Annotated in this window: 52 protein-coding genes and 1 pseudogene (1 of these 53 cut by a window edge); 25 read left to right on the top strand and 28 right to left on the bottom strand. The window is 38.7% G+C overall.

Annotation, left to right across the window (positions count from 1 at the left end; all coding sequences use genetic code 11):
• Positions 1-21: 21 nt before the first annotated feature.
• Positions 22-948, bottom strand: coding sequence for a manganese-dependent inorganic pyrophosphatase (locus PX700_RS03615; protein ID WP_415637487.1), 927 nt, complete (start codon positions 946-948; stop codon positions 22-24).
• Positions 949-1,066: 118 nt separating this feature from the next.
• Between PX700_RS03615 and PX700_RS03610 the strand changes: the two genes are divergently transcribed.
• From PX700_RS03610 to PX700_RS03600, 3 genes are all read left to right on the top strand, one after another.
• The gene (locus PX700_RS03610) at positions 1,067-1,582 is read left to right on the top strand and encodes a hypothetical protein (RefSeq protein WP_007581940.1); all 516 of its coding nucleotides are present in this window, start codon (positions 1,067-1,069) and stop codon (positions 1,580-1,582) included.
• A complete protein-coding gene (mutM, locus tag PX700_RS03605; protein WP_121954795.1) occupies positions 1,582-2,391 on the top strand; it encodes a bifunctional DNA-formamidopyrimidine glycosylase/DNA-(apurinic or apyrimidinic site) lyase in 810 nt (269 codons plus the stop codon). The genes PX700_RS03610 and mutM overlap by 1 nt, the downstream gene beginning before the upstream one ends.
• A 337-nt stretch (positions 2,392-2,728) precedes the next feature.
• The gene (locus PX700_RS03600; RefSeq protein WP_415637490.1) at positions 2,729-3,142 is read left to right on the top strand and encodes an FAD synthase family protein; all 414 of its coding nucleotides are present in this window, start codon (positions 2,729-2,731) and stop codon (positions 3,140-3,142) included.
• 53 nt (positions 3,143-3,195) lie between these two features.
• Here the strand turns inward: PX700_RS03600 and PX700_RS03595 are convergent, their stop codons facing one another.
• From PX700_RS03595 to PX700_RS03580, 4 genes are all read right to left on the bottom strand, one after another.
• On the bottom strand, positions 3,196-4,260 hold the full coding sequence (locus tag PX700_RS03595) for a CDP-glycerol glycerophosphotransferase family protein (RefSeq protein ID WP_415637491.1): 1,065 nt from the start codon (positions 4,258-4,260) through the stop codon (positions 3,196-3,198).
• Positions 4,261-4,363: 103 nt separating this feature from the next.
• Positions 4,364-4,864 carry a DUF3299 domain-containing protein gene (locus tag PX700_RS03590; protein WP_479519882.1) on the bottom strand — a complete coding sequence of 167 codons (501 nt, stop codon included), beginning with the start codon at positions 4,862-4,864 and terminating at the stop codon, positions 4,364-4,366.
• A 14-nt stretch (positions 4,865-4,878) separates the two neighbouring features.
• On the bottom strand, positions 4,879-6,120 hold the full coding sequence (locus PX700_RS03585; RefSeq protein ID WP_479519881.1) for an ABC transporter permease: 1,242 nt from the start codon (positions 6,118-6,120) through the stop codon (positions 4,879-4,881).
• Entirely contained in the window at positions 6,117-6,815 is a 699-nt protein-coding gene (locus PX700_RS03580; protein WP_479519880.1) for an ABC transporter ATP-binding protein, read from the bottom strand. Before PX700_RS03580 ends, PX700_RS03585 begins: the two co-directional genes overlap by 4 nt.
• Before the next feature lie 341 nt (positions 6,816-7,156).
• Between PX700_RS03580 and PX700_RS03575 the strand changes: the two genes are divergently transcribed.
• The 8 genes and pseudogenes from PX700_RS03575 (at position 7,157) to PX700_RS03540 (ending at position 15,060) form a co-directional block, all read left to right on the top strand.
• Positions 7,157-8,260 (top strand): phosphoribosylaminoimidazolesuccinocarboxamide synthase, encoded by a 1,104-nt coding sequence (locus PX700_RS03575; protein ID WP_479519879.1) that lies wholly within the window; start codon positions 7,157-7,159, stop codon positions 8,258-8,260.
• 122 nt (positions 8,261-8,382) lie between these two features.
• Positions 8,383-9,045 (top strand): annotated as a pseudogene (locus PX700_RS03570) (methylamine utilization protein).
• Positions 9,038-11,353, top strand: a complete 2,316-nt coding sequence (locus PX700_RS03565; RefSeq protein WP_479519878.1) for a bifunctional diguanylate cyclase/phosphodiesterase — start codon at positions 9,038-9,040, stop codon at positions 11,351-11,353. The pseudogene PX700_RS03570 and the gene PX700_RS03565 overlap by 8 nt, the downstream one beginning before the upstream one ends.
• Entirely contained in the window at positions 11,340-12,173 is an 834-nt protein-coding gene (locus PX700_RS03560; protein WP_479519877.1) for a DUF3034 family protein, read from the top strand. The genes PX700_RS03565 and PX700_RS03560 overlap by 14 nt, the downstream gene beginning before the upstream one ends.
• Positions 12,173-12,592: a group I truncated hemoglobin gene (locus tag PX700_RS03555; RefSeq protein WP_415637499.1), complete on the top strand. Its 420-nt coding sequence runs from the start codon at positions 12,173-12,175 to the stop codon at positions 12,590-12,592. The genes PX700_RS03560 and PX700_RS03555 overlap by 1 nt, the downstream gene beginning before the upstream one ends.
• 64 nt (positions 12,593-12,656) lie before the next feature.
• Entirely contained in the window at positions 12,657-13,721 is a 1,065-nt protein-coding gene (locus PX700_RS03550) for a CDP-glycerol glycerophosphotransferase family protein (RefSeq protein ID WP_479519876.1), read from the top strand.
• Between the two features lie 76 nt (positions 13,722-13,797).
• Positions 13,798-14,223, top strand: a complete 426-nt coding sequence (locus tag PX700_RS03545) for an FAD synthase family protein (RefSeq protein ID WP_415637501.1) — start codon at positions 13,798-13,800, stop codon at positions 14,221-14,223.
• A 3-nt stretch (positions 14,224-14,226) separates the two neighbouring features.
• Positions 14,227-15,060, top strand: coding sequence for a sulfurtransferase (locus PX700_RS03540; RefSeq protein WP_479519875.1), 834 nt, complete (start codon positions 14,227-14,229; stop codon positions 15,058-15,060).
• A 51-nt stretch (positions 15,061-15,111) separates the two neighbouring features.
• Here the strand turns inward: PX700_RS03540 and PX700_RS03535 are convergent, their stop codons facing one another.
• Complete coding sequence (locus PX700_RS03535) at positions 15,112-15,471, bottom strand: DUF5522 domain-containing protein (RefSeq protein WP_479519874.1); 360 nt, start codon at positions 15,469-15,471, stop codon at positions 15,112-15,114.
• 43 nt (positions 15,472-15,514) lie between these two features.
• Here PX700_RS03535 and PX700_RS03530 point away from each other — a divergent pair, with 43 nt between their 5' ends.
• Positions 15,515-15,841: a hypothetical protein gene (locus PX700_RS03530; protein ID WP_479519873.1), complete on the top strand. Its 327-nt coding sequence runs from the start codon at positions 15,515-15,517 to the stop codon at positions 15,839-15,841.
• 96 nt (positions 15,842-15,937) lie between these two features.
• On the opposite strand, the gene PX700_RS03525 is transcribed toward PX700_RS03530, so the two are convergent.
• A complete protein-coding gene (locus tag PX700_RS03525) occupies positions 15,938-16,906 on the bottom strand; it encodes a class 1 fructose-bisphosphatase (protein ID WP_479519872.1) in 969 nt (322 codons plus the stop codon).
• A gap of 154 nt (positions 16,907-17,060) precedes the next feature.
• Between PX700_RS03525 and PX700_RS03520 the strand changes: the two genes are divergently transcribed.
• Positions 17,061-19,490: a zinc-dependent metalloprotease gene (locus PX700_RS03520; protein WP_479519871.1), complete on the top strand. Its 2,430-nt coding sequence runs from the start codon at positions 17,061-17,063 to the stop codon at positions 19,488-19,490.
• 109 nt (positions 19,491-19,599) lie between these two features.
• On the opposite strand, the gene PX700_RS03515 is transcribed toward PX700_RS03520, so the two are convergent.
• Both PX700_RS03515 and rapA read right to left on the bottom strand, forming a co-directional pair.
• Positions 19,600-20,373 (bottom strand): YggN family protein, encoded by a 774-nt coding sequence (locus PX700_RS03515; RefSeq protein ID WP_479519870.1) that lies wholly within the window; start codon positions 20,371-20,373, stop codon positions 19,600-19,602.
• A gap of 293 nt (positions 20,374-20,666) precedes the next feature.
• Entirely contained in the window at positions 20,667-23,561 is a 2,895-nt protein-coding gene (gene rapA, locus PX700_RS03510; RefSeq protein WP_479519869.1) for an RNA polymerase-associated protein RapA, read from the bottom strand.
• A 305-nt stretch (positions 23,562-23,866) separates the two neighbouring features.
• On the opposite strand from rapA, the gene PX700_RS03505 reads away from it, so the two are divergent.
• Genes PX700_RS03505 through PX700_RS03495 form a run of 3 tightly spaced genes read left to right on the top strand, consistent with a single transcriptional unit; the run spans position 23,867 to position 30,008 of the window.
• A complete protein-coding gene (locus tag PX700_RS03505; RefSeq protein WP_479519868.1) occupies positions 23,867-25,264 on the top strand; it encodes a PhoH family protein in 1,398 nt (465 codons plus the stop codon).
• 51 nt (positions 25,265-25,315) lie between these two features.
• On the top strand, positions 25,316-29,125 hold the full coding sequence (locus PX700_RS03500) for a PAS domain-containing hybrid sensor histidine kinase/response regulator (RefSeq protein WP_479519867.1): 3,810 nt from the start codon (positions 25,316-25,318) through the stop codon (positions 29,123-29,125).
• Positions 29,109-30,008, top strand: coding sequence for a diguanylate cyclase (locus PX700_RS03495; protein WP_415637510.1), 900 nt, complete (start codon positions 29,109-29,111; stop codon positions 30,006-30,008). Before PX700_RS03500 ends, PX700_RS03495 begins: the two co-directional genes overlap by 17 nt.
• A 276-nt stretch (positions 30,009-30,284) precedes the next feature.
• Here PX700_RS03495 and PX700_RS03490 read toward each other — a convergent pair whose 3' ends face one another.
• Positions 30,285-30,665, bottom strand: a complete 381-nt coding sequence (locus PX700_RS03490; protein ID WP_166419692.1) for a DUF3192 domain-containing protein — start codon at positions 30,663-30,665, stop codon at positions 30,285-30,287.
• A gap of 185 nt (positions 30,666-30,850) precedes the next feature.
• Positions 30,851-31,795 carry a D-2-hydroxyacid dehydrogenase gene (locus PX700_RS03485; RefSeq protein WP_479519866.1) on the bottom strand — a complete coding sequence of 315 codons (945 nt, stop codon included), beginning with the start codon at positions 31,793-31,795 and terminating at the stop codon, positions 30,851-30,853.
• Positions 31,796-32,207: 412 nt separating this feature from the next.
• Between PX700_RS03485 and PX700_RS03480 the strand changes: the two genes are divergently transcribed.
• Both PX700_RS03480 and PX700_RS03475 read left to right on the top strand, forming a co-directional pair.
• Complete coding sequence (locus tag PX700_RS03480) at positions 32,208-33,341, top strand: 1-acyl-sn-glycerol-3-phosphate acyltransferase (protein ID WP_479519993.1); 1,134 nt, start codon at positions 32,208-32,210, stop codon at positions 33,339-33,341.
• A gap of 117 nt (positions 33,342-33,458) precedes the next feature.
• Positions 33,459-33,704 (top strand): DUF1289 domain-containing protein, encoded by a 246-nt coding sequence (locus PX700_RS03475; protein ID WP_415637513.1) that lies wholly within the window; start codon positions 33,459-33,461, stop codon positions 33,702-33,704.
• Here the strand turns inward: PX700_RS03475 and PX700_RS03470 are convergent.
• Complete coding sequence (locus tag PX700_RS03470) at positions 33,701-34,399, bottom strand: hypothetical protein (RefSeq protein WP_479519865.1); 699 nt, start codon at positions 34,397-34,399, stop codon at positions 33,701-33,703. The genes PX700_RS03475 and PX700_RS03470 overlap by 4 nt on opposite strands.
• A 118-nt stretch (positions 34,400-34,517) precedes the next feature.
• On the opposite strand from PX700_RS03470, the gene PX700_RS03465 reads away from it, so the two are divergent.
• The 3 genes from PX700_RS03465 to PX700_RS03455 are packed head-to-tail and all read left to right on the top strand — an operon-like array spanning position 34,518 to position 39,671.
• Entirely contained in the window at positions 34,518-34,721 is a 204-nt protein-coding gene (locus PX700_RS03465; protein WP_002962585.1) for a DUF3283 family protein, read from the top strand.
• A 14-nt stretch (positions 34,722-34,735) separates the two neighbouring features.
• The gene (locus PX700_RS03460) at positions 34,736-35,137 is read left to right on the top strand and encodes a GNAT family N-acetyltransferase (protein ID WP_415637515.1); all 402 of its coding nucleotides are present in this window, start codon (positions 34,736-34,738) and stop codon (positions 35,135-35,137) included.
• 28 nt (positions 35,138-35,165) lie between these two features.
• Positions 35,166-39,671, top strand: coding sequence for an EAL domain-containing protein (locus PX700_RS03455; RefSeq protein WP_479519864.1), 4,506 nt, complete (start codon positions 35,166-35,168; stop codon positions 39,669-39,671).
• 13 nt (positions 39,672-39,684) lie between these two features.
• On the opposite strand, the gene PX700_RS03450 is transcribed toward PX700_RS03455, so the two are convergent.
• Positions 39,685-40,638: an ion transporter gene (locus PX700_RS03450; RefSeq protein WP_479519863.1), complete on the bottom strand. Its 954-nt coding sequence runs from the start codon at positions 40,636-40,638 to the stop codon at positions 39,685-39,687.
• Positions 40,638-43,307 carry a bifunctional acetate--CoA ligase family protein/GNAT family N-acetyltransferase gene (locus PX700_RS03445; RefSeq protein WP_479519862.1) on the bottom strand — a complete coding sequence of 890 codons (2,670 nt, stop codon included), beginning with the start codon at positions 43,305-43,307 and terminating at the stop codon, positions 40,638-40,640. The genes PX700_RS03450 and PX700_RS03445 overlap by 1 nt, the downstream gene beginning before the upstream one ends.
• Positions 43,308-43,421: 114 nt before the next feature.
• Between PX700_RS03445 and PX700_RS03440 the strand changes: the two genes are divergently transcribed.
• Together PX700_RS03440 and PX700_RS03435 are read left to right on the top strand one after the other, a co-directional pair.
• Positions 43,422-44,138: an SIMPL domain-containing protein gene (locus tag PX700_RS03440; RefSeq protein ID WP_166419700.1), complete on the top strand. Its 717-nt coding sequence runs from the start codon at positions 43,422-43,424 to the stop codon at positions 44,136-44,138.
• A gap of 8 nt (positions 44,139-44,146) precedes the next feature.
• Complete coding sequence (locus tag PX700_RS03435; RefSeq protein WP_166419701.1) at positions 44,147-44,590, top strand: hypothetical protein; 444 nt, start codon at positions 44,147-44,149, stop codon at positions 44,588-44,590.
• Here PX700_RS03435 and PX700_RS03430 read toward each other — a convergent pair.
• From PX700_RS03430 to PX700_RS03395, 8 genes are all read right to left on the bottom strand, one after another.
• Positions 44,573-45,241, bottom strand: coding sequence for a hypothetical protein (locus PX700_RS03430; protein ID WP_479519861.1), 669 nt, complete (start codon positions 45,239-45,241; stop codon positions 44,573-44,575). The genes PX700_RS03435 and PX700_RS03430 overlap by 18 nt on opposite strands.
• Before the next feature lie 89 nt (positions 45,242-45,330).
• Positions 45,331-47,166, bottom strand: a complete 1,836-nt coding sequence (locus PX700_RS03425; RefSeq protein WP_415637522.1) for a DUF885 domain-containing protein — start codon at positions 47,164-47,166, stop codon at positions 45,331-45,333.
• A gap of 81 nt (positions 47,167-47,247) precedes the next feature.
• Entirely contained in the window at positions 47,248-48,384 is a 1,137-nt protein-coding gene (gene hemW / locus PX700_RS03420; protein WP_415637523.1) for a radical SAM family heme chaperone HemW, read from the bottom strand.
• The gene (rdgB, locus tag PX700_RS03415; RefSeq protein ID WP_197177963.1) at positions 48,381-48,980 is read right to left on the bottom strand and encodes an RdgB/HAM1 family non-canonical purine NTP pyrophosphatase; all 600 of its coding nucleotides are present in this window, start codon (positions 48,978-48,980) and stop codon (positions 48,381-48,383) included. The genes hemW and rdgB overlap by 4 nt, the downstream gene beginning before the upstream one ends.
• 4 nt (positions 48,981-48,984) lie before the next feature.
• Positions 48,985-49,428 (bottom strand): DUF4426 domain-containing protein, encoded by a 444-nt coding sequence (locus PX700_RS03410; RefSeq protein ID WP_479519860.1) that lies wholly within the window; start codon positions 49,426-49,428, stop codon positions 48,985-48,987.
• Between the two features lie 64 nt (positions 49,429-49,492).
• Positions 49,493-50,026 carry a YggT family protein gene (locus PX700_RS03405; protein WP_479519859.1) on the bottom strand — a complete coding sequence of 178 codons (534 nt, stop codon included), beginning with the start codon at positions 50,024-50,026 and terminating at the stop codon, positions 49,493-49,495.
• 27 nt (positions 50,027-50,053) lie between these two features.
• Positions 50,054-50,875 (bottom strand): pyrroline-5-carboxylate reductase, encoded by an 822-nt coding sequence (proC, locus tag PX700_RS03400; protein ID WP_415637525.1) that lies wholly within the window; start codon positions 50,873-50,875, stop codon positions 50,054-50,056.
• 17 nt (positions 50,876-50,892) lie between these two features.
• Positions 50,893-51,606: a YggS family pyridoxal phosphate-dependent enzyme gene (locus tag PX700_RS03395; RefSeq protein WP_479519858.1), complete on the bottom strand. Its 714-nt coding sequence runs from the start codon at positions 51,604-51,606 to the stop codon at positions 50,893-50,895.
• 2 nt (positions 51,607-51,608) lie between these two features.
• Between PX700_RS03395 and PX700_RS03390 the strand changes: the two genes are divergently transcribed.
• Both PX700_RS03390 and PX700_RS03385 read left to right on the top strand, forming a co-directional pair.
• Positions 51,609-52,649, top strand: a complete 1,041-nt coding sequence (locus PX700_RS03390) for a type IV pilus twitching motility protein PilT (RefSeq protein WP_415637527.1) — start codon at positions 51,609-51,611, stop codon at positions 52,647-52,649.
• A gap of 9 nt (positions 52,650-52,658) precedes the next feature.
• On the top strand, positions 52,659-53,795 hold the full coding sequence (locus tag PX700_RS03385; protein ID WP_479519857.1) for a PilT/PilU family type 4a pilus ATPase: 1,137 nt from the start codon (positions 52,659-52,661) through the stop codon (positions 53,793-53,795).
• A 59-nt stretch (positions 53,796-53,854) separates the two neighbouring features.
• On the opposite strand, the gene ruvX is transcribed toward PX700_RS03385, so the two are convergent.
• The 6 genes from ruvX to PX700_RS03355 form a co-directional block, all read right to left on the bottom strand.
• Positions 53,855-54,304 (bottom strand): Holliday junction resolvase RuvX, encoded by a 450-nt coding sequence (gene ruvX, locus PX700_RS03380; RefSeq protein WP_479519856.1) that lies wholly within the window; start codon positions 54,302-54,304, stop codon positions 53,855-53,857.
• A 38-nt stretch (positions 54,305-54,342) separates the two neighbouring features.
• On the bottom strand, positions 54,343-54,900 hold the full coding sequence (locus tag PX700_RS03375) for a YqgE/AlgH family protein (RefSeq protein ID WP_479519855.1): 558 nt from the start codon (positions 54,898-54,900) through the stop codon (positions 54,343-54,345).
• 156 nt (positions 54,901-55,056) lie between these two features.
• Positions 55,057-56,007 carry a glutathione synthase gene (gene gshB / locus PX700_RS03370; protein ID WP_024590680.1) on the bottom strand — a complete coding sequence of 317 codons (951 nt, stop codon included), beginning with the start codon at positions 56,005-56,007 and terminating at the stop codon, positions 55,057-55,059.
• Between the two features lie 54 nt (positions 56,008-56,061).
• Positions 56,062-56,796, bottom strand: coding sequence for a 16S rRNA (uracil(1498)-N(3))-methyltransferase (rsmE, locus tag PX700_RS03365; protein WP_479519854.1), 735 nt, complete (start codon positions 56,794-56,796; stop codon positions 56,062-56,064).
• A 69-nt stretch (positions 56,797-56,865) separates the two neighbouring features.
• Complete coding sequence (locus tag PX700_RS03360) at positions 56,866-57,345, bottom strand: hypothetical protein (RefSeq protein ID WP_479519853.1); 480 nt, start codon at positions 57,343-57,345, stop codon at positions 56,866-56,868.
• 81 nt (positions 57,346-57,426) lie between these two features.
• Positions 57,427-57,671, bottom strand: the final stretch of a protein-coding gene (locus tag PX700_RS03355; RefSeq protein ID WP_415637533.1) for a DUF350 domain-containing protein. 649 nt of this gene lie beyond the right edge of the window; 245 of the gene's 894 nt are visible here — the last part of the coding sequence; its start codon lies beyond the right edge, outside the window; it ends in the stop codon at positions 57,427-57,429.

The raw sequence follows: 57,671 nt of genomic DNA, 5'->3' as shown, positions 1-57,671 counted from the left end.
CGGCTTTTTATTTTTACATGTTTAAGCTTTTAAAAATGCATCTTGTAGTGGTGGTACTACTTGCTTTTTACGGCTCAGTACACCCTCTAACCATACTTTATCATTTTCTGGTTTTACACCGTAAGCCTGCTCAACTAAGTTTGCATCGTCAGATACAATTAGCATTTCTGAGCCTTCTTTCATTATATCGGTAAGCAGTAAAAATACAGAGTGGCGATTACCCTCAACTTTTAGCTTAGCAATATCGGCTGCAAGGTCTGCTTTAATATCGTCAAAAACAGCAAGGTCGATTACTTCTAGTTGGCCAATGCCTACTAGGTTACCGTTCATGTTGAAATCTTTAAAGTCACGCATTACTAAATCACGTGCTGGTGTGTCTTCTACCGCAGATTTAACGCGGAACATATCCATACCCAATTCTTTAAAGTCTTCGATGCCTGCAATTTCAGCTAGCGCTTCAACACATTTAATATCGGCAGTGGTACATGTTGGTGATTTAAATATGACAGTGTCGCTTAAAATTGCACACATCATAATACCCGCGATGTCTTTAGGGATTTCTACGCTGTAGAAGTCGTACATCATTTTAATAATGGTATTTGAACAACCAACAGGGCGAATCCAGCATTCAAGCGGAGTAGATGATGTTAGGTCACCTAATTTGTGGTGATCTACCACGCCAACAACGCGAGCTTGGTCGATATCGTCTGGTGCTTGTGTTTTTTCTGTGTGATCTACAATATACACATCTTCACCCGCGTAGCTTAATTTAAGCTCTGGTGCTTCGAAGCCAAATTTATCAAGGATAAATTGAGTTTCAGGTGATATTTCACCAAGACGAGTTGGGATTGCAGGCTCATCGATTTGGTTTTTTAAATAAGCCAGTGCAATTGCACCACAAATAGAATCTGAATCTGGGATTTTATGGCCCACTACATACATAGACATTGACGGAACTCCTTTAAATTTGCCGATATTCTAACAAAGTCTGCGGCCTTTAACATATAGACAGCGCAATTAAGTTTTAGTTACACTTTAAAATCTTGAATTTACTAGGTGTATTAATATGCGACTGGGCCGTAAAGGTTGGAACAACGTTATAATATTTTCGATGTTGATTATGATCTTCTTTTTAAATGGCTGGCATAAGCAACTTTTAGGAGGGGAGGATAAACCAACATTACAAGCCGTACTCCCCCAGCAAAGTTTTGTACTGACACTGCAATTTGTTGATCAAAAAATTGAGCGAATAGGAACAAGCTGGCGTACAACCCCACTACAAAAAGACATACCGCTTGTGTGGCAAGCATCTGAGCAGCAACTTAGTGATTTAATTAACCAATGGCAAAGCGCGCAGTTAATGGGTGTTAACGAATCTGTTGTTTTTAATCCTAATGCGCCTTTATATGTTGCTACATTTGAGTTGGCTGGCGAGAGTTTACCTTGGGTTTATTTGCTTTATAAAGGCGATGGGCAATATTACTTACTCGAAAAGAGTAGCCAACGAATACTCGCACTCGATTTAAAAACTGCACAGCAGTTATTTCCTAGTTTTGATTTTTCACAAAGTGAGTCGAATTAATGCCTGAATTACCAGAGGTAGAAGTGAGCCGAATGGGCATCACTCCCCACGTACAAAACCAAGTTGTCACAAAGGTAAATATTTACAATGCCAGTATGCGCTGGCCAGTGCCTGATGACGTGTATCAGCTTGAAGGGCTAATTGTTACTAGTATTGAACGACGAGCTAAATATTTACTTTTACACTGTGAGCTTGGAAGCACTATTTTACATTTGGGTATGTCAGGTAATTTACGTGTCGTAGATAAAAGTGAGCCGCTTAAAAAGCATGACCATGTAGAGTTTATTTTTGGCAACGGTAAAGCACTGCGCTTAAACGATCCTCGTCGCTTTGGTTGCTGCTTATGGCAAGAGCCAGGTGAAGTGCATAAGCTACTCTCTAAGCTTGGTCCTGAGCCGCTTACTGATGATTTTTTTGCTAAACGTGTGTATGAGCAATCGCGCAATAAAAAAGTACCCGTAAAGCAGTTTATTATGGATAACGCAGTGGTTGTTGGTGTTGGTAATATTTACGCGAATGAATCGTTATTTAAAGCGGGTATACATCCAAAGCGAGAAGCGGGAAAAGTATCGCTCAAACGTTATCAAGCACTTATCCCTATTATAAAAGACACGCTTGCTGCGGCTATAATACAAGGTGGTACAACGCTTAAAGACTTTGCACAAAGTGATGGTAAACCAGGGTATTTTGCTCAAGAGTTATTGGTATATGGGCGTAAAGGTAAGCCATGTATGACGTGCGAAAACGAATTAGAAGAAATTAGATTAGGGCAGCGCAGTACTATTTTTTGCTCAAATTGCCAAAAGTAGTTATTTTGGTTTTATCTGTTTTTAAAACTTTACCAAACATTCATATCTATTCTAAGAAGATAAACTTATTACCATGCGCAGGGTGGTCGGGTACTTAAATAGTTTGTTGTCAGTTTTACTAAATATTTGTAGAGAAGCTTCAACATTAAAATGTAGAGGAGCTAATTGCAATAACTTACCTGCAGTTGTGAATTCAATTCTAATTTTATTTATGTTTATGCTCGGTTATGCTGGTTCTAGGTTATTAGTGTAAATGTTTAATATTATAAAAATATTCAGAAAGTGGTACGAGATTATTGTATTATTGGGACGTTATTTTCGAGTTTTAGGGTTTAAAATGAAAAAAATTGGTTATACCACAGGTGTTTTTGATCTATTCCATATTGGTCACCTTAACGTGCTTAAGCGTGCAAAATTAGAATGCGATTATCTTATTGTAGGGGTAACTAGTGATGAGTTATCTATGTCTGGTAAAAATAAAAAACCGGTAATACCTTTTCAAGAAAGGTTGGAAATAGTTGAAGCTATTAAATTTGTGGATGAAGTGGTTCCTCAAGTTAATTATGACAAACTAGAGGCATGGAATAATTTAAGATTTGACAAAATGTTTGTTGGAGATGACTGGAAAGGTACTGACAAGTGGAACGCAATAGAGGACGATTTTGAAAAAAGAGGCGTTGAAATAATGTATTTTCCTTACACTACTCACACCTCGAGCACTATATTGCGTGATGTACTTAGTAAGATATAACATAAAACTTATTAAAGTCGCGTGTAATGTTTTTTACACGCGATTTTAAAGGTTTAAGACCACCAGTAATATTTTAAGCTTTTTCTAATTTTTAGCTTACGAAGTAAATTTAGCGGTTTTCTTTTTAAGTGAGCAGTCCCAGAATAAATTAAATTGTTGATAGCTCCAAGTACTCTCATGCTCGACTTGCCATCTCTGTATGGATGAACACTGTCGCAGTATTGCTTTACTTTTTTTAGTGTATGCTCATCTTTTTGAAACGCACTGATTAAAGTACTTTCTAAATCGGCTTCATTACTGAAATTAATCATCCAATTTTTGGGTTTACGATTGTTAAATGCAACGACGACTTTTTCTTGTAACGCAAATTCAGTGATAATAGATGATGTGTCCGATAAAATAATATCAGTTGCTTGAAGTATCGGAATTACATCGCCCGTGGTAATAAATGTAAGGTTTTCACAGGCAAGTGATTTATACATTTCAATTTCTTCGTTTGTCGCTTTTGGGTGAAGTTTTACTATCCACTGCCATTTTTGTTTTTCGAGTAGCTCTTTAATATAAGGGTAAAGTTTATAGGTGCTTGTTAGCTTTGGCGAGAAAGTGGGCGCGTATAATATAGTGGGCTTATCTGATTGGTATAATGCTATATCTTTGTGCTGAGTAAATAGGGGATCTAATTTCGACCAACCTGTTTCTACTACATCGCAAGTTCCATCATTAATATCATTAAAACCTTGCGTTATATTAGGGCCTTGCGTGCAGTACAAATCAAAAAAACCTCTAATATTAAATTTATTTTTTTTGCCAGAATCAAAGCCATGAAAAACCTGTACTTTGATCCCCGGAAAAAAATGAGGTATTACATTGCCAGGTGCAAGCGTGGCATTAGCGTTATATTCTTTCACTTCTTTTATGCTAAGTAGCTGATGGTCGTCGGGTTGTAAAAAGCTTTCAGCCTCGCTCCCCTCAGGAATAAACCAAGCGACGCTACCCCCTCTTTTTTTTATTTCATGCTCTATGGGTCTTAAAACATTAAAGGAATATGATAAATTTACAAAAAACAAATATTTAAATTCGCTGGTTTTATTTAGAGAAAGCAGATCTTGATTTTGCACAGATTGTTCCTTTGTTAACTTAAAAGTTACTAATTTTTATATATTGAAAGTGAATACAAAATTAAGTGTTCATGCAAATAATTTAATATTCTCCTTTATTTTACTAAAGTTCAAACGGTGCTACACCTACCGCCTTCATTTTATATCCTACTTGGGCTATTTCGCCCGACCACGTTTCTGTACTTATTATTCCTGTTACAACAATTGCGTCGTATAGGCTATCTATTGGTACTCCACCTTTAATTGTTACATGAACTATTTGATTCGGCGGTGGTGGTGGTACGTGTATACAGGCGCCAAAATAAGGGACGAGTAAAAACTCGGTAATGACTTCGCTATCGCCCTCAAGTGGCACAACAAAACCTGGTAAACTCACCGATTGCCCATCAAGTGCTTTTACTACTGGCGCATCTAAATCGGGTTGCACCCAGTTTTGATCGCTACCTTCGTGATTAGCTTGTGCTTGAGTGTCTATTTGCACGTGGTTTTTAGGGGTTAAGTCTTCCCAAAAAATTTCTTTTGGTGGATTAGCATAACTCGCTACGCTTATAAATAATAAGCTAATAGCAGCAATGTACTGAAAAGCTGTTTTAAAAAATGTCATAAAATACCTAAAAATTATGCTTTTATACTCATACCATCGCTGAGTGAATAAAAATAAGCGCGAGTAGCGGGTATTAAGCCAATAATAAAACCGGCTGCCATAATAACGCCGATTAAGCCCAGTTCATAGTAAGAGAGCATTGTGATATTTACGCTTATACCGGCATGGCTTTGTAAGTAACCGCCGGCTGAAAAAATAACTAAGTAATAAAGCGCACTACCTACTAGGCAACCAAGTAAAGTGGTCATTAGTGACTCAATACTTATAAGTGTAAATAAATGCCAAGGGCGAGCGCCTACCGAACGTAATATAGCAAGTTCGCGACGACGCTGACTTAAATTTGCAAGCAATGTCGTTAGCATGCCAAGTAGGCTTACTAACACGACAACTGCTGAGAATAGTAACAGTATTTTTTCTACTATGGCGAGCATTTCCCATAACTCTTTAAGTGTTACGGTTGGCATAATGCCAAGCAGGGCTTCTTGCTTATATTGATTTATATTGCGCCTAATTTGTAGTGTGTATAAAGGCGAATTAAACCCCATTAAAAATGCCGTAATTTGTTTAGGATGACCTGTTAAATCATTATGCTTTTCGTGTTCAGCGTGAACTGGACTTGATCCGCCGTGAATTAAATCGATTGCAGCTAAAGGTATATGCAATGTTTTATCAACAGGCGTGCCTGTTGGATTTAAAATACCGACGATTTTAAATGGGTTATCGTCATGATGATGAAAACTGGTGTTCCCCATACCGTGCGATATAACAATAGAGTCGTTAAGTTTATAACCTAATTTATTTGCAACTTCACTACCTAGCACCACTTCGTTAATTGCAGCAAAAGGGTGGCCTTTGTTAAAGGTTAAATTTTGTTTTTTTGCAAAGAGATAATGGCTAAAATAATCAAGTGTTGTGCCTAGTACTGCTTGGCCTTTATGGCTGTCGCCTAGGCTTATAGGTATACTCCATTTCACGCCTCGCTGACTTGTTATGTATTCATAACTTTTCCAGCTTACGGCGTTATTAGTATGGCCAATTCTAAATACTGACGAAAGCAACAACTGTATGTCGCCGGTACGTGCACCGACAATTAAATCAGTGCCCGAAATGGTATTGCTAAAACTACTTTTAGCATCAACTCGTACACGTTCAATACTTAAAAGTAGCATTACACTAATTGCGATAGTAAATAGTGTAAGCAGTACACTTGCACGACGGTTTAATAAGCTTTTGTAAGCGAGTTTAGCGAGAATCATACTTGTTCCTGCAAGCTTATAAGGTCAATGGAGCGGTCAAATAAAGGCTTTAGTGTTTCATCGTGGCTCACAAATACCAAGGTACTATTAGATAACGTTGCCTGCTCAAACAGTAATTTTATAAAGCTCTCACGGTTATTTGTATCAAGTGCGGAGGTGGGCTCATCAGCAATTATTAATTCAGGACTGCCTATAAATGCGCGAGCTGCAGCAACGCGCTGTTGCTGTCCAATACTCAATGTCGCTACATTTTTATGGTGGTACTGCGCAGTAAGGCCTAAAGCATTTAATAATCGTATGGCTTCTTGTTGTAATGCAGAGTTTTTATTTGATGACTGTTTTAATATTTTTTGTTTGCGGCTTTTTGAAAACTCACACCCAAGCGTTATATTTTCGATAGGTGTTAAATAAGGGAGTAAGTTAAAGTTTTGAAAAATGTAGCCAATGTGATCCGCTCTAAAAACATCACGGGTAGTATTGCTTAGCGTACTGAGGTTTTGATTTAAAATTGATACCTCACCGCTAGTAGCTGTATTGATACCTGCAAGAATCGCTAATAATGTAGATTTACCAGAGCCACTAGGGCCATGTAAAAAAATATGCTCACCTTTTTCAATAACTAGCTCGTTTATGTTGAGCGTGGGTGTGCTATCGCTTTTATGCCACTTAAAAGTAAGGCTTTTTAGACTGATCATTAAATGTATACCTGTATAAATCTGATAAAGATTAAACTCGGGTTAAATACTTACTAATAAATTGAGTTATTGATACTACCAAAGGTGTGCTTTTCATTAGCTAAAGTAGTTAAACACTGATTAGATGGTATTATGGACTAATCGTCACTTAAGCTGCTGTATGATTTAATAAAAGCTGTTCAGCCCACGTAGAAAGTTTACCTTATACTAACTCGCTTATAAATATGCCTTTATTTGTTTTAAGCATCCGATTGAGCTTTGAGGTTGGCTAGATTATTATACAGTCCATATAACCCCATACCATACTTTGCTCAAAGAGCATCCCTAACCCCGGAGATAGCATGACTAGCTATAAAGTTTTAGACGTAAACGATGATTTACCCATTCGCACCAAAGGTGAAGTACACAGCGGTAAAGTTCGTTCAGTTTATTGGTTAACTGATGAAGACAGCGCGCGACTAATTAAAGATAAAGGCTACAAAGTGCCACAGGGTACTGAGTTGGCGATTATGGTTATTTCAGACCGAATCTCTGCATTTGATTGCATTTGGCAAGGTGAAAATGGTTTAAATGGCGTACCAGGTAAAGGTATAGCATTAAACTCGGTTGCAGCCCATTGGTTTAAGTTATTTGATAAAGCGGGTCTTGCGGGTAACCACATTGTTGATATTCCGCATCCATATGTGTGGATTGTACGCAAAGCCAGTACTGTAAAAGTAGAGGCAATTGCTCGCCAGTATATTACAGGTAGCATGTGGCGCGATTACGCTAAAGGTGTACGTAATTTTTGTGGTATTGATTTACCAGAGGGCTTAAAAGCCAATCAAAAACTTGATAACGTTCTAATTACGCCATCAACAAAAGGTATTATTGAAGGCGTTGCTGATATTCCAGCCGTTGATGATGTAAATATTACCCGCGCTAACATTACTAATAATTTAGATGTATTTAACTTTAAATCGGCAGATGATGTAACAAAATACGAAAAGCTGTTAGTTGAAGGTTTTAGATTAATTAGTGATGAACTAGCGAAGCTTGACCAGATTTTTGTAGATACAAAATTTGAGTTTGGTTATGTAGAGGGTTTAAATGGCGCGCAACAGCTTATATATATTGATGAAGTAGGCACGCCTGATTCGTCACGTATTTGGGATGAAGCTGCATACAAAAACGGTAACATTGTTGAAAATTCTAAAGAAGGTTTTCGCCAATTACTTATTAATAATGTGCCAGAGAGCGACGTATTATTAAATAAAGATCGCATGAGTGAGCGTGAGCAATTAGCAAAAGATTATATTTTACCAGAATCAGTAATGCTTGAAGTGTCAAATACCTATGTTGGTATAGCGAGCAAAATTGTGGGTAAAGATATTGTGATCCCTGAAGATCCTCGCCAAGAAGTAATTACTATTTTAGATAACGATTACGGATTAATTGTTAAATAGCAGCACTTAAGTGCTAACAAAACCAGTAACTAAGTCTTTATTTTTAGTTACTGGGCTATAATTCTTGCAATTATTGCTCGTCTCTAATTAACTTAACCTAACATTAATATTTAGGTGTTGTTATGTTTGAACGGGCATTTCAAAAGTTTGCTAAAAGTCATTACTTCTTAGCTATAGGTTTGTTTTTTAGTCAGTTTGCTTTAAGTGCTAATATTGATTTAGTAATAGAAGATCAACACGGTCAAAAGTTATCAGGTGCAGTGGTTGAGCTTAATATTGCTGACAAACAAGCCACACCATCAAATTTGCCCCTTGCTATTATGGATTAAGTTCATAAGCAGTTTTTACCCGAATTATTAGTTGTACAACAGGGTCAAAAAGTTAACTTTCCTAACAGCGATAATATTCGCCATCATGTTTATTCTTTTTCACAAGCTAAGCCTTTTCAACTAAGATTATATTCAGGGCAACCAAAAGAGCCCATTACGTTTGAGCAACAAGGGGTTGTTGTTTTAGGGTGTAATATTCATGATTCTATGGTGGGCTATATTTATGTAGCGAGTAGTGAATCCGTATATAAAACAGATAAAAAAGGCTATGTTAGTTTGCCTATAAATACACTACCTGCACAAGTGAGTGTGTGGCACCCTTTGCAAACAGCGCCATTGGAGAATAAAAAAATGATAACAATTAATTCTCAAAAACAGTTACAGATAGCTGTAAACACATCCTCTCCAGCACCTAGAAATACTTTTGGTAGTAAGTTTAAGGCTGGTAATGACTAATAGTTTACGAAATCGAATAACCATTTTATGTGTTGGCTTAGTGTTATTAACCACTATGGTCAGCTTGTTTAGTTTTTGGTGGTCTACGAGTAAATTTCAAGAACAAAAAGTAAATCAAGATATTACTGTAGCGCAAAATGTTTATAAGCAATATTTGAAATCAAAAGAAAGCCTACTACTAACCGCAGCAAAAGTACTCACCTCCGATTTTGGTTTTAAGCAAGCTGTAGCAACGCGAGATGCAGGAACAATCAGCAGTGTGTTGTTTAACCATAGTCAGCGTATTGATGCCGAATTAATGCTGTTACTTGATTTATCGGGTAAGCTAATTTCGGCTAATACAAATGAAGATGCTTTTGCACATGACTTAAAACCGCTAATGGAAGAGCTTTTAAGTGCGCCAGAAGAGTCTAGTTTTGTGGTGCTTAATAACGAGCTTTACCAAATTATTTTATTACCCGTAAGAGCGCCACGAACAGTAGCCTATAGTTTGGTGGGTTTTAAAATTGATGGCAATGTAGCCCATGAACTAAAAAGCTTAACAGGCATGGATGTAAGTTTTATAGGCAGTGCTGACGATATTGTTATTAGCTCATTAGCTAATCGCCCTGAGCAATTTGAACCTGTTAGCTATTTTAGTACCGTAACCACGTCACGCTTTTTTGGTGAATATTTGGTGTACCGTAACCGCGATATAGACCTACCATCGTTATTGACTCATCCCATAATTATTTTACTGAGTGCTGATTTAACACAAAGCTATAATGACTTTGAAAAACTGTTATTTACACTTATTATTTTAGCTATTTTAACTATGTTTGTGGGCGTAGTTACGAGCAGTATATTTGCAAATAACTTGACTACACCGCTCACCCAACTAGCTGTAATTGCAAGGCAATTTGCGCAAGGTAACTATGCCTTTGAGTTTAAAGGTCAAAGGCAAAGTGCCGAAATAGACACTTTAGTAGCCGCGTTTGATAGCATGGGTAACGACATTAATCAGCGCGAGCAACAAATTAGCTTTCAAGCCCGACACGACTCCCTAACAGGCTTTTATAACCGCTCAGCAATGCTTGAGGTGCTTGATGATGAGTTAGATTCATCAAGCGAGTACACGCTTGTTGCAATAGACATAAAAGGTCTTCGTCATATTAACGACAAGTTAGGCCCGCGCATCGGCGATGACTGTTTAAAAGCGGTCGCTTGCAGAATAAGTGAATTTTCGGACGAGTTAGGGGGCTTTCATGCACGCATTGGTGGCGATGAGTTTTTAACGGTATTTCCGACTGCTGCAGTACGTGAGCAAAAAAGCGGTATTGTGGGTTTAATGGCACAATTACAAGCGTGCTATACAATTCAAACACTTAAAATTAATTTACGCTTCAGTGCGGGCATTGTGCAGTATCCTACGCAAGGTATTGCGAGTGATGACTTAATGCGCCGTGTACTAATTGCAGTAGAAAGTGCAGCCAATAATCAAGAAAGCATACATCACTATCAAAATGGTGAGGACGAAGCGCATTTAGAACGCTTAATAATGCTTGATGAATTAAAGCAGGCAATTAGTGATGACGATGGCCAGTTATTTATGACTTATCAGCCTAAACTACACATGAAAACGCAAAAAATAGATAAGGTTGAGTCACTTATTCGTTGGCAACGAAAAGACGGAAGTTGGGTTAATCCCGAGCTATTTATTGACTTAGCGGAGCAGTCAGGGCTTATAGTTGAGCTAACCGCTTGGGTAGTTAATACGGTTATTGCACAAGTCGCTGATTGGCAATCTAAAAATATAAACTTACAGGCTGCAATAAATGTATCTGCGCAAGATATAGCATTTCCAGGTTTTCATTCCGCATTAGTACGCACACTTAAAAAGTATAAAGTAGATCCTAAATTGATCACTATTGAGCTTACTGAGCGCGATATGATCGAAAACGAAGAGAAAGGCATTAAAGCGCTCGAAAATCTTAAGGCAATTGGCGTTAAAATATCATTAGATGATTATGGTGTAGGGCAAACATCACTTGGCCGATTAAAGATGCTGCCTATTGATGAGCTTAAACTAGACAAGTGCTTTATTTTAAAACTTGATGAGTCACAAAAAGATCAATTTATAGTGCAATCATCAATCACGTTAGGGCACCAGCTAGGCTTCTCGGTTGTAGCGGAAGGTGTTGAAACATTGGGCTCGTTAAATCTACTTAAAAGTATGCATTGCGACCATGCACAAGGATATTACCTAAGTAGGCCTCTAAAAGCAGAACTATTAGAGGAGTGGCTAGAGGAATACTATGAAGAAAATTAAATGTTTATTAGCTAGTCTGTTATTAATATTTACTTTACCGAGTGTTGCAAGCAATGGAAAACTGCTAGCTACGCCGGGAGTCTCTCAAATAGAAGGCAGCGGAGGCGGCGGAATTGTGCCATGGGCACAGCTTGCTGGATACGCAAGTGATGATGAGTTTTCGGTAAATGGCTTTTGTAGCCGCGCAGATGTAACCGACTACACACTTGATGTATGTGGTGCACAGCTTAATTTATTTAATCGTGTAGAACTGAGCTATGCCCAACAGCGCTTTGATGTACCAGCACTTGATACTGAAATAGAGCAGTCAATTACAGGTGCTAAAATACGTTTATACGGCGATATTGTTTACAGTGATTGGCCACAACTTAGCTTAGGTATTCAGCATAAATCACTGGATAGTGGCAGTGTTGCAACACTTGTAGGCGCAGAAGATACTAGCGGCACTGACTACTACCTCGCTGCGAGTAAATTACATTTAGGGGCTATTGCTGGTTATAACTGGTTTTGGAACGTAACCACACGATACAGCGAGGCTAATCAGCTTGGTTTACTGGGTTACGGCGGGGTAAATGGTAGCGGCAAAGTATTATTTGAAGGTAGTACAGCTATATTTTTTAGTCGCGAAGTTGCCGTTGGCGTTGAGTATCGTCAAAAATCAAATAACTTAAACCTAGGCGAACAAGATTGGAAAGATTTATTTGTAGCGTGGATGCCAAATAAAAGTGTGAGTGTCATTGCTGCATATTTAAATTTAGGGCGAATTGCTGGTGCAAATGATCAAACAGGCTGGTATGTGTCGGTAACAGGGTATTGGTAATGAAAAACCTTTCTGTATTTTTATTATGTGTAATGTTACTAGCCGGCTGTACTAATACACCTAAATTATCGCTCTATGAGCAGGTAGGTGGTAAAGCTGGCACAGCAAAACTAATTGATAGTTTTATTGATCAAATAGGTAATGATGAGCAGGTATTTCATTATTTTGAACACGCTAATATTACGCATTTTCGCCAAGGCTTTATAACCCACATGTGCATGTTGCTCGAAGGACCTTGTAAATATAATGGCGATTCAATGGTCGCTATTCATACGGGTATGCATATATCAGAAAAAGACTTTAACCACGTTGTTGATTTACTTATTAATGCAATGAATAAACAAAACATAAATCATAAAATACAAAATAAAATTCTTTTTAAAATGGCCCCTCTTCGTAGTGGAGTTATAAAAATATAATCACTTTGTTTTTGTTAAGTTGCTTTCAAGGTAGAATATAAAGAAAAAATAATAGTAATCCCATATGAACATAATTTTTGATACACAAAGCCTTTACTATCTTCCTCAATATATCCCTGTTTATAAAGAATTGTGCAAAAATGGCATCAAAAGTAAATTTGTATTTTATAAAAATAGCCATGAACATTTAATCCAACGTGTTATAGATGACTATGACTTAGAGCACATCTGGGTTAACGAACAACAACAATCAATTGCTTATTACGAAAATGAAAAAGCTGATTGGGTTTTTTTTGCTAACTCTTTTTGTTACCTAGACCGCTTACATAAAGTATCTAAAAGCGCTCAACTTGGACACGGAATAGGCCCTAAATCAAGTTACTATACTAAGTCTAGTCAAGCAATGACAGTTAGGTTTGTTGAAGGTCAGTACAGACTAAACCGTTTAAAATCAATGTATCCAAATGATAAATTTGTTGATGTAGGCTTTTGCAAATTAGACCCTATTTTCAATAAAGAAAAAATCGATGGTACGTTAGAATTAACTAATTTTGATGATAAAAAACAAACTATTTTATACGCTCCTACCTTTTATCCAAGCAGCTTAGAGTTATTTCCTGAAAATTGGCCGGAACATTTTGGCGATTACAACATCTTAATAAAACCTCATTACTTTTCTATTAGTAAAGAGCGTTATAAAAAACACGTGAAATTGCTAGATCATTGGTCAACGTATCCCAATGTATATTTAGCAAAAGTAGAAGATTATTCGTTAGTGCCTTTTTTAGACAAAGCAGATTTATTGATTAGCGATGCATCATCAGCTTTATTTGAATTTGCTCTGTTAAACAAGCCAGTCATTTGGTGCGATTTTTTGAAGTTGCGGTGGGGATACAAAGGAATATTTTCATATCGTTTTAAAAAGCGAATGGATCAAGATTATGGTGAGTATGCGAATGTTGCAATACACGCCAAAAAATATAAAAACCTTAAAAAGTTAGTGCAGCAACAACTGGCTGAACCAGAAAGCTTAGCTAATATTAGATTGTCTTTATCAGAAAAGTTAGCGGGTAAAATGGACGGTAAAGCAAGTAACAGAATTGTTCAATATTTAATAAAAAATAAGTAACTATTACAAAAGTATTTGGATGTAATCGAACTACTAAAGGGATTTATAAACTCTAAATTATAATTGGGCTTTAGAAATGAAAAAAATTGGATATACAACGGGTGTTTTTGACTTATTCCACATAGGTCACTTAAACATTCTGAAAAGAGCCAAATTAGAGTGTGATTACTTAATTGTGGGTATTACTACCGATGAGTTAAGCAAGTCAGCTAAAAATAAAGAGCCAGTGATTCCTTTTCAGGAGCGTATGGAAATAGTTGAAGCAATAAAATTTGTTGATGAGGTTGTGCCGCAGGTTAATTATGATAAAGAAGAAGCGTGGAACAATTTAAAGTTTGATAAAATGTTTGTTGGTGATGACTGGAAGGGCACTGAAAAGTGGCAAAAGATTGAAGCTGACTTTGCAAAGTTTAATGTAGAGATATGTTACTTTTCGTATACATCTCATACGTCGAGTACAATGTTAAGAAACGTATTAGATAAAATAAATAACACTAAGTAAATCATGAAAAACCTTATCTCCTGCCAGCAATTACAGACGCAACTTAATGACCCTGCATTAGTGATATTTGATGCAGGTATGCTGCGGCCAGGTGTTTTAGGTACTTATTCGCCGCAAGCTATGCTGCCTAACGCTAAACGTTTTGACATAAAAAATGAGTTGGCAGATAGATCAAACCCCTTACCAAGTACAGTTTGCAGCGCTAAGCAGTTTACTCAAACTATGCAAAATGCAGGCGTAAATAACGAGTCGTTTATAGTTGTATACGAAGATGGCGGTTTATTTAGCGCAGCAAGAGCGTGGTGGATGTTTAAAGCTATGGGGCATCACAATGTTAAAGTACTTAGTGGTGGCCTTAAAAAGTGGTTAGAGAGCGGTTACGCTGTACAGCAAGGTTATAGTGAAGTATTGACTAAAGGTGACTTTACAGCCCGCTATAATTCTGGTTACTTTATTAACAGCGAGCAAGTGCTTAACGCAGTAAATGAGCCTAACACTGTATTGCTAGATGCACGTGCTTATAAGCGTTTTACAGGCGAAGAAAGTGAACCTCGAAAAGGCATGCGTAGCGGGCATATCCCAAATAGTCGCTCGGTGCCTTTTATGGGTTTACTCAATGAAGGTGAAGCAAAACCACTTGCTGAAATTAAAGCGATATTTAATGACGTGATTGATGATGCGCAGCAGTTACAATTTAGTTGTGGCTCAGGTGTTACGGCGTGTGTTTTAGCGTTATTTGCTACTGAATGTGGGTACAAAAATTTAAGTGTTTACGATGGCTCGTGGAGTGAGTGGGGCGCAAGTGATTCACTACCCATCAGTACGGGTGAGGCATAAATGTGGTTAGTGTAGAACTTACTCACGCGAAAATCGCAGTAAATTACTTTACTACCTTTTAAAACCATAAGGGCAGTTTTTACAACCATTTTTGCAGCACGAACCACGCTTTAAAAAAAACCACTTACTAAATACCATGTAACCACTTTGCATGGTGTAGTCGAGCTCTTCAATTAAATTGTCGTTATCTCTAAATTGTTTTGCAAAGTCTATTTGGGTTTTAATAGGTTGTGTATAAACACCCTCTAAAAAAATATTTATTTTATTAAGCGTGCACTTGCGGCATAAACAACTTGTTGCTGTGGTATCTAGCGGTAAAATAGCTGGCAGCGCATTGCACCAACACGCTGATACATCGTCTACATTACACGTTAGAGTGTTGTCGCATTGAGTACAGTTAAGTTGAGTCATTATAATTCTTTTTAGTAACAGTGAGTCAAGAATAACAAATATTATGAATACACAAAAAGCATTAGCTGAATTTATTAAGTTTGGTGTACAAAGGGACGAAGCTATATCGGTTATCGTTTCAAGCCCTGCTGATAGCAATAAAGCTCATTATACTCTTTCAACTGAGGTTTTAGTTGATGTGCTAAAGCGATGTTTGAGTAACGAAATAGACTTAGATGATTTAGAACTTTGGGCAAACGTAATTGAATCGCGAGATGACATTGATTGTGCTGAGCATGAAGGTGTTATTTATGCTCTCAGTAATAGTGAGCAAATAGGAGAGCTTAATCATCAAAAGCTTGCTCAAATAGTTGCGTTAGTAAAAATTTGATTTGTTTTAAAAGCGAGATATAAAAGCTCACTTACAAAAAACCGCATTTAATTTAAATGCGGTTTTTTTACAATTGAGAACAATCGTTTTAAGCGATTATTTATGATATCCCAAGCATGTTTCTACTTCGTTTTTAGAACCTAAAATAACGGCTACGCGCTGGTGGATTGCATCAGGCTGAATATCCATAATACGCTCGGTACCGGTTGAAGCGATACCGCCAGCTTGCTCTACTAACATAGCCATTGGATTAGCTTCGTAAAGTAAGCGTAATTTATTTGGCTTTTTAGGATCTTTAGTATCGGTAGGGTAAGTAAATAAACCACCACGGCTAAGTACGCGATGCACATCGCCCACCATTGCTGCAATCCAGCGCATGTTAAAGTTTTTAGCGCGAGGGCCAGTATCACCTGCTAGCAAATCATTTATATAGCTTTGCATCGCTGGTTGCCAATGGCGTTGGTTAGAGGTATTAATTGCAAATTCGTTTGTATCAGCAGGAATATCAGCAAAATCTTGTGTAAGTAAAAAGCTGCCTTGTGTTTTATCAAGGGTAAACATGCGCGTGCCTTTACCTGTAGTCAGCGCAAGCATAGTTGACGGGCCGTAAAGTACGTAACCTGCTGCAACTTGCTTATGACCTGGCTGCATAAAAATGCTTTGATCAGCGGCATCAGAGCCTTCAGGCGCTTCCATAATAGAAAATATAGTACCGACAAGCGAGTTAATATCGGTATTTGACGAGCCATCGAGTGGGTCAAATGCCACTATAAATTTAGCATCTGGGTTACCTGCTACTGTGTAGTCTTCTTCTTCAGACGCGATTGCTTTAACCGTGCCTGATTCCAGTAAAATATCTTTTAACAGCTGATTAGATAATACATCGAGCTTTTTTTGAGTTTCGCCTTGAATGTTTTCATCAAGTGTTGAACCTAACACGCCAGAAAGCGCGCCTTGACCAACGCGAAACGAAATTTCTTTACATGCCGCTAAAATTGTTCGAATTAATGATAAAAGTTCTCTTGAACAACCATCTTCAAGTAATACTGGAGGGAGTCTACGCATTCTATTTTCCTGATAACGTGTTAAAACCAATCATAATGTGAGAGAGATTAGCTTAGAGCGCTGAAATTCGTCTTAAATAACTGTATTGTTTAAATAGCACCCTATAATGGGACCACCTAATCGTACTTAAAACACAAATAACAAAGATAAGATTATGAAAAAAATACCACTACTAAGTTACATATTCTTTACTGTGCTGTGCTCTATCATAACCCAAGCGCACGCAGCAATTAAGTCAATTGATGAATTTACTACGCAAATGAATCATTTTCCGGGCTATTATTCGTTCTTTTACGATACCCAAAACGGAAAAGTATATTTAAAAGTTGATAAGTTTGAACAACAATTTTTACTGCAACAAAGCTTGCCTTACGGTATTGGCTCTAACGATATAGGCCTTGATAGAGGTCAGCTTGGTAATACTCACCTTGTACAGTTTGAGCGTTTTGGTGACAAAGTAATGCTGCGCGCTGTAAACACTTACTATCGTGCTAATACAAGTAATAAGGCTGAACAGCAAAGTATTAAAGAAGCATTTGCATCAAGCATACTTGCTGGTTTTAAAGTAGTTGCAGAAGATAAAGCCACAGTACTTATTGATTACACGCCTTATTTATTAAGTGATGTACATGGCGTAAGCCGCACGCTTACTGCACGTAAGCAAGGTAACTTTAGCCTTGATGAATCACGTAGCGCCGTTTATATGAATCGCTCAAAAGCATTTGTAAAAAACACCGAGCTTGAAGCCGTACTTACATTTAAAGGCACAAAACCAGGTGAGTTTGTTCGCCAAGTAAGTGCTGACCCTTATGCGCTTACTGTGCACATGCATCATTCACTTATTCAATTACCAGATGATAACTACACGCCGCGTAAGTTTAATCCACAATCAGGTTTTTGGAGTATTGAGCATAAAAATTACGCAGCCCCACTTGGCGAGTCTATGTACGTGCGTTATATACCGCGCCATCGTTTAACTAAAAAGGATTCAAGCTTACCTATTAGTGAGCCTGTAGAGCCTATTATTTATTATTTAGATCCTGGTGTTCCAGAGCCTGTTAAAAGTGCTTTACTTGAAGGTGGAAAATGGTGGAACGGCGCATTTACTGCTGCAGGATATAAAAATGCATTTATAGTAAAAGTGCTGCCAAGTAGCGCCGACCCGATGGATATTCGTTACAACGTCATTCAATGGGTACACCGTGCAACGCGTGGTTGGTCATATGGTAGCTCGGTAATTGACCCACGCACGGGTGAAATACTTAAGGGGCATGTAACACTTGGCTCATTGCGTGTTCGCCAAGATATTTTAATAGCCGAGGCACTTGCTGCACCTTATTTAAAAGGCAATGAAGTTGCTAAAAACTTACAAGCTATGGCGCTTGATCGTATTCGCCAATTAAGCGCGCATGAAATTGGTCACACGTTAGGTATTTCTCATAACTTTGCGGCATCGGTAGGTGATAGAGCTTCTGTAATGGACTACCCACATCCGCTGCTTAGTTTTAATGAACAAGGTAAGCTTGATGTAACGCGCGGCTATGCAACAGGCATGGGCGTGTGGGATACCCAAGTAATTAAATATGGTTATAGCGATTTTACTAACCAAGATGAAAGCGCAGAACTCGCCGCTATTTTAAAAGAAAACAAAACTAAAGGCCTTGAGTTTATATCTGACAGCGACGCTCGTGCTAAAGGTGGCGCGCATCCAACAGCTCATTTATGGGATAACGGCACTAATCCTTCTAAGGAGCTTTTACGCGTACTCGACGTACGTAAAAAAGCGCTTTCACAGTTTGGTATTAATAATATTAAAACGGGCGATGCATTATCGCAATTAGAAGAGAAATTAGTCCCGCTTTATCTGTTTCACCGTTTTCAGGTGGAGGCTGCAGTTAAGCTTATAGCTGGTGTTGATTACGAATACGAAACACGCGACGGCTCAGCCGTAAAAGGCGCACAAGTCGTTAATAAAAAAACACAGCAAGAAGCAGTAAACGCTATTTTTGCAACGCTTAAGCCAAGTAACTTATTACTGCCGGAGTCTGTATTATCGCTAATTCCGCCAAAAGCGTATGGCGAGTCTAAATCGCGCGAGAGCATAGTTGGGCGCACAGGGTTAACGCTCGATGCAATGGCATTACCGGAAGTTGCAGTGCAGCACAGCTTGTCGCTTTTATTAAATGCACAGCGTTTAAACCGCCTAGCGCAGCAGCAAGCACGCAGTAACGACTTTTATAGCTTAGATGAACTACTTGAAGCGTTATATAGCCAAGTGTTTAACGTGTCGTCGCCTAATACAATGACAGGTAAAATAACTCAGCGCGTGCAATTTTTAACTGCAAAAACGTTTGCTGATTTAGTCGCAAGCGATAGCACAAGCCCTGAAGTTCAAGCGCAGTTACGATACTACTTAGTTAAGTTGAGTGAAGACTTTAATCAAAACTCAATGCTTAGCCATACAAGTACTGGCGAGAGTGCGTTTAAGCAATATTTAGCTGAGCAAGTAAATCAGTTTTTAATTAAAGGGCAATGGCCAAACAACTTTAAAGTGCTGCCAATCCCACCGGGCTCACCAATTTAGAATAAAAACTGAAGCGCTTAGTTTTAATCAATCATTTAATCAATCATAAAGCAAAACCCCGAGTATATTTATACTCGGGGTTATTTTATTCTTAAAGTGGATGAGTACTTTAAGACTTTATTTGCACTAAATCGTAATCGGCCATACCAGGTACTATTGCCTGTAAGCGAGACTCTGTTACATCGAGTGCATTTAAACATTCGCAATATTCAGAAGCTTTAAGCTCTAATTGATGGGCCTTTTTTTGCAGCGACTTATCAATCTCTCTTGAGATAATATCCATGCGTTGACCCATGTCGTTAATACGATCTTCTATATTCCCTTCACGCGATTTAAACGCATCTCCGAGTGATACTAAAATAGCACCTAACGATCCATGCACGGCAGAGTGAATTTGCTGGCTGATCTCTTTAGTAAAAAAATCATCTATTTGTGAAAGTGATTGAGGGGCTATAAAAAAGAAGTCATCACCGCGCTTAAACTTATCCATTAGCGCGCGCTCTACATACTTTAATTGTGTTTTTAGTACTTCAGGTTCTTTGTCTGACATACCTTCAACTACGTGTTCAATAGCGCTTAAGCCTAAGTTAACGCCATCTGTAGCAAGGTTTACTAGCTCGGGAACTGTGTGGCGAATCCCATTACTAAATTGTTCGAGTACTTTGCTTTCGTCATCGCTTAAGTCAACCCAATAACCGCGAATAAACAGTTGGTTATCATTATTAATTTGGACACGAGTTTGGCCTTTATCTAATATGCGAATCGCATCATCAGTAATAATTAAACCATGGCGTAATTCAACATCGCATTGGGGTTGAGCAAAGACACTGCTGCTTGAGAGCGCTATGGATAACGCCAATATCGAACGAGATAGAAACGCCATAAACACCTCAAGAAGACTAAAATGGAAGGCGGGTAGGTTAACAAAAAAACAACTTTATGCAAGTTAAAATAAACCTTGCGGATATCTCACAGAATAGGTGTATAGAGCGAATCCAGTGTTTTTTAATACGATGATGATAGTTAAAATTAATAGATAACGAGGGGCTTGGTATATAGTGAGAGAAGGGGGATTAACTCATATTTAAATGAGAAGACTTGGCCTTTAAAGTGGAGCTTTAATAGCTGACCCCGAATTTACTCTGGAGTCAGCTTAAAAGACTAAAATCTAAATATTTAGTGCGAAACCACAATTAAGCGAATTGCATCAAGTTGTAACTGCGTTTTTTCAATATACGTAGTTAAGTCGGTACGTTGCTTATCGTAAAACGTTATTTCTTCTTGGCGAATATTTGGGTTAATTTGCTTAAGAGCAACCAGTCGCTCTTGCTCTTCACTTAGTGACGTTTGCATTTTAACAAGCGACGCTGCACGAATAACTTCAAGTTTTTCTTGTGCCATATCTTTAGCGGTAGTGATCATAGGGTGAACCGCGCTTTGTAGTGCACCTGCAAGTTTACTTGCTGTTTGACGGCCAACTGCAGATAACTGCTGGTTAAAACCTTCAAAAGCCACATTCTCACCCAAGTTATTACCTGCTTTATCAAGCAATATGCGAATTGGTGTAGGCGGTAAAAAGCGACCAATCTGCAATACTTTTGGCGCCATCGCTTCTGCAACAAAAATAAGTTCAACAAAAAAGGTGCCTGGTGGTAACTTTTTGTTTTTAAGTAGTGCAACCGATGCGCTACCAAAGTCGTCGTCACAAATCATATCCATGGTGCCTTGCACCATTGGGTGATCCCAACTAACAAAGTGCACGTCTTCTTGCGAAAGTGCTGTGTCACGATCAAAGGTAACGGTCATACCGTCTTCTCTAAGCGATGGGAATGATGGGTTTAGCATGTGCTCAGTTGGCTTTAAGATAATGGTATTTTCACCTTTATCTTCTTGGCTTACGCCAAAGGTGTCGAACACATTGATCATGTAGCTTGGTAGTTCAAACTGGTTATCGAGTTTTTCAATATCAGTTACAAGCGAGTCGGCAGCACCTTGACCCGATGAATGCAACTCAAGTAAACGATCGCGTCCGCTTTCCATTTTTTTGCGCAGTACGGCATTTTGCTGTGCTACTTGCTCAAGTAATGGATCGAGTTCGTCTTCATCGCAGTTATGCGCAGCAATGTATTCAAGTAGGTCATCACGAAACTCTTTATAAAGCATTTGACCCGTTGACGAGGTAGATTCGAATGCGTCTAGACCTTCGTTGTACCAACGTAGTAGTACTTCTTGAGCGGTGTTTTCAAAATATGGTACGTGTATGTTCACATCTTGCGTTTGACCTATACGGTCTAATCGACCAATACGTTGCTCTAGTAAGTCTGGGTTTAGAGGTAAATCAAACAACACTAAGTGATGCGAGAACTGGAAGTTACGACCTTCTGAGCCAATTTCTGAACACAATAGTATTTGTGCGTTGTCGTACTCGTCTGCAAAAAATGCAGCAGCGCGGTCACGCTCAATAATAGACATACCTTCGTGGAATACCGAGGCTTTAATTGCTTCACGTTCACGTAGTATTTGCTCAAGGCTGATAGCTGTTTCAGCTTTAGCACATATAAGCAGTACTTTTTCGCGCTTAAGCGTTTTAAGGGTGTCGATTAACCAATCGACACGTGGGTCAAATAAACCCCAGCTTGCGCTTTCGCCTTCAAACTCTTGAAATATTTTTTCAGGAAAAAGAGCACGGTGTGCACTTAGTTCAGGGTTTTGAATGCCGCCCATATTACCGAGTACCGACATAGCCGTTTTATACTGTTTTGGCAGTGCCATAGGGTAGGCGTGTAATTTACGACTTGGGTAGCCATCAATGCCGCTGCGGCTGTTTCTAAATAATATACGACCTGTGCCGTGGCGATCGAGCAGCATGTTAAGTATTTCTTTACGTGCTGGTAAATCGCCTTGCTGCGCTTTTGCAAGAATATCGGTAATGTCGGTTTCTTTTAATAGCTCAATAAGCGTGGCTTTGGCAGCATCGTCTAGCCCTTGCTCTTGCAGTAATTGATTTGCGGCTTCGGCTACGTCTTTATAATTTGCTTCTTCTTCTTTAAACACGTCGTAGTCGTAAAAACGGTCAGGATCGAGTAACTGTAAACGTGCAAAGTGACTGCTATGACCAAGTTGATCAGGCGTTGCGGTAAGTAAAATAAGGCCAGGAATATCTTGGCTAAGCTCTGCCATACGTTGGTACTCTGAGCTTGGCTTGCCGTTATTTATACTTAGGTGATGAGCTTCATCTATAACTAGTAAATCCCAATCAGCAAGCGTTGCTTGTTCAAACCAGCGCTTTTTCTTGGTTAAAAACTCAAGACTAGTAAGTACCAATTGCTCTGTATCAAATACGTTTGGAGAATCTGCAAACGCTTCGTCGCAGCGTTCTTCATCAAAAATAGAAAAGTGTAAGTTAAAGCGGCGTAGCATTTCTACTAACCATTGGTGCTGTAGATTTTCTGGTACAACAATAAGTACGCGGCTCGCACGACCACTAATAATTTGTTGATGTAAAATCATGCCCGCTTCAATTGTTTTACCCAGGCCTACTTCATCTGATAAAAGTACGCGTGGTGCAAAACGTTTACCCACTTCTTGGGCAATATAAAGCTGGTGCGGAATAAGATTAGCACGCTGACCAATTAAGCCTTTAATAGGCGATTGTTCACGTTCAAATTTATGTAACCACGTTTGGTAGCGAAGTGTATAGCGATCAAAACGATCGACTTGGCCTGCAAATAAACGATCTTGTGGTTTGTTGAACTTAATAAAATGATCTAAAAAGGTTTCTTTAAGCTTGGCTGTTTCGCCGTTATCAACACGGGTGCCGTGATAACAAAGTAACTCGCCTTGTACTTCAATAGACTCTACTTCTAATTCCCATTCTTCAACGCTTTTGATCACATCGCCAGGATTAAATGCCACACGGGTAACAGGGGCTTCTGCACAAGAATAAACGCGGTTTTCACCACTGGCAGGAAATAATATGCTGACCTGACGGCCTTCAATGGCAACAACGGTGCCTAATCCTAAATCTGACTCTGTATCACTGATCCAACGCTGACCTAAGGAAAAATTCATGTATGTCTCGTCTATGAAGAAAAAGGCGGCTATGTTACCTGTTACATAACACCACTGCAAGGCGCTATTTGGCTGACTTTTAATTAATTATGTAAGTGTAAATTATTACTATTAAAACAACTTATATGTGGCTCTTTTTTAAGTAAATAAAAACTAATTACAGTTTGTAATAAAACGGACTTTTATGACAAATAGACTAAACTTACATTATGCCTTGGCAATTAAGTATTGCAGGTTTAAGTTTTGCCCGTTTTACTTAGTTATTTTGGTATAGCATAAAAATCATAAAACGTAAGGAAAGTGCTATGGAAAAAGCTTCGAACCTTGAAAGTAAAATGTATGTGCTAGATACCAACGTACTACTTCACGAACCCCTCGCTTATTTGTCTTTTCAAGAACATGACGTTGTAATTCCGATGACGGTGCTTGAAGAGCTCGACCACATAAAAGACAGAAAGCATGATGTAAGTCGTGACGCGCGGGTCGCCATTCGTGGATTAGATGAAGTACTTAAAAATGCAACGCCCGAACAAATGCTACAAGGCGTGGCACTGCCGAGTAACAAAAAGGCAAAAGCGAGCTCTGCAGGTACACTCATTATCGTAAACGACCATTTATTTGCAGACTCTATTTCTGGCCTCCCGGGTAACGAAAACGACCATCGTATTATTAATTGCGCTGTGTATTTACAAAAGCAGCACAGTGATTCAAAAGTAATATTAGTGACAAAAGACATAAACATGCGCTTAAAAGCCAAAGGTGCAGGGCTTAAGTATGTTGAGGATTACCGTACCGATCAACTTATTGACGACATAAGCTTGCTCACTAGTGGTTATAAAAAAATTGAAGGTGATTTTTGGGACCATGTAGGAGAATGTAATACGCAGCAACATGGGCGCGATACGTTTCATCATGTGCCTAAAAATTTAATACCCGATGTATTTTGTAATGAGTACTTGCTTGATGGTGGTGAGCACTTTGCGGCGCGCGTTAAATACTACGACGACAAGCACATAACGCTAAAAGATATTGGCGTTGAGCGTTTAATGCATCAGCAGGCATGGGGTGTTAAACCTAAAAATATTTATCAGGGGATGGCGCTTGATGCACTGCTCGATACAAGTATAGAGCTTGTTATTTTAACCGGCCCAGCAGGGTGTGGTAAAACCTTGTTAGCACTTGCCAGCGCCCTTGAAATGGTCATCGAAAAAGGGATTTACGATAAAGTAATCGTCACCCGTAATACGCCAGAAATAGCAGAGTCCATTGGCTTTTTACCCGGCACGGAAGAAGAGAAAATGGCGCCTTGGCTTGCAGCCATTACCGATACGCTAGAGGTACTCCATAAAGGCGACGAAAACCCGATATCGAGCCGAAACTACATAATGGAGAAAGCCAATGTACAGTTTAAGTCGGTTAACTTTATGCGTGGGCGTAGTATTCAAAATGCAGTGGTCATTTTAGACGAGAGCCAAAATTTAACGGCTTCTCAGCTAAAAACTATTATTACCCGCTGCGGCGAAGGTACTAAGTTAATTTGTACGGGTAACTTGGCGCAAATAGATAGTAACTATTTAACGCCAGTAACATCGGGCTTAACGTACATAGTAGAGCGCTTTAAAAACTTTGAAGGCAGCGCAACTATAAACCTCAACGGTGTTGTACGTAGCCGTTTAGCGTCATTTGCAGAAGAAAATTTATAACTTGCGCTTAACAAATTGGCTCGATAGTCTATCGATTGATTTTCGAGCCAAATGGCAGGCAGTACATTGAATTTTTTACCTCTGAAGCATTATTATCGTTCATTATTTATTGCGCTGTTAGTACCATTGATTGTCGCTTTTTTACTGTGCTTGCACTTATATAATATAAAGCTTGAGCGGACGGTTGAAAAACGCCAAGCTGATTTTATAAATGTTTCAGCGCAAGTTACCCACGGGATGGAGTCGGTGAGTAATCTACTTACCACAATGTTTAATTTATACGAGCAAACGACTTATCCAAAAATAAACCAAGATTTGCTCGAAGGCATAAATCAGTATGATGGTTACTATTATCGTCATTTTATTGATCAAAGTACTGAAATTGTGGGTAAAGGTGAGTTTGCGTTATCTGCTAAGGCATTAATGCAGTGGCAAAAGGCTATTACATTAGGGCCTTCGTTTAATGCAACGCTTGCGTTAATGCAGTCGTTATCTGCTGTAGCGTATGTTGATGATAATGGTTTTGCTTATGTAAGCAGGCGCAACAAAAGCCAAAGTTTAATGCTTACTGAAATTCTAAATGGAAAATTTAAGCCAAAATTTGCACAAAAAAAACTTACTTCAAGTCCTATTGTTAAAGTTAATGACAAATCATATTTTGCTATTGGTCGACAACGAAGCACTGGCTCAGCTGATTACATTATTTTAATTTATGACGTACAAGCAATTTCGGCATGGTTAAAAAAGATTTCACCGAGTAGTGGCGAATACGTTTTTATGAACCAATCACATCAAATTATCGCCAGCTCTAAACAGTTAATAGAGCAAGCGACTGCGTTAAAGAATTATTGGCCAGACTTGGCCGAGCATCAGAGTAAAAAAACTGTGTTAACTAGTGATAGTAATTACTTTATGCAGCCTATGGGTGAGTTACCCATTCATGCAGCATTTTACGAGCACAAACCTCAATTAATAAGCTCAATTAAGTATGAGATATTACTAGAATTTGCATTTTTAACGCTATTTTTAAGCATTATGTTTGGCGTGTTTTTTTGGTTAAGTCAGCGCATTTTTATTAAGCCAATGACTCACTTAATGTTCTATCTTGAGAGTAACGGTACACAACCCCAAGAGCAACTAAACTACAAAGTTCCGTTGAGCTGGCAGCCCTGGTTTTCTAAAGTTAAACGCGTATTTAATAAAAACAAAGAATTGGTTGATTCGTTACAAAGTGCGAATAAGGCGCTGGATAACCAAGTTCAGCTGCAATCAGAAAAACTAAGCCGTAGTTACGAAGCAAAAGAGCGCCACCTAGCTTTGCTCAACACGATGCTAAACAGTGTGCCAGATCTTATTTACTTTAAAAATATTGATGGATCATTCTTAGGATGCAATAAAGCATTTGAGGCGTATATAGGTAAAGATCAAACTGCGTTAGTTGGTAAATATGTGGATGATTTAGGTGACAATGATCAGCAAATAAATGCGCTTGAAAAACAAGTATTACAAAACAGAAATAGTGTTGAACAGCGAATAGAAACCGATACAAAATCGTATCAACTTACTATTGCCCCTTTTTATAATGAGCACCAACATCTGTTGGGGACTATGGGTATTGGTCGCGATATTACCGAACAGCAACAAGCATTATTGGCCTTAAAAGCATCAGAATCTAAATTTAGAAGTGCGATTGAATTTGCGGCTAACTGCGTGGTTTTACTCTCGCTTGAGCACACAATATTACAAGTAAATAAAGCAGCAAGAAAGCAGTTTTCTGAACATCCAGTACTGGTTGGTGAGCAGTTAAAAGCACTATTTGATGATTCTCAATGGCAGCAAATAAAAAGTACTTTAGCGCAATTGCTAGATGATAAAAAACGCGTGTACCACTTAACTTTATCGCAAGGGCGGCTAGCAAGCTGGTTGCAACTGAGTGTATCGCTTGTATGGGATGAAAACCGCGATCCAGCCTATTATGTTATTCACATTCAGGATGTGAGTGCGCTAACTAAATCAAAACTAGATGCTGAGCGGGCAACTCTAGCTAAAAGCCGCTTTATAGCCAATTTAAGTCATGAAATACGCACCCCGCTTAACGCTGTTTTAGGGTTGCTTGATATGCTAATTGAGCAAGGGTTAACGCAAAAGCAATTACAGCAAACTGACCAAGCAAAACATGCGGCACAAAGCTTATTACTAATGCTCAATAGAATGCTTGATTTTGCACGTATAGAAAGTTCGCAAACTGATTTAAAACAAGCATCTTTTAGTATGGTTGAGCTGGTGGATATCTGCGAAAGTCTAACGGCTCCATTGTGCGAAGGAAAAGGTATTGAATTTGTTATTGATATTGACCCATTAATAGCGCCTGATTTGATATGCGATAGTATTCGTTTACAGCAAATATTAGGTAACTTATTAACTAATGCTGTTAAGTTTACAAAAACAGGTTCCATTACTTTAAAAATGGAACTTATTGAAAGCGATAGCCTAGAGCAACAGCATATTTGCTTTAAAGTAATTGATACCGGTATGGGTATAGATGAAGCCGATCAGAGGCGTTTATTTGACGCCTTTACGCAAGGTGATGAATCCTCAACACGCATACATCAAGGTGTTGGACTCGGTTTAGCGATTGTTAAACATGCCGTGTCATTAATGGGAGGGGAGATTGCTTTAAAGAGTAAAAAAGGTCATGGCTGTGAGTTTTACTTCAGCGTTAGTTTTTTGGTTGATACCACTAAAAATACAATGTTACCGGCTAATACATTAGCTATTTTATCGGATCAAAGTAAAGAGCTTAAGCAAGTAACAAATGCTTATGCAGAGCTTGCTAATATTAATTTAGATGAAGTACTCAAATACCCAATTAAGCTCTCTAATACTCAGCAAATAATAATTGATGCAGCTGACTTACCTGCACTTTTAAATGTTGAAGCAATTAATGATTCCTTGTCAGCTAAAGAAACATCGGTAATTATTATTAATCATCAGCACACACTTAATTTACCAACAAGTGAGCATTTAGCTGCGCATCACGTTAAAGCCTCGGCATTGGGACAAAGGTTATTTAGTTTGAACACGGTGCAAAAGCCAAAAGTCGATACCTATACTACAATACATAATATAACTGAAATTAAAGCTGATATATCGGGTCTACTTGTATTAGCAATTGATGATAATCAGCTAAATTTAGAAATAATTAGCAGTGTGCTACGCCAAGCAAACGTAAGTGTTGTTACGGCTTTAAGCGCATCGATTGGCATGGAATTACTGCACGTTTTAAAGCCAGATTTAATATTGATGGATGTGCAAATGCCGCAAATAGATGGCTGCCAAGCAACGGCTTTAATTCGTCAACAGTTTGACGCAAAACAACTACCTATTTTTGCATTAACGGCCCATTGTGAACCTGCGGATATTGAGCGTTCTTTAAAGTGCGGTATGAATAAACATTTAACCAAGCCAGTAGTTGCTAAGGTGCTTATTGACGCAATTGCCGATTTAAGCTTAGTTAAACCAATCTTTTTCGAAAAGTCATTTGCTTTAACTCAATTTAGTATGGATGAAAAACTACTTAATACGATGATTGATAAGTTTGCTAGCTTGTGTGAAACCCAGCTATCGCAACTAGAAGAAACAACCAATAAAGATGATTTGGTACGCTTAGTGCATAGTATAAAAGGTGTTGCAGGTAATTTAGGTTTTAGACGACTATCGCACTGTGCTTTATTATGTGAAAGAGAGATTAAAACAACTAATAAGCCTATTGAAATAACACTCAAAGAGCTTATTATGCAGTTAGAACAGGTAATTGTTTTTATTAAAGGGTTAGGGGTAAGGGATGTCGAAAAGAGCTAAAGTACTTATTGTAGATGATGATCCAATCAACAGATTAGTACTTGAAAAAACACTTAAAGGAGAACACGACGTGTTCTTGGTTGAAAGTGGTGAAAAAGCACTTACCTTTGTAAAAACAGCGCAAGTTGATTTAATAATCCTTGATGTGATTATGCCCGGAATTGACGGCTATCAAGTACTTGTAGAGCTTAAAGAAAACCCGATAACTCAGTCTATTCCTATCATATTTATATCAGCCAATCGCAGCCATGATGATGAAGCAAAGGGCCTAGAGCTCGGTGCAATGGATTATATAACCAAGCCATTTAGTCCTTCTATCGTTCGCGTTAGGGTACGTAACCAATTACTTATAAAACAAAAAAATGATTTGCTAGAAATGCTAGCTTCAATAGATGGCTTAACCGAAATTCCAAATAGACGCTACCTCGATGAGAATTTATCTCGAGAATGGCGCCGCAGTAAACGCAATGGCACACCGCTATCGGTTTTACTTATGGATATAGACCATTTTAAACGTTACAACGATTGCTACGGACACCGTGCAGGTGATGAATGTTTAAAGGATGTTGCACAAGCACTCGCAGCACAATGTGAACGAGGTAGTGACTTTATTGCTCGTTATGGCGGCGAAGAATTTGCAGCTGTGCTACCTGGAATGGATAAGCATGAGGCTATGGAGTTTGCTAACAAATTACGCAATGCTGTAAACGCTTTGAACATAGAACATAAAGCCTCATTAAATGCTGACCACATCACTATAAGTATAGGTATTGCTACAACTCAAACAGGTAGAGTGTATGCTGAACAAGCATTACTAGAAGAGGCCGATTTAGGCTTATATGCTGCCAAAGATGCAGGGCGGGATAGAATAGTCGCACGGTAAAAATTTAATATACAAAAAACGCCAATATTTATATTGGCGTTTTTTGTATCAACTACTTTTTATACCAATTCGCTTAATTAAGTGATCTATTTTGAGGCTGGAAAAACGTGTTGATAGCTAGGCAAAAAATTCGCTATTTAGTTGTTCTCGGCAATTGCTCCTGCATTGCTCTACCTTCTGCATCCATGCAGTCGTAAATGAGAGTTGTTTAACACCGGTAGCGACACGTTTAGCCCCGCAAAATGATTAAGTATTATTGCGGATTGGTATTATAGGTTATTGCGTGATCATACCTAAAGCGGTGTCACCAATGCCCACTAACTTATCATTTTTAAATACAAGTGGCGTACATTCATCTTTCGTTGTTTTAGAATCTGAATGTTTGCTATGAGTTACATAAAAAAGTACTTGGTATACATCGTCATCTTTTTTTAATAGCTCTGTGAAATTAGGCGTTTTTAATTGCGTTAAAACAGATTGATAGCTGCTATCCATTTTTAGCTCTGATATAGCCTCACGATTATTTTTATGTTGTGCTTGCCAGCTTGATGAGTTTTTCCCTGCCCAATGCGTCTCAGCTTCACCATCTGATACGGCAATAACACAGCCTGTTAAAAATGGAGCGATTAAAGCGGCTGCTAAAAGTGATTTTTTCATTTTTATTTACCTTAATAAGATTTTTAATTGGTTATTAGCTGTATTAAAGCAAAGAGTAGACCATATTTATAAGTTGTTATAAATCAGTTTGTTAAGTGAGTTAAGCTGTTTTTATCTAATAAAATATTAAATATATTAGTAAAAACAGCCATTTTTTAGCTTATTTGATTACTACAATAAAATCACTACACCAAACGGTTACGTGATTCGGCTTTAGTAAATGCCGCAATGTTTAAACTTACTTCATTAATTAAACGCACAATAGATTCTGTACTTGCCCATGCTATATGCGGAGTAAGTAATAAGTTATTGCCTTTGTAATTAGCTAGCGGGTTTGAAAGCTCTGCAGGTTCTTTGGTTAATACATCAACACCGGCTCCGGCAATTAGGTTTTGTTCAAGCGCTGTTGCTAAGTCGGCTTCGTTAATAATACCACCACGTGCAGTGTTAATAATTATAGCACTTGGCTTCATCACTTTAAGCTCATTAAGCGCTATTAAGTCACGTGTTTCATCTGTTAGCGGGCAGTGTACGCTGATTATATCGGCTGTTTTAATGACGTCTTCAAAAGGCGTACGACCATCACGGCATGCAACCCCTTTGCGCTCTGCAACAATAACATTGGCACCAAATGCCTCAGCCACTTTAGCAACGCCTTTGCCTAATGTACCGCCACCTATAATGGCAAATGTTTTACCTTGTAAATCATTAAAGCTGTAATCGAGTATGCAAAACATTTCGCTTTTTTGCCACGCGCCTTGCTGGCAATCTGCCTGATAGCGATGTGTATTACCAAGTAAGTTAGTAATTAAAGAAAACGTATGCTGAACAACAGAAGGTGTTGAATAGCCAGCTACATTAGTAACGGCAATACCAAATTCTTTAGCGGCTTCTAAATCAACATTATTAGTACCGGTTGCACTTACACAAATTAATTTAAGCTGTGGTAGTTGGCTAATTGTGTCGCGATTTAAAACTGCTTTATTAGTGATTAATACATCTGCGCCTTGGCAGTGCTCAATAACTTGCTCTGGACTAGTAAGTTCATAAGTCGTTAATTTACCAAGTTGTTCAATACAAGTAAGAGACGTTTTAGCTAACGTAGCGTTATCAAGAATAGTAATGTTCATTATGAGCCTTAAAATAAGTGGATCTAAAAGAGATAAAATCGTAAAAAGAGGCCTACGATCCAGCAAAAATCTAAAATATGGGCTTAAGGTACTACGAAAGAAAGCCTTTGTTAATGGTATTACTACCAAATGATTAGAGGGCATGTAATTAAAGGGTTTAGTATTAGTGGTCTGCCCACTAGCTGATTAAGAACATGGTATTTTGATCAACTGATCAGTTTTTTGCACTTTTAAGCAAGCTCATGGTCATAGAAGCTAACTAAACTCGGCTTTAAATAGATTTTTTAGCGAGTTGCTAAAAATAAAAATCGTTTTTTGGTTATTTCGCATTTTAGATTGGCTGAGTTATAATCGGATATAGACATAAACGGTGCGCTTTGGCGTGCCGTTTTTTAACATTGTAGATGTAGTAATGAGTGAATTAGAAGATAAATACGCAGATATACGCCCATACAACGACGACGAAGTTGCGGCGTCGCTTACTCGTTTAATTAACGATAATGCGTTTATTGATGTAATAGCAAAGTATAATTTACCGCGCTTCTTATCGGCAGTGCCTTTTATTGCGCGCCCATTAGTAAGAAGTCAGTTACGTAAAAAGTGGGGCAAAGTAAGCACCGTTGAAGATGTACAAAACGAAGTGGCGCAATACTTAGATAAATTAGTAAAACGCACCACGTCAAAAGTAACTTTTTCTGGATTAGATCAGTTAGACGCTGATCAGGCCTATTTATTTATTTCAAATCATAGAGATATAGTGCTTGATCCTGCATTAGTTAACTGGGGTTTATATCAACATAAAATGAAAACAGTGCGTATTGCTATTGGCGATAATTTATTGCAAATACCTTACATTACTGAGCTTATGCGTTTAAACAAAAGCTTTATCGTTAAGCGCTCTGCTAAAGCGCCAAAAGAGATGTTAAAAGCACTGACTCAGTTATCGTCATACATTTACGATTCTGTAATCGGTGGAAATTCTATTTGGATTGCACAAAAAGAAGGGCGTGCAAAAGACGGTTTTGATCAAACTGATCCTGCGCTTTTAAAAATGCTGCAGTTGAACGGACGTAAACAAAAGAAAGAGTTTGGCGATTATATTAAAGAGTTGAAAATAGTGCCTGTCTCTATTTCTTATCAATATGAGCCGTGTGCAATTGCTAAAGCTAAAGAGCTTTACCATAAACAGCATCATGGTGAGTACGTTAAATCGGCTGGTGAAGACATTGCGAGTATTGTTGAAGGTTTTAGTACTGCTAAAGGGCATGTGCATTTAGCGTTTGGGCAACCAATTGAATCTAAATGTGATAGCGCTGAAGAGCTAGCTAAAACGATTGATCAGCAAATCGTTGATTCGTTTTATTTGCATCCAGGTAATTATATTGCTGGTGGCTGTAAAAAGGCAGTTATTGATTCTCCAGATACGGCTAAGTTTGAGCAGCGTTTAGCACTGGTACCTGATGAGTTAAAACCATTAGTGCTAGCTATGTACGCTAAGCCATTTCACCGTAAAACAGAGATAAACACAAATAGCTGCGAGCATTAATACTCATCGCTTAATAGCCTTTAACTTAATAAAAGTAAGCAGCAATTAAATTGCTGCTTTTTTTTTGCTCAAAAATGACGCTATACTAAGTACCTCTAATTAAACGGTGCTAATGCTATGCAACAAATTGAAATATTTGATATTCCAAGCCCTTGCAAAAGTATTTGTTTAGTTAATAACAGAGGGTATTGTAAGGGGTGTTATCGCAGTCGTGATGAGCGCTTTACATGGAACTCACTTACTAACGCCCAAAAAAAGAAGGTGCTTAGTTTATGTCAGCAGCGATATAAACGTTACCTACAAAAAAAGCAGCAAAGTGCAGCTCTAAATGAACAGGCGCAGCAGCAAGGATTCGACTTTTAAAAGCTCAACCCATGCTTTGCTCTTAGTGCGTATACGGTACCGTTGTCAGTTAGGTTAATTAATGACATTTTGAGTTTTTCTACTAGGTTTTTATTACGTTTATTTAAATAATGATAAAGCGGATACGTACTCAATACTTCTTTTTCAAAGCAGCCTTGGGGTGTAGGGAGATCGTTATTTTGCATTATAAAGTTAATCATTAAAGCCCCTTGTACTTTTTGCTGAGCTAGTAAATTAAGTTGGGCATTCATACTTTTAACTTTAATAATATTTCCTGCAAATTGTGTACTTGCTAAATAATGCTCTTGGACAGGGTAGCCATCAACAATTGCGACACTATCAAGTTGTTCTAAACTGCGAGGTAAACAATTTTTATATAATACTAAGTCAAACTTAAACAGTTCATAATCAACTCTAATTAAGTTCTCATAGTTTTCTTCAACACTTATATCTCTTCCCAATTGCCCATCAAGTACGCCATTATTTGCCGCAAGCAAAGCATTTTGACGGCTAAAGTCGATAATATGTATTTTAAAACCTATGTCTGCGTATGCCAGCTTTAAAAGCTCTAAAGCATAATCAGCTTGGGGTGTACTTTGCGGACGGTTAAATGTGAGATTGTATTGGTGGCTAAAACAAGGTGCACTAAAAATTAAATTTATCAATAATAACAAGATACTAAAATGTTTGTTCATTATCAGTTCCAATTACTACAGAAATAAATAAAATAAGACGCGTATAATAACAAGGAGATTATCTCTTGCCCAGTTTCGGGGTTAATCAATTAACTTTAAAAGCAAATGAGGAAGTATTGTGAGTTTTAATTTATGCCTATTACCACGCGAAGAAAAGTATCAAATTCAGCTCGATTATGAAGCGTCTTTTTGGGCGTATCAGATTAAGCGTAATAAAAAAACGAGAGAGCAAGTTTATAACACAATCCATAGTCGCCCAATGGCAGAACAAATGGTTTTAAAACAAAAGTTTGAGCAGTATTTAGCGCTAATGCTTAGCTAAGTGTTGATATAAAAATGTATATAGTTGAATTGCTGGATGGGCTAAAAATTCCACTCGTTAATAAATTTTATAAAAAACATAATGTAAGAGGGCGAGCTAATAAACAAGATAAGGTATGGGTTACTTACTATAATAATGAAATAGTTGCGGCGTGTAGGCTACAAGATAAAACAGAGTTTTTATTTTTATCTACCATGTTTGTTGCGCTAGAGCATCGCGGTAACGGTGTTGCTACACAATTGCTATCTACACTCTTAAGGTCGCAAAATAAGGTGGTTAATACCTTCGCATATAAAAACGTAGTTGATTTATATTGTGCTATTGGTTTTAACCAAATGTTAACATATACTCTTGCTTTACAAGTACTTTTTGATACTTATAAACATCGAAATATAGTCGCTCTAGAGTACCCATAATAATAATAATTAATAATATGGAATAAGCATGAGTAAATGCGTTAATGGGATCATTAGTTGCTTTGTAGTTTTAATAACTATTCTAAGTTGCCAAGTAGGTGCACAAGTAAAACGTTTATCTCCAAGCGAAGGCTTATCGCAAAGCTATGTCAATACTATGCTTATCGACACTAATGGTTACCTTTGGCTTTCTACTGAGGCAGGGCTTAATCGTTATGATGGCTATCAAGTTATTCCAATAAACGGTCCTAATGGTGAATTAGAAGAAGCGATCATTGATCGTATTTACCAAGACCCCCAAGGACACATTTGGATAGCCTCTTTACTTGCAGGGCTATTTAGGTACGACCCCGTAACAGATTCATATCAGCAATTCCTAGAAAAACCCACCAGTGAAGAAGAAATTATCAATCAGTCTGTTTTTAGTATGGTTGCTGTTGATAAAAAAACACTGTGGATTGGACGAGGGCGCGACTTTGCAAAGCTTGATATAGCGACCGGAAAAATAACAACTATTTTTGAGCTGCCTGCTAAATATAAAAATACTCTTGTGAGAAAGCTGTTTGCCTACAATGGTTATATATTTATAGGTACAAGCCATGGCGCGTATGTATTTGATATTGCCACAGAGCAAGTTAGACCTCTACAGCACTTAAAAGGTGAGGCTGAGCATATTTATCAAAATAATGTTAAGTCGTTCGCATTAGGTGAAAATAAGCAGTTATTAGTTGGGGCTGTACAAGGTTTATACGAAGTTGATATTAGTAACTTATCAAAAATGTTTGAACGCCCAGATTTACCTTTTAAAAGTAAAGTATTACTCAATGATTTAAATGTGTGGAGCATAGTAAACGAACACGGAAAAATAGGTTTAGCCACCGATAAAGGCTTGTTTAAATTTGATTTAAGCACCGGAGAAATGATCAAAAATACCCGAATAGCCGAAAGTAAGTACACACTTGCTGATACCAGTATTATTGATATGGCTAAAGATAAATCGGGTGGTACGTGGGTTGCGACTAAAAATGATGGTGCATTTTACTTATCTCACGACAGATATCATTTCAATAATGTCGATGGCACTTTGCTCGGAGGCGATGGTTTATCGCATCATTCTATTTGGGGTATTACCGAGTATAAAGACAAGCTTTGGCTTGCAACGCACAATGGTATTACTGAAGTTGATTTAAAAACAAATATTGGCAAAGTTTATTTAAAAGACTACAAAATCGACTTACTCACCACTGAGTTTACCGTATACGAAATAACGCCTTATAAAGATAATTTATGGCTTTATACAAACCGTGGTTTGTTTATTTTTGACCCTGTAACTCACCAAGTTAGCGAACCTAAAGTGCATGACCCTGCTAATCAAGAGCTTATTACGGGTAGGGTACATGGCGTTACATTAATGCCAAATGGCGATCTATACTTTGTGCACTCAGATCATGGGGTATTTATATACAATATAGATTCTCAAGTAATAACGCGTATGGGTGGCCAGTTTGATCAATTTGAACCCTTTTTAGCTCACGGCTTTTTACCCGCGCTGAGTAATAAACCAGACTCGCCACTGTTTTTTAATGCGGGTATTTTATATCAAGTAAACCCAAGTGATTTAGCACTAAAAATGATTTACAAAGTGCCAAAGCAGCATGAAAATGTAGCCATTAGCGTGCTTTCTTATTTAATTGATAACAACAATATATTGTGGATATCACTTTCTAATTTTGGCTTGATAGGCCTTGACGCGACTACCCACCAATTAGTTCATACAATCGATTTAGAAAAAAATAAGCTAGGTACATTACTTTACGATATGGTGCTAGATGATGATGGCATGATTTGGATGAGTAGCCATAAAGGCATTTGGCGATTAAACCCAGAAACACTTCATTTTCAGCAGTTTTCTACATCTGAGGGGCTACTCTCTGCTGAGTTTAATAGCAACGCCATGGCACAGCTTAAAGATGGTCGTATTGCGTACGGTAGCTTAAAAGGCTTTACCTACTTTCATCCAATGGAGAACCAAAATGATCAATCGCTTATTGATCACGTAAATATCACGCGGGTTGATTTAATGTCGCGAGATTTATCGCTTGATTTAAAACAGCCGCTTAATGAGGTGGTGCTAAACCATGATGATATAGGACTTGAGATTGCATTTTCGGCCATGGCATTTAGCAATCAAGAACGCATTATTTATGAGTATCAACTCGATAACGGGCAAAAAAGTTATACCCGAAATAATAACCGTGTATTGTTCCCTAAATTGAATCCAGGTAATTATCAATTAAAAGTATGGGCTAAAGATCCGCTAACTGGCGAATATACCTCACCTGCTATTTTAAAAATAAAAGTAAAATATCCGCTTTGGCGCGCACCTTATTTCATGGTGCTTTACGGAATGTTATTTATTGGTTTGATTGCAATGTGGGTTATGCGCCGCAATAAAACTCAACGTATTTTATTAGCGGCAAATAAAGAAAGTAAAGAAAGTGAAGCGCGTTTAAAGCTGGCGCTAGAGGGCAGTGAATCCGGTGTTTGGGATTGGGAATCAAGTAACCCAAGTATTTATCAACCTCGTTTATTCAGTGAGCTAGGCTATGAAAATGAAACAGTAAGCCTTGACGAGTACTTATCTAAAATTCACCCGCAAGACAAACAGCTATTTCGCTTAGAGTGGCTTGAGTTTTTATCTACCGAAAAAGGTTACTTTAACTGTACTTACCGTCTTCGCCATGCGAAAGGTTATTGGCGCTGGTATAAGGACTTTGGAAAAGTAGTTGAGTGGGACGATAAAACACCGCAAAAAGTAGCGGGTACCTACACAAATATGACCCGTGAGATGGTGTTTGAAGAACACGCTTTACTATTTACAGCAGCGTTTGAGCAAACCCGTGACTGGGTGTTTATACTCGATAAAAATTTAAATATTCGGGCTTCTAATAAATCACTACAAACGGCTTTTAATTTTTCTGCTGAGTCGTTATCTAGTCGAGCACTAAATTTAGGTATATCGCGCAGTAATCGTTTTGATTACTTACGCATAATGCAAAAACTGTCTGTTGGGGAGCACTTTTCGTGTGAAGACAGTGTAGTTTTAGCAAATGGTGAGTCACGCCATGTACTTGTGAAAATAAGTGCCGTTGCCGATAACGAACAGCGCCTTAATAGCTATGTTATTATTTTAACCGATATAAACGCTCAAAAATCAGCTGAAAACGAACTGCACTTATTAGCTAACTACGATGCGCTAACTGGCCTGCCAAATCGTACGTTATTTAACGATCGCGTAGAGCATGCCCTTGAGCAAGCAAAATTGCATGAATGCAAAGCGGCCTTATTACATATAAACATAAAGCGTTTTAAATACTTTAATGATTCTTTAGGGCATGAGGCGGCCGATGAGTTAATCAAAGAAGTGGCAGAGCGTTTAAGGTGTTCACTGCGTCCATCGGATAGTGTAGCGCGATTTGGTGGCGATGAGTTTGTTGTACTGGTGGAAGATATTCATCAAATAGAGCAAGTACTTATTATATGCACTAAGTTAATGGATTGCGTAAAGCAAAACATTGCGATTAATGGCCAAGTCGTTAATGTTAATTTAAGTATTGGTGTGTCTATTTCACCTGATGATGCGCAGCAAGGGCCTGCACTTTTAAAAGCTGCCAGCATCGCGTTATATCATGCAAAAGACTCTTTAGAAGGGCGCTACCAGTTTTATAAGCAAGAGATGAATCAGCATGTTCAAAGAGCACTACATCTTGAATCTCAGCTGACGAGAGCGTATCAAGAAGAAGAATTTTGCAATTACTATCAGCCTATTATCAATGCTAAAAGTCAAAAAACAGAAGGCTTTGAAGTTCTGCTACGTTGGCCTGAAAATAAGCTGGTGCAAACTCAAGAGTTTTCCGTGGCAGCAGAAGGTATCGGCTTAATTACAAAAATTATGCTGCAGACTTTTGCGCGCGCTTTACTAGAGCTAAAAGAGTGGCGTAAAGCCTCACCTCATTTGTATCTTTCTATTAATTTATCGGCCCTCGATTTTGAGTTTGAAGATTTAGTGCCTGAGATCAGAAATGCGCTAAATCATGCGCAGGTATCATCAGAAGCCATTGTTTTTGAAATAACAGAGTCTGTACTTATGCGCGACTCCCATCAAGCTCTGCAAAGCATGGAGCAACTTAAAAAGTTAGGTTGCAGGCTCTACATGGATGACTTTGGTACGGGGTACGCATCACTTACTTATTTAAAGCGTTTTCCGATTGATGTATTAAAAATTGATAGAAGCTTTGTAGAAGATATTGGGATTGATTCTGACGACGAGGCCATTATTCAGTCAACCCTTGCATTGGCCCACAGCTTAGGAAAAGAGTGCGTTGCGGAGGGTGTAGAAAGCTCGCATCAACTTACCTTTTTAAAGGCTCGAGGATGCAAGCATTTCCAAGGATATTTATTTAGTAAACCGGTACCAAATAACGAAGTGCTGGCACTTATTAATCGCGATTGGAGCGATATTTTCAATCAATAATAGGAATAAAAAATTAAGGGCGTTTACCACAATGGCGACAATAAATATGACTATTGTGCTGATCGAGTTGGGTCTTAATCGCTTTATTGGCTTCAAGTTTACTTAGCCCTAATTTGTAGCGTAGATCTTCTAAGTGTTCGTGTTGGGCTTGGTTAAGTGTGCCATCTTGAATTTGTTCATGCACTGCATCCTCAAAAAATTGGCGGCGCTTACGTATTTGTTCTGAAAAGCTAGACGCCAATAACCCTGTAGGAATTGCGACCATGCCCATGCTTAGAAGTGTGATCACACCGCCAAAAAATTTCCCCATTGCCGTTATAGGCACTACATCCCCATAGCCCACGGTAGTTAGCGTTGCCATTGCCCACCACATTGCAGCAGGAATAGAGCCAAAAGTATCTGGCTGTATATCGTGTTCAATTAAATAAATTCCACATGAAGCTAAAATAAGCACGACGGCCATAATAAAAAATGCCGCTAGGAGTGAGCTACCTTCATCCATAAATGCTTGTAACAATAACTGCATTGCACGGGAGTAACGAGTAAGTTTAAAGACGCGCAATAACCTAAGTACGCGTAAAAAACGTAAATCGAGCGGGAATAAAAACATCATTAAGCTAGGTAAAATAGCGATTAAATCGATAAGTGCCAGTGGCGATAAAAAATATTTTAATCTGCGTTTACTGTTCGACCCTTCAATTGCTATATATTTTGTTTTATCTACACAAGCCCAAAGCCTTGCTAGGTATTCAACAGCAAAAATAGCGACAGAGACAATTTCTAAAACTAAAAATTCGTCATAATATTTAAGTGCTACACTGGGAATAGACTCAATAACAATGGCTATAACGTTAGCCATAATTAAGCTAATAAGCATAATATCCAAAATATGCCCAGCACGGTGATACTCTCCTGTGCCTTCAAATAGGCAAGCCATTTTTTGTCTTAAAGTTTGCGGATTATTCATTATTTAAGTTTAAGCACCATATTAATACTGCCTTCTTCAAAGTCGCGACTAATTTTAAAACCCAACTTTCGGGCAAGTTCAATCATACCTGTGTTTTCTGGCAGTGTTATACCTTCAACCGACTCCACACCTTGGCGTTTGCAGTGGTTAATTGCCGCGCTCATTAGTATACGACCAAGTCCTAAGCCTTGGCAGTCTGAGCGCACTACAATGGCAAATTCAGCATGTAAGTTATCGGGGTCCATAATAACGCGAGACACACCCAGTGTTCGGGTTTTACCTTCAAAGCGTTGGCAAACAATAAACGCCATTTCGCGGTCATAATCAATTTGCGTCATTTTAGCGAGTTGGTCGTGGTTAAACTGTGGTAGCTCACCAAAAAAGCGTTTATACCTGTCTTCTTTATTAAGCGATTCATCAAATGCTTTATGAGCTTGCTCATCTTCTGGTTTTATCGGTCTGAGTGTAGCTTTGGTGTTGTTTTTAAGGGTTACTACTTCAACAAGTTCAATAGGGTAGGGACGAATAGATAAACGCTTACGATTGCTCTGAGTTTGATAGCGGTTAAGTGTCATGGTGGCATCGAGTACTAAAAACTGTCCGTTGCTGGCAAGGATAGGGTTTAGTTCCATAGAGCGTATATCTGGCTGATCAATCACTAGCTGAGAAATACGTGTTAGCAGTGCACACAAACGATACTTATCAACCTTTTCGGGTAATATGCGCTCTTTTAATACGCCTTTATCGTGCGCTGCTGCAATTAAATACTTTGCTAAGTTCATATTCAGTGGAGGCAGAGCAACGGCGGCTTGTGCATATTCAAGGCCGGTACCTGCTTCACCCAATAATATAACCGGGCCAAAGTTGGGCTCTGTTTTAATCGCAATTCGCAGCTCATTTGCGCCTGCTCGCGGCGCCATTTTTTGTAGTGAAAAGCCTTCAATAACAGCATCTGGGTAAGTGTTTTTAATACGTATAAGCATTGCAAAAGCAGTTTGTTCAACTTCGTTGGCGTCGTTTAAGTTAAGCACCACACCACCTACTTCAGATTTAGATGCAATACTTGGGCTAATGAGTTTTAACGCTACCGGAAAACCAAGCTCCATGGCTTGCTCCTTGGCTTCTGTTGGGGTGTAAGCCACCTCAGTTTGAATGCAGTTAATACCATAATGGCTTAATACTTGGCTTGCCTGATGAGTCGGTAAGTAGCTTTGCCCGTCATCTATAAATTCATTAATAAGTGTTTTAGCAGCCACTTTATTTATTTTTGCGTCATCAGTGTTCGACTCAGGCGTTTGCGTTAAATGCTTTTGGTTACGGCGATACGTCACCAAGTGCATAAATGCGCCAACGGCTCCCTCGGGTGTTCTATAAGTAGGTATTGCGTTGTGAGAACATAATTTTCTGGCGGCGTAAGATGCATCTTCACCCATAAAGTTGGTAATAACGTAAGGGCGCGCCATTTTGGGTAATGTTTGCAACGTTTCTACAATAATATTGGCGTAGTCTTCGCTCGGTGCAAGCGCTGAGGGGGTATGGATAATCAGTAAATTTTTAACTTCTTTTGCATGCAGTAAAATCTCTAATGCTTGTTTATAACGCCCAGGTGCTGAGTCGCCAAAAATATCCACAGGGTTTGAGGTGGTTTCTGATTGCGGAATCACCTTATTTAGCGCATTTCGGGTTTCAATGCTCAGCTCTGCTAATTTACCGGAGCTTTGAATAAGCTCATCAACGGCCATAACACCCGGGCCGCCACCATTAGTTAAAATAGTCAGTTGCTCTACTTTTAATAATTTGGGGTGCATGGCGAGTGTTTGTGTCGCTGCAAACAGTTCGCGTAAATCATTTACGCGCAGCATACCGGCTCGTTGAAATAACGCATCGTAAACAGCATCAGAGCTTTGCTTTCCGCCGGTGTGAATTTCGGCTGCAAGTGCGCCGGCACTTGTTTTACCTGTTTTAATTGCAATTACAGGCTTACTAAAGGCCGCAGCTCTTGCTGCTGATATAAAGCCACGAATATCTTCAATGTTATCAATATACAGTAGAATAGCTTTGGTTTTAGCATCACGACCTAAAAAGTCGAGTAGCTCATTAAAATTTATATCAAGGCAATCACCTACCGATACAAAATATGAAAATCCAATTTCTTTGTTTTTAGCCCAATCTAAAATGGTTGAACATACGGCTGCTGATTGCGATACAAATGCAATTTTACCAGGACTTGCCACGGTATGTGAAAAGCTCGCATTTAAACCAATATGAGGGATTAGCAAGCCTAAACAATTTGGCCCAAGTAAAGTAACTTGCTTGGCTTGAGCACAGGCTTTAAGCGCGATTTTTTGCTCCCCAGAAAGCCCATCGGCAATAACAATAGCTGTTTTACAACCAAGTTCTCCAAGTTGCTCAATAATATCAATTAAGGTGTTTTTGTTAGTGCAAATAACAGCAAGGTCGGGTACTTTTGGTAAATCAGCAATAGAGGGATAGGCAAGTACACCATGTACTGCAGTATGGTTTGGGGTAACAGGCATTATCGGCCCTTTAAAACCACCTTGAAGTAAGTTGCGCATAACCACAAAACCAGCACGCGTTGATATATTAGAGGCGCCAATAACGGCCACTGAGCTTGGGTTAAAAAACTGGGTAATGCGCTTAAGGCTCATGGTTTTTCCTAGGCTGATTAAATTTTGCGTTATTTATAGTCTCAATGTACCCTGTTTACTGTGTTATTTCGAGCGTCTAGATGCTTATTATTGATATCAATCAAGGAGATTATCGTGAATAAAACATCCGGTTTTTACATTGTTATCGCGGCTATTTGTTTAAGCATAGGCTTAATTAGCTTAGGGTTTATTTTAAAGAGCACAGCTCTTAGCGTGAAAGAGATGGAACGTACTGTGCAAGTTAAGGGATTGGCCGAGCGAGAAGTCATTGCCGATACGGTAATTTGGCCTCTGCAATTTAGTGATGCCGATAATAACCTTGAAAAATTAGTCAGCAGAGTTGAGAAAAAAAATGATGCTGTTACTGCTTTTTTAAAACTGCATGGTTTTGACGACGATGAAATAACAATAGGTAGCCAGTCCGTTATTGATAAGCAAGCACGCGAATATAGTAATGAAAACCAGCAATTTAGATACATAGTGCGCTCAAATATTATTGTATATTCCGATGCCCCAGACAAAGTACAAAATGCATTGAGCAAAGTAAGCCAGCTTGCTAAACAAGATATCGCGATAGTGCAGGACAGCTACGAAACAAAAGTTGAATACATTTTTACAGGCCTCAATGATGTAAAGCCTGCGATGGTGCAAGAAGCAACTGAAAAAGCGCGAGAGGTCGCTAATAAATTTGCCAAAGATTCTAATTCAAAATTAGGCAAAATAAAAACCGCTCGCCAAGGGCAATTTAGTATCAGTAATCGAGATTCAAACACACCACAAATAAAAAACATAAGAGTGGTGACCAGCGTTGAATATTATTTAAATGACTAGGAAATAATATGTCAGAGTCTAAATATGGTCAGTTTGTACTGGCTCCCCGTTCGTACTTTTTTACTGCTATAGCGAGCGTGGTATTTGCGTTTATAGGCTTCAGTTATAATGCATGGCGAATGGAAGCAAGTGAAGAGAACAACAATACACGTATTGCTAGCTTTCAAATATTACAAGAACTAGCCGAGCTTGAGCTTATAGTATTTGCAGCGCATTACGATAATAACAAAATAGATGGTAGCCCTAGAAAAGGCTGGGTTAAAGTTAACTTGATTCACGACTTAAGCTACTTAGCCGTTGATAAAGTACATTTAAAAACAAAAGACTTACAAAAGGTCTGGCAAACAAATTGGCCAAATATGGTTGAGCACGAAAGTGCTGCGCAATCCATTACACACGCTATAGATAGTGTGCGTATAGAGGTTGTGGGTGAGTTAAAGCGCCTTGATTAGGTGCACAACTTGCGCCGTTGATCGTTGCAAGTAAGCAGCGCTTAGTAAAACTGTGGTTTCGTTAAGTTTTTGTCCTTTTAATACGTTAATAAGCTGCTGTTTTGCATTCGGATTTTGTTTTTGTTCTATTTCCATAAGAGCTAATAACGCTGAAAATTCATGCTTTACCGGTGTGCTAGGTTTATCAGCGTAAGCAATGTAGCATGCAACCGGTGTTAATCCACGTGAGTTGGCCTGCGCCAGTGCTTTAACTAAATCATCGTTTGATTCAAACAACATTAAAGAACGTACATAGTTAAATGGCAACTTTGTTGCATTAGCGTGCTTAAACACATTGTGTAGTGCGTTATTCCCTTGAGTATCTTGTGCTAAAAAGCCTTTATTGAGTTTGAGCGCTGGGGTAAAAAAGCTCAAAGCATCAATATTAGTAAGTTGATTAATAAATGGTGCCGGTGCTGTATTAGTACTTAATATACGCGTGGCAACGTTTTGCATAAAATCGTACTTAACACTTAACCGCTCAGCGCTTTGAAATAAATGGTTAAGCTGCAAAGTTTGTTGAGCAGGGCTTAACTGCCTAAAGTCGTTATCGAGCTCATTTAACTGCTGCTTTGAAATACGCGCATTAAGTAGTTGTATGCTTAAATCCATTATTATTTCCAAAATATTTTTTGCTACTATAAAACAAAAAAGGCCGCATAAGCGACCTTTCATATTTAAACAATTGCTTTAAATTGATATTAAGCTTTTTTGCTTGCTACCCATTCGTTAACAAAGTTTTCTAGCACGTTAAGTGGTACTGGACCATTTTTAAGTACTACGTCGTGGAACTGGCGAATATCAAACTTATCACCAAGTTGCTTTTTAGCGTCTTCACGAAGTTCTAAAATCTTAAGCATACCCACTTTATAAGCCGTTGCTTGTGAAGGCATTACAATGTGACGCTCAACCATTTTAACACCGTCAGATGTTGCATTAGGCGTGTTATTTACGTAATAATCAATACCTTCTTGGCGAGTCCACTTCATTGCGTGAATACCTGTATCAACTACTAAGCGACATGCGCGCCATAATTCCATTGAAAGGCGACCAAAATCTGAGTAAGGGTCTGAGTACATGCCCATTTCTTTTGGAATGAACTCTGAGTATAAACCCCAGCCTTCAATATACGCTGTGTAGCCACCAAATTTACGAAACTTAGGAATACCTTCTAATTCTTGTGAAATAGCTATTTGCATGTGGTGGCCCGGAATACCTTCGTGGTAAGCCAGTGCTTCCATTTGATACGTTGGCATTGCTTCCATATCGTAAAGGTTAGCGTAGTAAACACCTGGGCGAGAGCCATCTGGAGCAGGCTGTTGGTAAAATGCTTTACCTGCCGCTTTTTCACGGAATGCTTCAACCGCTTTTACTTTTAAACCTGCTTTTGGTTTAACAATGAATAGCTCATCTAAACGCGTTTTCATTGTATCAATAAGGCCCGTTGCTTCATCAAGGTAGCGTTGCTTACCTTGTGCATCATTAGGGTAGTAAAATTGTTTGTCAGTTTTCATAAACTGCATAAACGCTTTTAAATCGCCTTTAAAGCCCACTTTATCTTTAATTTCACGCATTTCATCATGAATACGTGTCACTTCAGATAGGCCAATTGCATGAATTTCTTTAGCCGTTAAATCGGTTGTTGTAGTGCGCTTAAGTGCGTTGTTATAAAACGCTTCACCATCAGGTAGTTTCCATGCGCCATCACGGTCATCTGCACGTTTTTCAAGCTGTGCTAGGTAATTAATTAGCTTAGAGTAAGACGGTTTAACAGCCGATTTTAATGCATCAGATGCATCGCTGATTAACGAGTCTTTTTCATCTTGGCTAATTTCAAGCGCTGTTACTTTACGTTTAAAGTCGGCAAGTAATGTAGAGTCATCACCTTTATCAAATGGTGCGCCGTGAATAATGTTTTTGCTTGAATCAATAACATGTGGGAACACAAATTTAGGGGCAATAATGCCTTTTTCTGCACGTACAGTTAAATCAACGATAAGCTGATCAATAACACCAGTTACACCATTTAAACGTGAGATGTAGTCTTTAGCTTCTTTTACATTACTAATTGAGTGCTGATTAATTAAAAATGCAGGGATCATAGAATGCGTACCAAACATTTGGTTCACAGGGTAGTTGTGGTAACGCCATTTAAAGTCAGCAATTGAGCTTTCAAGATCTTGTTTTTTTAAGTCGTAGCTAACTTTTGTTGCATCATTTAATAAGTCACGGTTAATGGCTTTTAGTGTAACTAAGTCTGCTTTTGTTTGTGCTAAATCTTTAAGCTGTCTTGCTTCGCTGCCATCGTCCCACTTATCGTAATCTTGCTTAATACCCATGTATGTTTGATATACAGGGCTGCTCATTACGTCACGGTTAAATGTATCTTCAAAAAAAGCATTCGCTTTGTCTATTTCACTTTGTTGTGATTGAACTGCTTGTGCAATAGGAGCTGAAGTCGCTTGTTGTGTTGTTTGCTGGCAACCAGCAAGTAGTGCAACGCTTACTGCCGCTGCAATAAAAGTAAGTTTACGCATTGTTTTCCCTTTTGTTGTTAGAAACCCATTAGGGTATTTTATATTTATTTTTTAGCTTAATAGAACGTGTAGTATCAAGTACTACACGAACAATTCTAGTAGGTCATTTAAAAAGCGATGACCTTTTAAGCTTACTTGCCAATGGCTGTCTGTTTGAGTCAATAAACCTTTATTAATTGCTTGGTTTAATGCGCTTTGCTGACTTTGCAGTGGCAGTGTTGTTAGCTTATTAAAGTCGTTAATCGGGCAAGGCTCAACAAGGCGAAAACGATTCATAAAAAATTCAAACGCTAAGTCGTCTTGCTCTACATGCCAGCTTTTGTACATATACGGTTTAATTAAATCCATATAGCCACGCGGGTGCTTAACCTTTTCGGTGCGCGTTATAAGGCCTGTATTTGCATCAGTAACCTTACCATGTGCGCCACAGCCAATACCAAGATAATCGCCAAAACGCCAATAATTTAAGTTATGTTGGCATTGATAACCTGGTTTTGCATAGCCCGATATTTCATATTGTATGTAACCGGCTTGTGCGAGTAATTCTACTCCTTGTTCTTGAATGTCCCACAGTGTTTCGTCTTGTGGCAAGGTAGGAGGTTTCGACGCAAATTGCGTGTTTGGCTCAATAGTCAGCTGATACCAAGATATATGAGGAGGATCGAGCGCTATTATTTGTTTTAAATCACTCAGTGCATCATCAAGCGTTTGGCCCGGTAAGCCATGCATTAAATCAAGGTTAAAGCTGTTTAAACCGGCTTCTTTAGCTTGCTGCGCGGCATAGTTTGCCTCGTCGCTGCCATGAATCCGACCAAGTGCTTTTAACTTGTCGTTTTGCATGCTTTGCACGCCAATAGAAATACGGTTAATACCTGCTTTTACGTAATCTTTAAAGCGACCTGTTTCTACCGTGCCAGGGTTGGCTTCAAGGGTAACTTCACAGTGTTCATCAAGACCAATTAGGGCGTCTACTTCATTTAGTAAACGAGTGTAAGCCGCACCCGTTAATAAGCTAGGTGTACCGCCACCAATAAAAATACTGTGAATTTTACGCCCTTGCACTAAGTGCAAATCCGCTTTTAAGTCATCAATTAAATGCTGAACATATTCAGCTTCAGGTATTTCACCTTTTTGTCCGTGGCTATTAAAATCGCAGTACGGGCATTTTTGCACGCACCAAGGCACGTGTACATATAAGCTCAGTGGTGGAAGGTTCACAGGCCGCCTTTTTGCTGTAGCTCTAGTAATAGTTTTTGTAGCGCTTGGCCGCGATGACTCACTGCATTTTTTTGCTCTTTTGTGAGTTCAGCACTGGTACAATTTTGCTCTGCTACAAAAAACACAGGGTCGTAACCAAAGCCACCGTTACCATTTTGAGTGAGCGTAATTTCGCCTTCCCAGCTTGCGCTGCAAATAAGAGGAGTAGGGTCATCTGCGTGGCGCATTAATACTAGTACACACCAAAAACGCGCACTGCGAATAGGGTTATTACCCAAATCTACAAGTAACTTATCAATGTTATCTTGATCGCTAGCATTAGGGCCTGCAAAGCGGGCAGAATACACACCAGGCGCACCATTTAAGCCATCAACTTCTAAACCAGAGTCATCGGCAATTGCAGGCATGCCAGTGATTTTAGCGGCATGGCGTGCTTTAATAATGGCATTTTCAACAAAGGTAGTGCCGGTTTCGGCAACTTCACCTACGTTAAAATCGCTTTGTGGAACGACATTAATATTTAAAGGGCTTAGCATGTTAGCTAGCTCATTTACTTTGCCAGGGTTACCTGTAGCAAGTACTAAAGTTTTGGTCATGTTATTAATCTACGTAAAATTTTTGCTGAAACTGTAATTTTTGAAATTGATTGTTTTGCTGTATTTCAATCTCAAAGCGTAAAATCTCTTCGTTGGTATAATCAACTTGGGCCAGGTAATAAATTGAATCACCTTCTTTTACTTCTTTAAAAGTAAGCGTTTGTTTGTTGCCAAGTAGGTTTTTTGCTGTGCCTGTAAGTTTTGCTGTTTGGGCTGTGTTTTCGGCATCATTTTTTAATATAGAAATATTCACAATACCTTTGTATCCACTTCGCTCAAGACCATACGCTGTTGCTATTTTTGGCTGAATAAAAGTAGAAGGAAAAGCAATGTAATGCACTTGCCAAGGCCCAAGCTCTTTATACTGTGCGCCTTGTATTTCTTCACTTTGCGCGTTAAACGCAAATGCTAAACAAGCAATAAAACAAAACTTAATTAAACGGTTCATTATGTATTCCTCAAAACATATAAAAAAGAGGCCTTTGGGCCTCTTTTACTCAAAAAATAAGTGCTTAGACTAAAAAGTCCATAAGCAGCATTTGCAAAAACTGAATACCAATAATAAGCACTAAAACTGATAAATCTAAGCCACCCATTGATGGCAATATTTTACGAATTGGTTTTAGCATTGGTTCAGTCAGCTGGTGGAAAACCGCTTCAATAGGGTTATAGCCTTGGCTAACCCAACTTAAAATAGCGCGAATAATAAGTACCCAAAATACTAAATTAAGACCTTCTTTTAGTACAGTTATTAGTGCTTGAATAAGTACTGGCTGTATTGCCCACGCGTTATATATAACCAGCATTAAAGTACTAATTTTGGCTACAGCCACTATAAATGCCAGTAACAGAGATGCTAAATCAAGCCCACCAAATCCAGGAATGATTTTACGCAGAGGCTTTACTGCAAACGAAGTGGCTTTAACCACAAACTGGCTCATTGGATTATAAAAGTCGGCTTTTGCCCACTGCAGCCAAAAGCGCAGTAATACCACCATTAAAAATAAGTTAAACAGGGTATCAATCAAAAAGTGCATGGCATTCATAGTGTAACCTTCAATAAAAAAGTGGTTTTAAAGTTCTTTTTCCATTTGCTCCGCACGTGCAATACACGCATCCATAGCATCGCCAACGGTTTTAGTTAAGCCTTCATCTTTTAAGTGCTCAACAGCTGCGTGAGTAGTACCGCCTTTAGATGTTACGTTTGAGCGTAATTGCGAAATACTAATATCAGGCTGGCTAAGTGCCATTTCGGCAGCGCCAAGTGCTGTTTGTTGTACTAAGCGACGAGCATCTTCGTTGTTAAAGCCCAGTGCTTTAGCTTTTTCTTCTATAGCTTCCATAAATAAGAAAAAGTAAGCTGGAGATGAGCCCGTAACCGCAATAATATCGTTAATTTGCGATTCTTTTTCAACCCATACAACGATGCCAGTGCATTCAAAAACTTGCTGTACAAATTCGTGCTCGCTTTGTGTTTCACCAGCGCCATATAAACCTGATACACCACGCCCTAATAAAGACGGTGTGTTTGGCATGCAACGTACCATTTTAACATCTTGACCTAGCATTTCACGTAAACGTTTTACAGTTAGGCCAGCAGCAACAGAAATAAACAGTTTGTCGCTAAAGTCGATACCCGACTCTTGAAACGATTTACATAAATCGCCCATCATTTGTGGTTTAACAGACAAAACAATTACATCAGCATCGCGCAGGGCTTCGTTATTGTCACTGGTGGTTTGCACCTTGAAATCGGCTGCTACCTTTGCAAGCTTTTCTTGGTTGCGGTTAGTCGCAATAATGTTACTTGCGTTAAAACCGTTTTTTACCATGCCACCAATAATGGCGTAGCTCATATTACCTGTGCCTATAAATGCGATTTTTTTATCTGACATAAATCTGTTATCACCTTTTAAGTTCGTGTTCCAAAAATGTCCGTGCCGACTCTTACCATGGTTGAGCCTGCACTAATGGCAGCTTCAACATCACCGCTCATACCCATCGACAAAGTATCTACTTGAGGATATTGGGTCTTTAGTTTATCAAAGCAAGTTTGTAATTGCTCAAAAGATTGAATTTGCGTATCCAGATCGTTGCTTTTAGCGGGAATTGCCATTAAACCGCGAAGTGTTAAGTGCTCACATTGGTCAATAAACTCAGCAAGTTCAGAAATTTGCCCAACACTACAACCCGATTTAGCGTCTTCTTCGCTTATATTTACTTGAATAAGTATATTAAGCGATGATTTATCGTCTGGGCGCTGGGAATCTAATCGTTTCGCTATTTTTATGCGATCAACACTTTGCACCCAATCAAAGTTGGCAGCCACTAATGCACTTTTATTAGATTGAATAGGGCCAATGAAATGCCAAATGATGTCGCTATATGACTGTAGTTGAGCTATTTTATCTATAGCCTCTTGAACATAAGATTCACCAAATTCGCGCTGACCATGCTCATAAGCTGCAATAACATCTTCGCTTGGTTTAGTTTTAGACACTGCGAGTAGAGTGACTTCGTTAGTGTTTCGCTGTGCGTTTTTTGCCGCATCTGCAATTCTAGCGTAGGCGGATATGAGTCGTTCTGCTATTGTAACCATATATTTATCAGTTAGTTGTGGAGTCATAAATGGATATTACCGAATTATTAGCGTTTAGTGTGCAACACAAAGCATCCGATTTACATTTATCGTCGGGTGTTTCACCTATGATACGCGTAGACGGTGATGTTCGCCGCATTAATATACCAGCACTAGAAGACAAAGACGTAAACAGTCTGGTTTACGATATTATGAACGATAATCAACGTAAGGACTATGAACAAAATCTCGAAGTGGATTTTTCTTTTGAAGTACCTAATTTAGCACGTTTTCGTGTGAATGCGTTTAACTCTAATCGCGGGCCTGCTGCTGTATTTCGTACCATACCAAGTGAAGTATTAACACTTGATGATTTAGGTGCGCCAGATATTTTTAAAACAATTTCTGACACCCCTCGTGGACTCGTATTAGTGACAGGGCCTACAGGCTCAGGTAAATCAACAACACTTGCCGCTATGGTTGATTACATAAATCAAAATAAACATCACCATATTCTCACCATCGAAGATCCAATCGAGTTTGTTCACGATAATAAATTAAGCCTTATTAACCAACGTGAGGTACATCGTGATACACACAGCTTTTCAAACGCACTTCGTAGTGCACTGCGTGAAGACCCTGATGTAATACTAGTAGGTGAGTTACGTGATTTAGAAACAATTCGTCTTGCAATGACCGCAGCCGAAACTGGCCATTTAGTATTTGGTACGCTGCATACTACTTCTGCACCAAAAACCATTGACCGTATTATTGATGTATTCCCAGGTGAAGAAAAATCGATGGTGCGTTCAATGTTATCTGAATCTTTACGTGCTGTTATTTCGCAAACTTTAATTAAGAAAGTAGGAGGCGGGCGAGTTGCCGCACACGAAATTATGATTGCAGTACCCGCGATTCGTAACTTAATTCGTGAAGATAAGATTGCACAAATGTATTCATCTATTCAAACCGGCGCGTCTGTAGGCATGCAAACAATGGATCAGTGCTTAACTAATTTAGTTAATCGCGGGATCATCACTACTGCCGCAGCGAAAGAAAAAGCACAAGACAAAACACAATTTGGTGGGTAATAAATTATTATGGCTTTATCTTTAAACGACTTTTTACTCATTATGATTGAGAAAAAAGGATCTGACTTATTTGTATCGAGTCAGCTACCTGTAAGTGCAAAAATAAACGGCGAGCTAACAGCCCTCAGTGACGATAGGCTTACAGATGAACAATCGCTTGAATTAGTTGAATCTGCAATGAGTGAAAAGCAAAAAGCAGAATTTCATGCAACAAAAGAATGTAACTTTGCGATTGCCACCGACGAAGGACGTTTCCGTATTTCTGCTTTTTGGCAGCGCGATAAAGCAGGCATGGTTATTCGCCGCATTGTGACACAGATACCTGATGTAAGTGAACTGGGTCTACCTTCTATTCTTACTGACGTAATTATGTCTAAGCGTGGTCTTGTATTGTTTGTTGGTGGTACTGGTACTGGTAAATCAACTTCACTAGCTGCGCTTATTGGCTACAGAAACCGTAATCAACGTGGTCATATACTGACTATTGAAGATCCGATTGAATTCGTTCATGAGCATCGCAAAAGTATTATTACTCAGCGCGAAGTAGGGCTTGATACCGAAAGCTTTGAGTCAGCACTTAAAAGCTCATTGCGCCAAGCGCCAGATGTAATCTTGATTGGTGAAATTCGCTCTCAAGAAACTATGGAATATGCACTAAGCTTTGCCGAAACAGGCCATTTATGTGTTGCTACACTGCATGCAAATAATGCTAATCAAGCAATAGATCGTATTATGCACTTAGTACCAAAAGAAAAACACGATAAGCTTAAGTACGACTTAGCACTTAACTTACGTGCAATTGTTGCTCAGCAATTAGTCCCTACTGCTGATGGCGAAAGCCGAGTTGCAGCTATTGAAATATTGCTTAACTCACCAATGGTTGCTGAACTGATCAAAAGTGGTGATATTGGCGGTATTAAAGAGGCAATGGCTAAATCGAAAGAAATGGGCATGCAAACCTTTGACCAAGCGTTATTTGAGTTGTATAAGCAGCAACGAATCAACTACGCCGATGCACTTCATCATGCTGACTCGCCAAATGATTTACGCTTGATGATTAAACTGCGTAATAACGAACAACAAGGCGCAGGCTTTTTACAAGGTGTAACGATAGATGGTTTAGATGGAAAAGACAGTAACTACTAAATGCTAAATGAAAAATAGAAAAGCGCCAAGTTGGCGCTTTTATATTTTATACGGCCTTATTATTCACCGTAACTAGATTCAAAAAAACTTTCTAAAATAATAACCGCAGACATATTATCTACGTTACCTTTGCCTAAGTTTTTATAGCCACCACTTTCAAAAAGTCGCGCTTTAGCATCCGCGGTCGTTAAACGCTCGTCTTGTGTTTGCACAGGAATGCCATAATGATTATGTAATCTGTTGGCAAACTTTTTTGCTTTAAAGGTAACCTCTTGTGACGTTCCATCCATATTTAGTGGTAAGCCAACAACCATTAAGTCAGGTTGCCATTGTGTCACTTGTACAGCAATATGCTCCCAATTAGGAATACCATCTTGTGCTTTTACAGCCTTAAGGCTAGAGGCGCTGCCTGTTAGCTCTTGCCCAATAGCAATACCAATACTTTTGGTGCCAAAGTCAAAGCCCATTACAGTGCGTTCGCCTTGCGGCTTAAGCGATTTTTTTGTCATGTGTATCTTGTTTAAGTTTACTAAAGGTTAAGTTAGTATTATGCGTGACCCGCTTCAGGGCTGAGTTGGCTAATATCAAAGCCCAACATTGAAACTGCTTTTTCCCATCGCTTTTCAACGGGAGTATCAAAAATGATCTTCGGATCGGCTTCTATGATCAACCAGCTGTTATCAAGTAACTCTTGTTCGAGTTGTCCTTGCTCCCACCCTGAATAACCCAGTGTAATAATAAATTGATCAGGTGCTTGTGCAGTGGTTAAGTTTGCTAACACGTCTTTTGAGGTAGTGATCATAATGTCACTACTAAGTTTTTGACTTGCAGAATAACCCGATTGAGGAGAGTGCAGTACAAAGCCACGGTCCGTTTTAACGGGTCCGCCTGCAAACACACTTACTTTTGCTGCGTTTTGAGTTTTGTCGTTATCAATATCTATTTTATCTAAAAGTTCGCCAACAGTTACATCAATAGGTTGGTTTATTACCAAGCCCATAGCCCCATCTTCGTTGTGCTCACAAATATAGGTAACAGCACGTTTAAAAAAAGGGTCTTGCATCGACGGCATCGCGATTAAAAAATGATTTTCTAATGATTGCATAGATTTCGCCCTTTTTAGTTAATGAACTTTGAGTATGGCACATACCTTTGTTTTTAAAACTAAAAAAGCACTTTCATACGGCTTAAAAATTAATAATCAACAATTATATTAAGATGTATAACACGAAAGTGCTTTTTAATAACGATAGGTAGGTGCTTATTTACCTAACTTTCTTTCAATGGCATCAAATAAAATACCTGTGATAGATATATCATAAGCCGCTTCAATTTCACGTACGCACGTTGGTGCAGTGACGTTAATTTCAGTTAATTTGTCGCCAATAATATCTAACCCTACAAATATTAAGCCTTTTTCTTTAAGCGTTGGTGCAACAGCCTGCGCTATTTTTAAATCTGATTCGCTAAGCGGGCGTGCTTCGCCTCGACCGCCAACAGCTAAATTACCGCGTGTTTCACCATTTTGTGGAATACGTGCTAAGCAATACGGAATGACTTCGCCATCAATAACCAATACGCGCTTGTCGCCTTGTTTGATCTCTGGGATGTAATTTTGCACCATAGCAAAGCGACTGCCATGCTCAGTTAGTGTTTCACAAATTACACCAATATTGGCATCGTCTTCTCTAAGGCGAAAAATAGATGCGCCACCCATACCATCAAGCGGTTTTAAAATAATGTCTTTATGCTCGGCTAAAAACTCACGAATTTGTTTTTGGCTGCGTGTAACTAATGTATCTGGCGTATGCTCGCTAAACCAAGCTGTAAATAGCTTTTCGTTCGCATCGCGAAGGCTTTGTGGCTTGTTAATTATTAACGTACCTTCTTGCTCTGCACGCTCTAAAATATAGGTCGCGTAAATGTATTCAGTATCAAAAGGAGGATCTTTACGCATTAAAATTACATCAAGGTCGGCAAGGGCTATAGTGGCTTTTTCTTCAAGCTCGTACCATTTTTCTGCATTGTTGAATACTTGCGCTTTAGACGCTGTAGCGTACGACTTACCTTTACGAAGTGATAAATCATCCATCTCCATATAATAAATTTCGTAGCCGCGTTCTTGCGCTTGCATCATCATTGCAAAACCGGTGTCTTTTTTGATGTTAAATCCACTAATTGGATCAGAAATAATACCTAACTTAATTGCCATGCGCTATGCCTTACTATAAATGTTACTGTTTATATGAGGGTGCTTTTAGTTATTTCAATTAGCTAAATCGCCAAATTGAAGTTGTAATGCACTTAAGACCGTTAAAGCGGCGGTTTCCGTTCGTAAAACGCGCGGGCCTAAGCGAATATCTACAAATTCTAGTTGTTTAGTTAGTGCCATTTCATCGTCGGTAAAGCCGCCTTCTGGCCCTACTAAAAAGCGTACACCATCTTTGGGTACGGTAATGGTTTTAATACTGTGCTCAGCACGAGGGTGAAGCGTGAGCTTAATTTCATTGGTTTGTTGTGCAAGCCACTGCTTTAAATCTACAGGAGGATGAATAATTGGTACAAAATTACGCCCAGATTGCTCTGCCGCTGCAATTGCTATTTTTTGCCATTGTTGGTGTTTTTTCTCAAGGCGATCGCCCATTAGTTTCACACCACAGCGCTGACTAAAAAGTGGGGTGATTTCGGTAATACCCAGTTCAACCGACTTTTGAATTGTAAAATCCATTTTGTCGCCACGCGAAACACACTGGCCTAAATGAATTTTAAGCGGGGATTCTACATCGTGAGGATTAAGCTCCAGCGGCATTACAATGACTGTTTTTTTTGTTACCTCAATTATTTCACTAAGGTATTCGCCGCCTTCGCCATTAAAAATAGATACATGCTCGCCTACTTTCATGCGCAGCACTCTGCCAATATGGCCAGCAGCATCGTCGTCTAAAGCTATAGGGGTATTTAGGGCAATACTCGATGTTTGATAAATATGAGGAACTCGCATAGGGCGTCACTTACTACTTAGCGTAAAAATATATACTGCTATGGTAAGTAAGCTGGCAGCTGTGCGCAATTATTTATTTTTATTAAGTTGCTCGGCGAGATCTATTAAATCTTGTGGTGTGTGCGCTATATCGTGGTGATTTTGCGAAGGTTCGGTTAATGTTTCGTCAGTAACCCGGCTTAGCGTATAGCCTGTATCATCAAGGTTTATTAAAAAGCGATCTTCATGTAACGAGTTATAAATAAAGCGCTGTTTATCACTTGCGAGTAAGTAATCGGCATTATTAATAAGTACACCATTTAAATTATGATGCTCTTTTAAATAGTTAATGAGTTCAGATACGCTAATTTCGTTTTCAAGGTCGCAATAACTATAGTCTTTAATAAGCTCGTCAAACATCATTTTTACTAGCTGGCGGGTATTACTGCCTGCTGCAATAAGCGTACTGACTTTTGTTTTGCCATTATTATTTACATAGTATTCGGCAAATGCTCGGCTAAATTCGTTATCTATGTCGATTAGCAAGTAGTTCGTGGCTTCAAGTGGCATGGGGCCTCGTTGCATCTAAGCAAAGTAATTACCTTAATACTTAAATGCAAACGACTTAATCGTTGAACCTTTAGTAAAGGCCTAAAGAGAAAACATACTAATAAGTAAATAACCAATAGCACAAAAAACAGCAAACTCGATACATGCAACACCAATGTTATCTTGGTGGTCTATTTCAAGCGCCGTATCAATATTTGGTAAAGAGATAACTTTTATTATATACGTTAAGCTGTAAAGTAGTATCCACATTACACCGCAATGCATAACGAGTGTAAATATGTTTTCTACCATTTTACCGTTTTGAAATGCAGCACTAGATAAACCAG

This window comes from Pseudoalteromonas sp. TP27, from assembly GCF_056470645.1.
Note: the sequence above shows the minus strand (reverse complement) of the source record. Positions and strands in the feature narration are given on the sequence as shown.

What these genes read in the sequence shown, in the direction of transcription:
- PX700_RS03615 (WP_415637487.1), bottom strand. Translation starts at nt 948, where the DNA reads ATGTCTATGTATGTAGTGGGCCATAAAATCCCAGATTCAGATTCTATT.
- PX700_RS03610 (WP_007581940.1), top strand. Translation starts at nt 1,067, where the DNA reads ATGCGACTGGGCCGTAAAGGTTGGAACAACGTTATAATATTTTCGATG.
- mutM (WP_121954795.1), top strand. Translation starts at nt 1,582, where the DNA reads ATGCCTGAATTACCAGAGGTAGAAGTGAGCCGAATGGGCATCACTCCC.
- PX700_RS03600 (WP_415637490.1), top strand. Translation starts at nt 2,729, where the DNA reads ATGAAAAAAATTGGTTATACCACAGGTGTTTTTGATCTATTCCATATT.
- PX700_RS03590 (WP_479519882.1), bottom strand. Translation starts at nt 4,864, where the DNA reads ATGACATTTTTTAAAACAGCTTTTCAGTACATTGCTGCTATTAGCTTA.
- PX700_RS03585 (WP_479519881.1), bottom strand. Translation starts at nt 6,120, where the DNA reads ATGATTCTCGCTAAACTCGCTTACAAAAGCTTATTAAACCGTCGTGCA.
- PX700_RS03580 (WP_479519880.1), bottom strand. Translation starts at nt 6,815, where the DNA reads ATGATCAGTCTAAAAAGCCTTACTTTTAAGTGGCATAAAAGCGATAGC.
- PX700_RS03575 (WP_479519879.1), top strand. Translation starts at nt 7,157, where the DNA reads ATGACTAGCTATAAAGTTTTAGACGTAAACGATGATTTACCCATTCGC.
- PX700_RS03565 (WP_479519878.1), top strand. Translation starts at nt 9,038, where the DNA reads ATGACTAATAGTTTACGAAATCGAATAACCATTTTATGTGTTGGCTTA.
- PX700_RS03560 (WP_479519877.1), top strand. Translation starts at nt 11,340, where the DNA reads ATGAAGAAAATTAAATGTTTATTAGCTAGTCTGTTATTAATATTTACT.
- PX700_RS03555 (WP_415637499.1), top strand. Translation starts at nt 12,173, where the DNA reads ATGAAAAACCTTTCTGTATTTTTATTATGTGTAATGTTACTAGCCGGC.
- PX700_RS03550 (WP_479519876.1), top strand. Translation starts at nt 12,657, where the DNA reads ATGAACATAATTTTTGATACACAAAGCCTTTACTATCTTCCTCAATAT.
- PX700_RS03545 (WP_415637501.1), top strand. Translation starts at nt 13,798, where the DNA reads ATGAAAAAAATTGGATATACAACGGGTGTTTTTGACTTATTCCACATA.
- PX700_RS03540 (WP_479519875.1), top strand. Translation starts at nt 14,227, where the DNA reads ATGAAAAACCTTATCTCCTGCCAGCAATTACAGACGCAACTTAATGAC.
- PX700_RS03535 (WP_479519874.1), bottom strand. Translation starts at nt 15,471, where the DNA reads ATGACTCAACTTAACTGTACTCAATGCGACAACACTCTAACGTGTAAT.
- PX700_RS03530 (WP_479519873.1), top strand. Translation starts at nt 15,515, where the DNA reads ATGAATACACAAAAAGCATTAGCTGAATTTATTAAGTTTGGTGTACAA.
- PX700_RS03525 (WP_479519872.1), bottom strand. Translation starts at nt 16,906, where the DNA reads ATGCGTAGACTCCCTCCAGTATTACTTGAAGATGGTTGTTCAAGAGAA.
- PX700_RS03520 (WP_479519871.1), top strand. Translation starts at nt 17,061, where the DNA reads ATGAAAAAAATACCACTACTAAGTTACATATTCTTTACTGTGCTGTGC.
- PX700_RS03515 (WP_479519870.1), bottom strand. Translation starts at nt 20,373, where the DNA reads ATGGCGTTTCTATCTCGTTCGATATTGGCGTTATCCATAGCGCTCTCA.
- rapA (WP_479519869.1), bottom strand. Translation starts at nt 23,561, where the DNA reads ATGAATTTTTCCTTAGGTCAGCGTTGGATCAGTGATACAGAGTCAGAT.
- PX700_RS03505 (WP_479519868.1), top strand. Translation starts at nt 23,867, where the DNA reads ATGGAAAAAGCTTCGAACCTTGAAAGTAAAATGTATGTGCTAGATACC.
- PX700_RS03500 (WP_479519867.1), top strand. Translation starts at nt 25,316, where the DNA reads ATGGCAGGCAGTACATTGAATTTTTTACCTCTGAAGCATTATTATCGT.
- PX700_RS03495 (WP_415637510.1), top strand. Translation starts at nt 29,109, where the DNA reads ATGTCGAAAAGAGCTAAAGTACTTATTGTAGATGATGATCCAATCAAC.
- PX700_RS03490 (WP_166419692.1), bottom strand. Translation starts at nt 30,665, where the DNA reads ATGAAAAAATCACTTTTAGCAGCCGCTTTAATCGCTCCATTTTTAACA.
- PX700_RS03485 (WP_479519866.1), bottom strand. Translation starts at nt 31,795, where the DNA reads ATGAACATTACTATTCTTGATAACGCTACGTTAGCTAAAACGTCTCTT.
- PX700_RS03480 (WP_479519993.1), top strand. Translation starts at nt 32,208, where the DNA reads ATGAGTGAATTAGAAGATAAATACGCAGATATACGCCCATACAACGAC.
- PX700_RS03475 (WP_415637513.1), top strand. Translation starts at nt 33,459, where the DNA reads ATGCAACAAATTGAAATATTTGATATTCCAAGCCCTTGCAAAAGTATT.
- PX700_RS03470 (WP_479519865.1), bottom strand. Translation starts at nt 34,399, where the DNA reads ATGAACAAACATTTTAGTATCTTGTTATTATTGATAAATTTAATTTTT.
- PX700_RS03460 (WP_415637515.1), top strand. Translation starts at nt 34,736, where the DNA reads ATGTATATAGTTGAATTGCTGGATGGGCTAAAAATTCCACTCGTTAAT.
- PX700_RS03455 (WP_479519864.1), top strand. Translation starts at nt 35,166, where the DNA reads ATGAGTAAATGCGTTAATGGGATCATTAGTTGCTTTGTAGTTTTAATA.
- PX700_RS03450 (WP_479519863.1), bottom strand. Translation starts at nt 40,638, where the DNA reads ATGAATAATCCGCAAACTTTAAGACAAAAAATGGCTTGCCTATTTGAA.
- PX700_RS03445 (WP_479519862.1), bottom strand. Translation starts at nt 43,307, where the DNA reads ATGAGCCTTAAGCGCATTACCCAGTTTTTTAACCCAAGCTCAGTGGCC.
- PX700_RS03435 (WP_166419701.1), top strand. Translation starts at nt 44,147, where the DNA reads ATGTCAGAGTCTAAATATGGTCAGTTTGTACTGGCTCCCCGTTCGTAC.
- PX700_RS03430 (WP_479519861.1), bottom strand. Translation starts at nt 45,241, where the DNA reads ATGGATTTAAGCATACAACTACTTAATGCGCGTATTTCAAAGCAGCAG.
- PX700_RS03425 (WP_415637522.1), bottom strand. Translation starts at nt 47,166, where the DNA reads ATGCGTAAACTTACTTTTATTGCAGCGGCAGTAAGCGTTGCACTACTT.
- rdgB (WP_197177963.1), bottom strand. Translation starts at nt 48,980, where the DNA reads ATGACCAAAACTTTAGTACTTGCTACAGGTAACCCTGGCAAAGTAAAT.
- PX700_RS03410 (WP_479519860.1), bottom strand. Translation starts at nt 49,428, where the DNA reads ATGAACCGTTTAATTAAGTTTTGTTTTATTGCTTGTTTAGCATTTGCG.
- PX700_RS03405 (WP_479519859.1), bottom strand. Translation starts at nt 50,026, where the DNA reads ATGAATGCCATGCACTTTTTGATTGATACCCTGTTTAACTTATTTTTA.
- proC (WP_415637525.1), bottom strand. Translation starts at nt 50,875, where the DNA reads ATGTCAGATAAAAAAATCGCATTTATAGGCACAGGTAATATGAGCTAC.
- PX700_RS03395 (WP_479519858.1), bottom strand. Translation starts at nt 51,606, where the DNA reads ATGACTCCACAACTAACTGATAAATATATGGTTACAATAGCAGAACGA.
- PX700_RS03390 (WP_415637527.1), top strand. Translation starts at nt 51,609, where the DNA reads ATGGATATTACCGAATTATTAGCGTTTAGTGTGCAACACAAAGCATCC.
- PX700_RS03385 (WP_479519857.1), top strand. Translation starts at nt 52,659, where the DNA reads ATGGCTTTATCTTTAAACGACTTTTTACTCATTATGATTGAGAAAAAA.
- ruvX (WP_479519856.1), bottom strand. Translation starts at nt 54,304, where the DNA reads ATGACAAAAAAATCGCTTAAGCCGCAAGGCGAACGCACTGTAATGGGC.
- PX700_RS03375 (WP_479519855.1), bottom strand. Translation starts at nt 54,900, where the DNA reads ATGCAATCATTAGAAAATCATTTTTTAATCGCGATGCCGTCGATGCAA.
- gshB (WP_024590680.1), bottom strand. Translation starts at nt 56,007, where the DNA reads ATGGCAATTAAGTTAGGTATTATTTCTGATCCAATTAGTGGATTTAAC.
- rsmE (WP_479519854.1), bottom strand. Translation starts at nt 56,796, where the DNA reads ATGCGAGTTCCTCATATTTATCAAACATCGAGTATTGCCCTAAATACC.
- PX700_RS03360 (WP_479519853.1), bottom strand. Translation starts at nt 57,345, where the DNA reads ATGCCACTTGAAGCCACGAACTACTTGCTAATCGACATAGATAACGAA.